The following is a 57,671-nucleotide window of genomic DNA, read 5'->3' on the forward strand; positions in this document are numbered from 1 at the left end:
GCCTACCATCCTGCAGTCGCTGCGCGACGCTCCAGTCGCACCAGTGCCTGCCGTTCCCGACGGCCGTCGCGCAGCGACGGTGTGACTGTAGGCGGGGACTTCAGTCCCCGACCGCCCGTTCCATGATCCTTCGGGGACACCAATGAACATGCCATCGCCCTGGTTCCTGACCCAGTGCAATCGTATGTTGAGCGCGTCGTGCCGCCGCGTCGGGGCTTGAAAGCCCCGCCTACGATCCTGCAGTCGCTGCGCGACGCGCCAGTCGCACCAGTGCCGGCCGTGCCCGGCGGCCGTCGCGCAGCGACGGTGTGACTGTAGGCGGGGACTTCAGTCCCCGCCTGCCCGTTCCATGATGCTTCGGGTACACCAACGAACATGCTATCGCCCTGATTCGGTCTTGCATGCTGTTGTCGGCATCGCCAGTGACGGGCCAAACATGTCAATCCAGCAGTGGGCCTGGGGCAGTTCAGCCGCGAGCTTTCCGATCCACCTCGCGGTCAGCATGAACGTCATGTGCAGCCTGGGCCCTATCCCCTCCGTCCTGACGCTGCGTGGATGAGCTCCCACAGGCGCGTCGGCGAGAGCGGCATCTCGTGGACCCGCACCCCCAGCGGCGCGAGCGCGTCCTCGATGGCCTCCGCCAGCAGCGCCGCGACCGGGATCGCGCCGGCCTCGCCAGCCCCCTTCGCGCCGAGCGGGTTGAGCGGACTGGGTGTCTCCAGGTGGCCGACCTCCAGATCGGGGATCTCCATCGCCGTGGGCAGAAGGAAGTCCATGAAGCTGGCGTTCACGAGCTGGCCCGTCTCGTCGTAGTGGAGCTTCTCGTAGAACGCGCCGCCAATGCCCTGCGCCACGCCGCCGTGCACCTGCGCTTCCACAATCGTCGGGTTGACCAGCGTGCCGCAGTCGTGGACGGCCACGTAGCGCAGGAAGCGAACGTCGCCCGTCTTCGGATCGATCTCCACGATGGCGGCGTGCTGGCCGCTGGCCCAGGTGGCCCGCTCCGGTGCGAAGTAACCGCGCGCCTCCAGGCCCGGCTCTTCGTCCGGCTCCAGGACGGCCCCGGCCCGTGGCTTGACCAGCCGTAACGCCGCCTCGGCCGCCGACTGGTCGTAGGCGTAGCGGATCGGGTTGGCGGCCGTCGCCAGCGCCCCGAGCGTCAACCCCTGATCCGGCAGGCCGCGCACCCGCGCCATGCCGTCCGCCAGCTCGATGTCGCCAGGGTCGGCCTCCAGCAGGCTGGCCGCGAGGGTGACCACCTTCGCGCGAACCTTCCCCGCCGCGATGTGCATCGCGTTGCCGGCCGTCACCAGGGCGCGGCTGGCGTAGGTGCCGGCCCCCCACCCGAAACGGCTGGTGTCCCCCGTGACAACCGTCACCATGCTCGGGTCGCAGCCCAGCTCCGAGGCGACGATCTGGGCGAACGTCGTCTGGTGCCCCTGGCCCTGGGTGGTCAGGCCGGTGGCGCAGAAGACGTTGCCGCTCGGATCGATCCTGACGTGCGCGCCCTCGTAGGGGCCGATGCCGGTGCCTTCGACGTAGGCTGCAAACCCGATGCCCAGGTGGCGACCACGCGTGCGGGCTTCGGCCTGCTCGGCGCGGAAGGCCGGCAGATCGATCATCTCCTCGGCCATCCGGAGGCCGGCCGGGTAGTCGCCGCTGTCGTACCTGGTGGGCGCGCCGTCCTGGAACGGCAGGCCCACGTCCCAGGGCATGTCTTCGGGTTGCACGAAGTTGCGTCGGCGGACCTCGTTCGGCGCAAGCTGAAGCTCCCGCGCGATGCGGTCGATCATCCGCTCCATCACGAAGCAGGCGTGTGGGCGGCCGGCCCCCCGGTACGGTGTGGTGGCGACGGTGTTGGTGTAGACGACCGTGATCTCGGAGAAGTAGTTCGGGATCTTGTACGGTCCGGGTAGCTGGGTCGCCGTGATGATCGGCGTGACGATCCCGTACGGCGTGTAGGCGCCGCTGTCGTGGATCAGGCGGTCGCTCAGGGCCAGGATGCGGCCCTCTGGGTCCACGGCGACCGTCGTCTCGTGCAGCTGGCCGCGCTCCTGGCTGGCCGCGATGAAATGCTCGCGCCGATCCTCGATCCACTTGACCGGCCGCCCGAGCTGCATGGCGGCCCAGGGCACCAGCACTTCCTCGGGGAAGAACATCAGGATCTTGGTTCCGAAGCCGCCGCCCACGTCGGGGGCGATCACCTCGACCTTCAGCTCGGGCAGCCCGAGCATCGCCGCGAGACCGTGCTTGATGGTGATCGGGGCCTGCGTCGAGTCCCAGACCCGCAGGCTGGTCTGGCGTGGATCGTACTCGGCCACCACGCCGCGCGTCTCGATGGGGCTGCCGCAGGAGCGCTCGACGTGCAGCCGCTCGGAGAAGATGTGCGTGGCCCCGGAGAAGGCGGCGTCAGGATCGCCGACGACCTGGGTGAAGCGGGCCGCTACATTGTCTGGCACGTCGTCGTGGACGAGCGGGCTCCCCGGATCGGCCGCGTGGGCGAAATCGACGATGGCCGGCAGCGGCTCCCACTCCACGTCGATCAGCTCGACGGCGTCCTCGGCCAGGTAGCGGCTTTCGGCCACCACCATCGCCACGGCCTCCCCGATGAAGCAGACCGTATCGACGGCGAGCGGACGCTGGGTGCGCCCGTGGGTGAGGGTCGGGTGGGGGACCACCAGCGGGGCCGGCTGGTTGACCGGGCCAAGATCGGCGGCGGTGTAGACGGCGTGGACCCCGGGCAGGGCGCGGGCCCGCGAGGTGTCGATACTGCGGATGCGGGCATGTCCGTACGGGCCACGCAGGATGGCGGCGTGGAGGGTTCCTGGTGGCTCGATGTCGTCCACGAAGGAGCCGAGACCGCGCAGCAGCCGGGGATCCTCGTTGCGGCGGATGGGCGCGCCGACGCCGCGGGTGGTCATGGCGCCGCCTCACGCCTGTGGAACCCCTCGCCCTCCGCAGCCGGGGGGCGAGGGGTTTCACAGGGGCCAGGGGCCTGCCCGTAGCGACTCACGGCGCACTCTCCCCCGCAAGCTGCCCGGCGGCCTGCTTCACCGCCCTGACGATGTTCTGGTAGCCCGTGCAGCGGCAGAGGTTGCCGCTCAGGCCGGCCCGGATCTCCTCGTCGGTGGGGGCGGGCGTGTCGCGCAGCAGGGCGGTCACCGTCATCAGGATGCCGGGCGTGCAGAAGCCGCACTGGAGGCCATGGGCGTTCCAGAACGCCTCCTGGAGCGGGTGCAGCGCGTCTGACGACGGGGCCAGCCCCTCGACGGTCTGGATCGCTGAGCCGTCTGCCTGCACGGCCAGCATCAGGCAGGAGCGGACCGGCTCGCCATCCACCAGGATGGTGCACGCGCCGCAGACCCCGTGCTCGCAGCCGACGTGCGTGCCGGTCAGCCGAAGCTCGTGACGGATGAAGTCGGAGAGCAGCAGGCGCGGCTCGACGGCACGCTGGTAGGCCCGGCCATTGACGGTGAGACTGACCGCGACGCGCTCGCCAGCGTACGCTGCCGGCGCTGACTCGAAGGCTGGCAGCCCGGGCGTGGCGTCAGGCATTGGACAGGCCTCCCAGCTCGTAGGCAACGGCTTCGGCAGCGCCATCGTCGAGGACGACGGCTGGCCCGAGATCGCGGTCAGGCGCGGGCCGAGCCGCGGCCACGACCTCGCCCGCATCCGGGCCCGCGGCCGAAGCGGGTCCGTCCGGCGCTGGAGCGGCGTCGGTGCGGGCAACGGCACGGGTGTACGCCGTCTGCACAGCGCGCTCGGTCAGGATGCCGGCGAGATGGCGGCGGTAGGCGGCCGTCGCCTGCACGTCCGTCTCGGGATCGATGGCGTCGCGGACGGCGTCGGCCACGGCGGCCAGCTGCATCGTCAGCAGCCGCCCGTCAGCCCGGGGCCGCGCGCCGCGCAGGATCGTCTCGGCGGCGCTGGCGCGGATCGGGACGCCGCCGACGCCGGTCAGCACGATGCTGGCCTCGGTCACCTCACGCTGCACGACGGTCAGCGCCACGCCAACGCCGGCCAGGGCGTAGTCGCCGTGCCGCCGCGCGAACTCGATCCAGGAGAAGCCCGCCCCCGGTCCGGCCTTCGGGAAGCAGACCTCGGTGACGATCTCGTCGGGCTGGAGCGTCGTCTCCAGGTAGCCCCGGTACAGGTCACGGGCGGGCAGCGTCCGCGTACTGTGCACACTCTGAACGACGACGGTGGCGTCCAGGCAGACGGCGACGGCCGGCAACTCGGCGGCGGGGTCGGCGTGGGCGATGCTGCCGCCAATCGTGCCGCGATTCCGGATCTGCGGGTGGCCGACGAAGGTGATCGCCTCGGCCAGCAGCGGCACGCCCAGCCTGATCCGCTCGTCCCGCTCGACGGTCCGCTGCCGGGCCATCGCGCCGATGACGTAGCCGCCGTTGCGCTCCTCGATCCCGCGTAGCTCCACGAGGCGGCCCAGGTCGATCAGGCGGGCGGGCCGGGCCAGCCGCATGTTGAGGATCGGGATCAGGCTCTGCCCGCCGGCCAGGAGCTTGCCGTCGTCGCCGGCCGCGAGCGCCGTGAGCGCGTCGTCAAGCGAGCGTGGCGCAAGGTACTGAAACGGCGCGGGCTTCACGGCGGCCACCACTCCCAAGCGAGTCGCAGGCATTCCAGCACGGCGAGCACGAGGTCACCGTGACCCTGATGGCGTCATCATCCCGACCGAAGTGAGGAACGAACGGAGTGAAGGGATCTTCCTCACGCCTATGTACGGCTCACCGGGGAAGATCCCTCGACTCGACTCGCAAGCTCGTTCCGCTCGGGATGACGGGGCAGTTGTCGGGTTCCCGTGCCTCGTACCAGGAAAGCGCCATGATAGCCGATTTGCACGAGATTTCAACCCGGACGTGGCGGCTACTTACCAGTTGAGGACGCGCTGGACCGGCCGGCGGATCGTCTCCGAGAGCAGCATCCCCAGCGCCGCGCCAGAGAGCACGTCCCCGGGGTAGTGCGCCCCGACGTAGACCCGGCTGAACCCGACGCACGAGGCCAGCCCGAAGAACACTGGTGCACGGCGCGGCCAGACTGTGCTGACGATCCAGGCGCCCGCGAACGCTGCCGCCGTGTGGCCGCTCGGGAACGACCAGCCGTCAGGACGGCGTCCGATCACCATGGCGCGGACCACGTCGATGAACGGCCGGCGACGCTTGAACAGCGACTTGATCGGCCACTCGACGAGCGAGGTCGAGCCGAGCACGCACGGCACGGCAAGCTGGAAGGCCCGGCGGCTGTCCTGTGCGCCGGCGAGGCGGGCGGCCGCCAGCCCCAGCAGCCAGATCCAGCCGCCCGTGGTGATGACGGTGACGGTGTCGGCGGCCACGTTGGCGGCGTGCGGGTGGGGCAGCCGGTTGACGGCCAGGAAGATCTTGGTGTCCCAGCGCTGGAGCCGCCCCATGCGGTGCAGCATCGCATCGCGCAGGAGGGCACGGCCCCGGCGGGCTTCGGGCGTGGGAGCGTCCCCGTCCGGCGGCAGCACGTCCACGGCGGCCCGTGCCGCTTGCGGCGCTTCGGGCGTCTGGGCGAAGGCCTGGGCGGCCGTCTCGGCCAGGACGGCCGCCGGGCACTCCGTCCCGTCGTGGTCGGCCTCGGCGCGCTCCACGGCGTCGGCCGCCCGGCCGGGGGCGGCAGCGGCCTGCTCGGCGCGTTGACCTGTCATCGTGCCGCCCGCGAGCTGCTCGACCTGCTCGGCAACCTGCTCGGCGGCCTCGGGCGTGTCGATGGCGGCCAGCTCGTCGGTCAGCACCCGCGCAACACGCGCCTCCTGATCGCTGGCTGGAGCTTGCTGCTGCTGCTGCTCGTCGCGCTGTGGCCGCTCCTGTTTCATGGCGTCGTCCTACCCTCCCGACACTCGTGCTCGGGCCATGAGATGCATCTTTTGGGCCAGGGGCGGTCCGAGGGTGCCAAGGTGATTGCCTTTGCCGCAGGAACTCGTCAAGCTTCATCAAGCCCCGACACGGCTGCGCGAGTGGGTGGATTTCGACACCCACGCCTACCTGTGGGGCATCCTATGACCGAGGCCGCTGTCGATCCTGGCAGCCGTAGGGGGCGGGCGCGCGTGCACGAGGTTGAGCTGGCCCTGGCGCTGCTGGTGGCGGTGGCTGCGCTGTCCACGCTGGCGCGGCTGCTGGGCGTGCCCCAGCCGATCTTCCAACTGGTGGGCGGGCTGCTGCTGGCGCTCAGCCCGTTCGTGCCGAACGTGGTCTTGCACCCCGACATTGTGTTCCTGCTGTTCCTGCCGCCGCTGCTCTATATCGCCGCGTTCGAGACGGCGATCCGCGACGTGCGGGCGCTGCTCCAGTCGATCCTCTCGCTGGCGGTCGGGCTGGCGCTCGCCACCACGGTCGCCGTGGCCGTCGTGACGCATCTGGTGGTCCCGAGCATCGGGTGGGCGGCGGCCTTCGCGCTGGGGGCCATCGTGTCGCCGCCGGATGCCGTCGCAGCGGTCGCGGTGCTGCGACGGTTGAGCGTGCCGCGCCAGATCGTCACGCTGCTGGAGGGCGAGAGCCTGTTCAACGACGCGACGGCGCTGGTGGCGTTCCGGATCTCCGTGGTGGCGATGGCGACGGCCAGCTTCTCGCTGCCCTCGGCCACGGTCCAGTTCGGGCTGGTGGGGCTGGGTGGCATCGCCGTCGGGCTGGCCGTGGCGGCGGTCATCGCGCTGGTCCGCAAGCGGATCGTGGATGCACCCGTCGAGATCACGATCTCGCTCCTGACGCCGTTCGCCGCGTACCTGCCGGCCGAAGCGCTCGGCGTCTCGGGGGTGCTGGCGACGGTGACGACCGGCCTGGCTATCGGCTGGTGGTCGCCGCGGCTGATGGATGCCGACGTGCGGGTGCGGTCTCGGGCCGTCTGGGACATGCTGATCTTCGTCCTAAACGGGATGGTCTTCCTGCTGATCGGTCTTCAGCTCTCGACGATCCTGGAGGTGTTGCGCGGCCGGTCGCTGGTGGAGCTGACGACGCTCGGGGTGGCGGTCAGCGGGGCCGCCATCGTAACGCGGCTGGCCTGGGTGGCGCTCGGGGAGGTGATCGACCGCTGGCGGGGGCAGCCGGCCTCCTGGCGTGAGGCAGCGATCGTCGGCTGGGCCGGTATGCGCGGCGCAGTCTCCCTGGCGACGGCGCTGGCGCTGCCCCTGGACACCCCGGACCGCCCGCTGCTGCTGTTCCTGGCGTTCGCGGTGATCCTGGCGACGCTGGTGGGCCAGGGGCTGACGCTGCCGCCGCTGATTCGGATGCTCGGGGTGGCGGATGACGGCGCTGGCGCAGAGCAGGAGGCGCACGCCCGCCGGGTGGCGGTGGACGCGGCCTGTGCGCGCATCGTGCAACTGGCCGACGAGTGGCCAGATCACAAGCCGCTGGTGGACACGCTGAAGGTGCAGTACGGGCACCGCAAGACGCACCTGCACGAGCTGCAAGCCCTGGGCGACGGGGTCGAGGAGGTCGAGGGCCAGACGTCCGAGGGGGCCGCCGAGCAGGAGCTGATCGAGCACCGCGCCATCCGCCGCGCCGTCATCGATGCCGAGCGCGCGGCCATTCTGGAGCTGCGGGAGGCGGGGGAGATCGGGGATCAAGTGTGGCGGCGGGTCGAGCGCGACCTGGACCTTGAGGAGCTGCGGCTCGAAGCGTAGGGCCTGTAGCTCCCCGAAACCGTGACGGTCACGACGGCGGCACTGGACCAGAGCTACGATGCGTACCCGTGTCCAACGGGAAACCTCAGGGCAATCGCACGTTCGTTGGCGTTCCCAGTACGTGGTACGACGCGCAGTCGGGGGCTGATGAAGATTGACGAAATAAGTCCCCGTCTACAGTCATTCAGTCGCTTCGCGACGAAGGGTGGAAATAGCCGTCGCCGGGTGAGCCGGGAGCGTCGCGAAGCGACTGCAGGATGGTAGGCGGGGCTTTCAAGCCCCGACGACGCCGCATGACGCGCCCAACATGCAACCGCCCAACGGGAAACTTACCGGCCGTGCGGGTTGCGAACCTACCGGATGGTAGGTCTGGCTGAGGACATCGGTTCTCCAGTCCCGGCCTATGCTGTCGGTGTCAGCCCGCACCGGATGGCGGCCGGCGATGCGGCTCGCTGACGCAGCCATCACGTTCGAGGGGCCGCTGAGCGCCGCGAACACGGCCCTGAGCGGGCTTCAGTGGTGACGGTCCAGGTGCAGGGATCGGCGTCGGCTTCTGAGGTCCGCGCCGCCCGGCGCTCTAGATCACTTCGAGGCCGTCCGGGCCGGGCAGCGCCGCGCGGGGCGACGACGTCCCCTGGAGATAGTAGAACGCCGTCGAGGCGATGTCGTCCTGGAGCGGTAGGTAGCGCCGCCCGGACCGCCAGCCGAGCGCCTGAATCGTCACCCGCAGATCCGACTCGAAGCGGATCGGGTCCATGATGTGCCAGCGGTACATGCCGAAGCGCTGCTGCGAGCGGTAGAGGCCGTCCGGCTTGAGGATCTGCGAGAGGCCCATAAACGGCGTCGAGAACGCGGTGTAGCCCTGGCCGGGCACGTCGAAGTTCCAGGCCCCGCCGAAGTAGTCCTCGGTGCCGGTGCCGCAGATGGTGGGGTACTCCCCGTCGCCGTCCATGAAGAACTTGATCTCGCCCTCGCCCCACCAGCCGTTGTTGTTGACGCCCCAGGCGATGTACGTGCCGATGTACTGGCCCGTTCCCTGGATGCCGTCGAGCAGGGTGTGATCGGCCTTGTAGGGGAGCGGGTTGGAGCGCCGCCACTGGGCGTGGAAGTAGGCCAGATCGTCCGGCACGTCTGTCAAAGTGTAGTTGACTTGGTAGTAGACGGTGGCGTCTTCGGTGGGTGTGGCCGGGCGCGGCAGGTCGCCAAGGGGGAAGTTGCCGGCGACGGCGCGGTGCTCCAGCGTGATGCGGGCGCTCTTGCGGAACGGCATCTCCCAGAAGCAGTTCATGCCGCCGTTCGGGTTCACGGCCACCGGCAGCGAGCTGACCTGTGAAAACTGGCCCCAGCCGTTGCAGAAGAAGTCGCCCAGGGGGACCTCGACTGCGGGGGACTCATCGCCGTCCCAGTAGATGCGGAGGACCAGTCGCCGCCAGTTGACGTAGTGGGTGGTGAGCCAGATCTGCTGGATCGCGCCGCTGCCGCTGATCTCGGCGATGGTGGCCGACGCCCCGGGCACGATGCGGATGCTGGGCGAGACCTTCCAGCCCTGGCCGAGGTCGCGGGCGGCCTCGGCGCCGGTGCCCTCGGTCGCCATGCCGCCGCGCCCCTTCGCGCCGTCGAAGTTCTCCGGGCTGATCGAGCGGGTCTGCGCGCGAGAGACCCGCGCCAGGTTGCCGAGGCTCATCCCCAGGCCGTTGAATGCGCCCATTGCGTCTGCTCCTTCGCCGTCCGGCTGTCTGCCGTTGGTCGTCGGTCTGTCTGGCCGCGACGGTGCGGCGGTCGCGCGGGCTGGCGTGTGCCGGCGGCGCGGCCGGGGGAGATTGTAGACGGCCACTCCTGTACACTCAGCGGCATGTCGAACCTGATCACCGCCGAACAGTACGCCTCTGGCATGACCTTTGACGAGTACGTCGCGTTTCTCGGCTCGCCGGAGAACCTCCGGCGGCAGGCTAACGCCGGGCCGAGGCAGGATCTCAGCGGGTTCTTCCGGGACGCCTTCGAGCAGCGCCAGCTGACCGCGGATCAGGAGGCCGCGCTTCAGTGGATCGTGGCACAGCCGAACGGCCCGGCGAAGATGCTCGTCATCTCCGAGGAGTGGTCGTCTGACTGCCGCCGTGACGTGCCGACGTTTGCGCGAATCGCCGCCGTCACGGGCATGGAGCTACGCATCTTCCTGCGCGACGGCGACCAGTACGACCGGCCGTCTGATCCCGACATCATGGCCGCGTTCCTGAACCACAAGAAGGGCCAGGCGTTCCGCTCGATCCCCGTCTGCGCCTTCTTCACGAACGATCTGGAGCTGCTGTACCAGTTCACGGAGTACGCGGCGATCTACGACAAGGATCGCGTGGTGCAGCAGAACATCCGCGCGCCGAAGCCGGGCGAATCGCCGGACGAGACGCGCGTCCGAGCCGAGCGCGAGTTCGGGGCGGTGCAGCAGTCGCCGTTCTGGCGGATCTGGACCTCGGCCGCCGTCGACGAGATCGTGAGCGCGCTGCACCGGCGAGCGGTGCTCGGGGTGCTGTAGGGCCGAGGCCCGGAGTGTCAGAAGGCGCGGGACTCCGGGATCACGTGCAACGCCTGGGTGGCGGCGCGCAGCATCCCGAGCGATTCGGCGGCCAGCCGGAGCCGGTGCAGGGCGCGGCGCTGGCTGCGATCGAGCGATGGCTCAAGCTCGGCGATGAGCTCCTCGACGGCCCGGGCCGCATCCTCGATCGGCCGCGGTCCCAGGCTGAGCGACGGATCGGGTGCCAGATCGGGCGACTGGTCGTGCATCGCCATCCCCATTGGTCGCGCGCACGGGCAATGCTGCGCGCTTCTCGCCACGGACGACACCCTGCTCATCTTGGCGGCCACGGCTTTCGGTCCCCCTGACGAGGTGCGTGTTCGCACCGTGTTGATGCTCCGGCGTTCGCTTCTTGAAGGGGAACGGTCGGTGGACACCTCGTAGTTGAGGGCAGATGTCCTGCCCTCCCCGGGACAATGCGGCCCTGCTCGTACCGGCGGCTCGGGCTGCCCCCGTGGTCAGCGCCGGGCCAGCAGCACCGCGCCGACCGGGAGCGCCGAGAGCACGACGAACGACCACAGCAGCAGATCGTAGCCGTGCAGCACGTCGTAGGCGACGCCGGCGCTGATCGGGGCCAGCGCCGTTGCCCCCATCACGAACGCCGTCAGCGCGCCGGCCATCGTCGCATAGCGCTCGCGCCCGTACAGGTGCACCACGACCGCCGGCCGCAGCAAGGTCAGCGCCCCCTTCATCATCCCGAACAGGAAGATGAACGCCCAGACGCCAGCCACGCCGGGCGCCAGCAGCAGCACCAGGATCGAGACGGGCTGGATCGCCAGCACCACCGCCGAGGTGCCCCGGAACGAGAACCGGTCGCCCAGGATCATCAGCACCACCCGCCCGGCCACCTGCATCGCGCCGACCATCCCCGTCGCCGTGGCGGCGAAGGCGGGGTCGTACTGGCGGTCCTGCAAGTACGCCACGAGGTGTACGCCGATGGCGATGTTGGTGACCGTCGCCAGCGAGAACGCCAGCGCCAGCCAGCGGAAGGCCGGCTCCCGGAGCGCCGCCGCCACCGAGATGGCCGGGCGGGGCTTCGCGCCGTGCGGGCGGCCGCTGCTCTCTGCCGCCGTGGGCGTCTCGCCGTCGACGTGCAGCCCGAGGTCTTCCGGCCGCCGCCGCAGCATCAGCGCGTGGGCCGGGATCGTGGTCAGCGCCAGGAAGCTGGCCAGGGTCACCAGCGCCATCCGCCAGCCTTGCAGCTCGATGAGCCAGCTGGCGACGGGCATGAAGACGGTGCTGGCGAAGCCGGCCATCAGGGTGACCGACGTGATGGCACGGGTCCGTTTGCGCTCGAACCAGGCCGTGACGACGGCGAAGGCTGGCTCGTAGAGGATGGCGGACATGGTGAGGCCGAGCAGCGCCCACACGACATAAAACTGGAGCAGGCTCGTCACCTGGGAGAGCGCCAGCAGCAGCAGCGTGGCGGCGACCGAGCCGGCCGTCATCAGCAGGCGCGGGCCGCGCGCGTCGAGCCACCGGCCGACCGGGGCGGCGCCCAACCCTGAGAGCAGGATCGCCAGCGAGAACGCCCCGGACATCTGGCCGCGCGTCCAGCCCTGCTCGGCCTCCAGGACCGGCAACAGGACCGTGAAGCCGTAGTAGACGATGCCCCAGGTGATCGTCTGGGTGATCCCGAGCATGCCGACGAGCACCCAGCCGTAGAAGAGGCCGGACCGGGGCGTCGGGGCGGAGGCTGCTGCCGAGGGCACGTCCATTCGGAGGGGAGGGCGCTCCCGGGTGCTGAAGCTCGGCGGGGAGACCGCCGTCCCACGATAGCACGGGCGGCATCAGGAACCGCACCCGGGGGCCCAGGGCGATTGCATGTTGATGTCGTCGTGCCGCCGCGTCGGGGCTTGAAGTCCCCGCCTACAGTCATTCAGTCGCTGCGCGACGGCCGCCGGGAACGGCCGGCACTGGTGCGACTGGCGCGTCGCGCAGCGACTGCATGCGTGTAGGCGGGGACTTCAGTCCCCGCCCGCCCGTTCCCTGATGCGCTGGGAACACCAATGAACATGCAATCGCCCTGTAGTGGCAGGGGCGAGTCAGGGCGATTGCATGTTGATGTCGTCGTGCCGCCGCGTCGGGGCTTGAAAGCCCCGCCTACCGTCATTCAGTCGCTGCGGGACGGCCGCCGGGAACGGCAGGCACTGGTGCGACTGGAGCGTCGCGCAGCGACTGCATGCGTGTAGGCGGGGACTTCAGTCCCCGCCCGCCCGTTCCCTGATGCGCTGGGAACACCAATGAACATGCAATCGCCCTGCCCGGGGGCCCTCACGACCGGGGGTCAGGGCCGTACGAGTCCCGAGCGCGCTACGCGTCGAGGACCGCGCGCGCCTCCCGCAGCCGCGCGATGTGCGCGTCAACGCTTTGAAGCCCGCCGCCGGCCGTGGCGATCTGCAGATGGCTCGCTCCCAGGCCGCGCCACTCCTCGACCGTCTTGCGCCAGTCGTCGGGCGTCCCGGTTGCCGCGTTCAGCCGCGCCTCGATGCCGAACGTCGCCGGATCGCGCCCGGCCTCGCGCAGCCAGCCGTGGACCCGCTCGACGGTCTCGGCAAACGTGCCCTGCCCGTTGATCGGCCCGAGCGGCAGGTAGCCGTCGGCGATGCGCGTGGCGCGCTTGACGGCCGCCTCGGCGGTCGCCCCGACCCAGATCGGGATCGGCCGCTGGACCGGCAGCGGCGCGATGCCGGCCGCTGTCACGGTGTGGAACTCGCCCGAGAACGAGGTTGATTCGTCGGACCAGAGCGCCCGCATCAGCGCCACCTGCTCCTCGAAACGCCGCCCCCGGTTCTTGAAGTTCTCGTTCAGGCCCTCGAACTCGACGGGGTTCCAGCCGATGCCGACGCCCAGCCGCAGCTTGCCGCCGGTCAGCAGGTCTGCTTCGGCCGCCTGCTTCGCCACGAGGGTCGCCTGCCGCTGCGGCAGGATCACCACGCTGCTGAGGACGCCGAGCTTCGGCGCGGCCCCGGCGATGAACCCGAACAGCACGAATGGCTCGTGGACGACCGTCGTGTGGACCTGGGGCCGGCTCCAGCCAGGATGGCCAGCCGGGTTCGCGCCGAGCACGTGATCCGAGGTCACGACGTGGGCGAACCCGAGATCCTGCACGGCCTGGACGTAGTCGCGGATGGCGGACGGCTCGACGGGGATCTCCGTCTGCGGAATCACAACCCCGATCTGCATGGACAGCTCCTCCCTGAGCGGTAGCGTCGTCAGAGGCTAGAAGGACGGATCGGGCCGATCTATTCCCGACGCCCCATCAGCGCGCCGCGACGGACGCCGGAGCCAGGAGCGCGCCGCAGTCGTACAACTGGTAGCCGCGCGTCTCGCGCTGGTCCGTCTGCCAGACCTCGGGGTCCACCACCTCGCAGCGGTCCCGCACCCAGGCCAGCAGATCGGCGGTCGCATCCTGGCTGGAGCTGACCACGGTCGAGCCGTCAGCCGGCTGGGCCATCGGCGGGCGCGGACCGCCTCCGGCCGCGCCACCGCCACCACCGATCCAGAAGAACCGGACGGTCCCGAGCGCCACCTGTCGCGCAAGCGTGTCTGGCGTCAGGATGCGGTCCCAGCCCTGATAGCCGCCCAGCGCCATGGCCGGCCGATCCGCCATCAGCATGACGACGCTGGCATAGGTTGAGGTCGGCGTCGCGACCAGAAACCGAGCCGAACCCTGGTTGACCAGCAGGAAGCCGATCAGGCCCGGATCGAGACTGTTCCACTGGTCGCCGGCGAAGGTCAGCGCGCCACCTCCGCCACCCGGGCCGCCGAACCCACCCGGGCCGCCGAACCCACCCGGTCCGCCCTGGCCGCGCCCGCCGGGCGGGCCGCCCGGGCCGCCGCCCTGCACGCCGGTCCCCTGCGGCCCAGTCCCCGGCGGCCCGCCACCAGCCCCGCGCCCGCTGAAGCCCGGTGGTCCGCCGGGGCCTCCAAAACCGCCGTTTGGGCCGTTGCTGCCGGGTCCGCCGAACGGTCCGCCGCCCGGACCGGGCCGTCCGGGGCCGTCGCCGACGGCCCCCTGCCCCACCAGCCGCCCCAACGCCGGCCCGAGAACCATCGCCGTGACGCTCTGGCCGCCGGCTGCTACGGGACCGCGCCCGCCGCCGCGCGGTCCGGCCTCTGGCAGCCAGGCCGCCCCGTTGTTGTTCCACACCGAGATACCAGACCAGAGCGTCGGGCCAACCAGGAGGCAGGCGCACGCCAGCGCCACCGCGACGGACGCCAGGCGCGAGGCGCGACGACGCGGCAGCAGCGCCACTGGGAACAGCCCCAGTGCCGCCAGCACGCTTGCCGTCAGCAGGCTCCCGCCAAGGGCCAGCGGCGCCACCAGATCGGTCCAGGCGGGGTAGGCCAGGACGATCCGCGCCTGCACCAGCCCGGACACCAGCAGCATGAGCGGCAGCAGCAGGGCGCCGCCTGCGCGCACCATGCCACTGAGTCGGGGGGTGCGGGACCCCCGGAGCATCGTCGCCCGCCGGTACGCCTGCCAGCCGCTCGCCACCCCGATGCCGGCCAGCGCTGCCACCGGCGGCCCGAGCATGATCAGGTAGTAGATGTGGTAGAAGCGGGCGGCGCTGAAGTAGCCCAGGCAGGCAGCCAGCCAGACGCCCCAGACCAGGAGCGCCACAACCCGGCGGCGTCGCACCCCGCTGGCCGCGGTGCGCGCGCCGGCCCACTCGGCCCCGGCCGCTGCCAACCCGAGCAGCGCCAGCGGCAGCAGCCAGCTCCCCTGGCCGGCCAGCGCGTCGCTCAGCAGGCGCAGCGGCCCCGGGTTGCCGATCCCGGGGGCGAACCCGGGCGCAGCCGTCAGATCGACGGTCAGGCCATCAAGCCCGGGGATCGGCAGCCGTGATGCGATGGCCTGGGTAACCCGCCCGAGGCCGTTGTATCCCAGCGCAAGGCTCAGGGCCGAGTTCGAGCCGCTCGACCCGATGTACGGGCGCTGCGCGGACGGCGTCAGGTCTACCGCCACCGTCCAGGAGAGCGACGCCGCCGCCAGGACGACCGTCGCCACGGTCAGGTGGGCCAGCCTGATCGGCCAGCGGCGCGGCGCGCACAGCAGGTAGGCCGCCCACAGGCCTGGCAGCGCCAGGAACGCCTGGAGCATCTTGATGTTGTAACCGAGGCCCATCAGCGCGGCGCACAGCAGGAGGGAGCGCAGATGTCCACGCTCGGCGGCCCGCGAGCCGGCCCAGACGGCCAGCAGCAGCACCAGGATCAGCAGGCCGTCCATCGTGTTGTTGCGGCTGGTCACTACGAAGATCGGGGTGACCGCCAGCGCGCCGGCGGCCAGCACGCCGGCCGCCCCGCCGTATGCCCGCCGCACGAGCCACCAGAGCGCGGCCACCGACACGATCCCGGCCACGGCTTGCGGCAGCAAGATCGCAAGGCCGCTGAACCCGAACAGCTTTGCGCTGGCCGCCTGCACCCACAGCCCGACCGGCGGCTTGTCCACCGTCACGAAGCCGCCGCCGTCGAACGCGGCGAAGAAGAACGCCGACCAGCCCGTCAGCATGCTCTTCACGGCGGCGGCGTAGTAGGTGTTGCCGAACGCCTCGCGGTCGAGCCAGAGCAGGTTGAGGACGCTGGCGAGCAGCACGACTGCCAGCAGGCCCGCCGCCTCAGCCCGCCCGATGTCCCGGCGCGGCCGGACACCGCCGCTCATCTGCGCGCTCGCGTCTGCGGATGGCCGCGCAGGAGTGCCCGGCTGTGCGCCGGCGTCCGAGCGCGACTCCGCCGTGTCCGGACCCGATGCCGCCGGCTCTGGCCCATGTGGATGCTCGACCGCGACGCTCACCGTGTCCCTGCCCTGCCCCGCGCGTCTTCTCCTGTCAGTATCTCGCGTCGCCGCCGCCGCCCGACGAATTGTCGGCTGAACGTCGCCTGAAATCGCCGATGTACGCGGCTGATGCGGGCTGTCGGCACGGACCCTGCGCCGACGGCATGGCGGCCACAGCGGCGTCACAGTCCGCGAGCACGCTCTCCTGGTGGCGCAGCATTTTGTCACGTTGTCTCGCCGATCCTGGTAGACTGCCTGCGCGCATGGCGTGGACACCCGACTGATGACACACGAGTGAGCGACCCACACAATGATCGGAACATCCGCGCGGCCAGACCAGTACCCTGACCTTCCCTCGCTGCACGGCGGCCCGATCCCGCCGCCGCCTGTCGCCGCTGCGCGTGGCTCCGGGCTGCCGTTCGGCCTCTCGCCGGTGGCGGTGGGCGGGCTGGCCCTCCTGATGCTCGTGGTGGGCGTCGGGGCCGGGCTGTTTGGGATGTCCGCCATCGTGGCCACGTCGCCGCCTGCCGCCACCTTCAACGTCGCCGACGGCGCGCGTGATGTGCCGCTCGCCAGCGACGTCCAGGTCAGCATCACCGGCTGGAACACCCAGCTCGAACATGCCGCCCTGTTCCGGGCCGAGCTCGGCCCGGATGGGCAGATCGGTGCTGAGCAGTCGTTGCCGGTCCAGGCGTCGATTCTCCGTCAGAGCGGCCAGACGGACGGCACGGAGGTCGCGCTCAAGCCGGGCGACGGCGCGCTGCTGCCGGATTCGCGGTACCGGCTGGTCGTCAAGGCGAGCGGGCTGGTCGCCGGCGGCGTGGTGCCACGGCCCGAGACCGTCGAGCGTGAGGTTCGCTTCACCACGCTCCGCTCGCCGACGCCCCGCCCGCAGGCTGCTCCGCTGCAGATGGCCTGGGGCCAGCCACTCCAGATCCAGTGGGATAGCCCCATCGACAGCGTTGGCTACAAGATCGAGCCGCCGACTGCCGTGCGGACGCAGGTCGATCCGAACAACCGGCAGGTATCGGCACTCTGGCTGGAGAACCCGGCCGACGGCCAGACCTACACGGTGACGGTGGCCGAGGCGCGCGGCGCGAACGGCCTGCCGCTCCGCAACGGCCAGGCGGCCCCGTACACCGTCGTCGCGCCGAAGCGGCCCGCGCTGCTCGACGCCGACGAGCCGATCACAACCGAGATCGGCAAGCCGGTCAGCCTGCGCTGGAGCCAGCCGATGGACCGTCTCAAGGTGCAGTCGGATCCGCCGCTGACCGTCAACTGGGCGGTGGACCGCAAGGATCCGCAGCTGGTGCAGCTGACCGTTGAGGGGCTGGCCCAGGGCACAACCTATGAGCTGACCTTCGCGGACGCCTATGCGAAGGGCGGGGCGCCGGCCGCCGAGCCGCCGACCGTCACCCTCCAGACGCCCGGCCGGCTGATGGTCGAGGACTGGGATCTCGGGGTCGAGCTGGGGCAGCGCGTCCCGGCCAAAACGAAGCCGGTCATCATCTTCGAGCAGCCGATCCGCGACCGCAAGGCTGCCCTCTCAGCGATCTCGATGGAGCCGAACGTCCCCGGAAAGTGGGACTGGCTCGACGACCGCCGCGTGCAGTTCACTCCGACGAAGACGCTCCCCTTTGACGCCGAGGTGACCATCAAGATCAAGCCCGGTCAGGGCGGCGCGCGCTCGGTGGCTGGCAGCTACTTCGAGAACGAGGCGATCCTCAGCTTCGTCACCGAAGAGGACAAGCTGATCGACGTGGACGTGACCCGCCAGATGATGACCCTCTACGAGAAGGGGAAGGTGGTCAGGACGTTCAAGGTGGCGACGGGCGTTCCCGGCGCGGACACGCCCCTCGGCGAGTTCAACGTCGAGTACAAGATGCCCACTGCTCGCTTCCAGGGGACCAACGTCAACGGCTCCCGCTACGACATCCCCGATGTCCACTGGGTCCTCGCCTTCATGGGCGACTACACCATCCACGGCTCGTACTGGCGCAGCGGGTTCGGGGCGCCAGCCAGCAACGGCTGCGTGAGCCTCTCGGACGACGACGCCAAGGTCGTCTTCGACTGGGCCCCGGACGGTACCCGCATCAAGATTCACTACTGACGACTACGGGTGCACCTCGGTGCTCCACGGCAGGCCGCGCGCGTTCTGGACCGTCGCGGTCCGCGGTGAGCCTGCGCTGTCGGCAGCCGTCAGGCCGGCCGTCTCGTTGAGCTTCCAGTTCGCCACCAGCCCGGCTGGCGTCGTGGACAGCTCCGCGCGGTAGGCGGCCCCGATCTCGCTGACCGAGCGCACCACGCTCCAGATCCGGATATCGTCCAGCTTGCCGCGCCAGTTGTGCTGCCGACCGTTTCGCCCGATGGTCAGCCCCTTGCCGCTCGGCGTCGGGTTTCGGCCGGAGAGGGTGCCCTCGGCCACCAGCCGTCCGTCCAGCACGATCTGCACACGCCGCGTCGCCGCCGCCTTGCTGACGGCCAGGTGATGCCAGCCGCCCGGCGCGACGCCGTTCGCCGTCAGGTCGTAGCGTAGCTGCTGGTTCGCCCAGTCGTTGCGGTCCCCGACAACCAGGCTGCCCCACTCGATGCCCGCCATCAGCGGGATGTCGGCGTCCCAGTCGGTATCGCCGGCCATCAGCAAGGCCTGCGGGGCGTGGTTGAACGTGGCGGACGGCGAGTACTCATCCTTGAACCAGAGCTCGGCGGTCCAGTCGCCGGCCAGGGCCAGCTCAGGGGCGTGCGGGACCGTCGCGTGGACGTTGCCGGTCAGCTTGATCGAGCCGTTGCCGCCGGGCGCGGGTGGGGTCGATGGCGTTGCCGTGGCAGGGGCGGTGGCCGTGGCCGTCGCGGCGGGCACGGTGGCGGTCGGCGTAGCCGGCGGCCGGGTGGCGGTGCTCGTCGGGGTGACCGGGGCCGTGGTGGGGGTAGCCGGGGGCGTCGTCGGCGTGGACGTGGCCGGGGCTGCCGTGGGGGTGGCCGTGGCAGGCGGCATGGTGCTGGTCGCCGCCGGCGTGGAGGTCACGCCTGGCCCGCTGGCGCCGCCCGGGCCGCTCTCGGACCAGATCGCGACGCCGTTGGTGCGCCAGGGGCCGCCCCACCAGTCACTGCCTCGGAACGCCACCGCGCGCGTGCCGGCTGGCACGGCCACCCAGTACGGCTTGAACGCCTCGTCTCGGGCGCTGACCGTCTGGCGCGGGCTGACGCTCTGCCACGCACCGCCGTCCAGGCTGATCTGGAGTCCGCTGCCGATGCCCAGGAACCGCAGGTAGCTGCCGGCCGGGGCCGGCGTCGCGAACGTGACGGTCGGGCTGCTGGCCGAGGCGGCGGCCCGGTCGCCGGCCAGGGTGGTGAACGGGACGGCCGGATTGATCTGGACGTTGTCCCAGTGCCAGGTGTTCGCCGCGCAGGACGCCATGTCGCAGTCCTTGAGCGGGTTGTACGAGTGGTGGCTCAACTGGACCACGCCGCGCGTCCAGTCGAGCGCGGGGAACTGCGCGTCCACCCAGGAGAAGGTGTAGCCCGGCATCCCGAACGCGAGGCTGGTCTTCGAGAGCTTCAGCTCGAAGGTGTCGCGTCGGACGCCGCTCGGGGTCAGGAACGATTCGTAGCCGGTCCACCAGTTGGAGGGCAGGGCCGTCTCGCCGAAGTTTCGGATCACGTCGGCGCGGAAGATCGTCGCGCCGCTCGACGTGTCCATGCGGAGGTGGATCGCTCGCTTCGGCAGGCCGGTCAGGTCCGGCAGCCAGTTGTCGAGCGGGGCCGGCACGTTATCCTCGAACGGGGTGACCCAGATGTCCACCCAGTCGCGATGCGAGAGGCGCAGCGTGGAGAGGTCGAAGCGGAGCGTGGCCTCGCCGCCCGAGAAGTCGATCTGCTGGCTCGGCGTGAGGTAGATCGCGCCGTAGCCGCCTGCCTGCATCGCCGTCATCAGGTGGTCGTTGCACTGGAAGATGGTGTCGGCGTAGCTTGCCACCTGATGCTGGGCCGGGTGCGCCGAGCAGTCGGCCCCGTGCGACGCCAGCATGCTCTCGGGCTGGTCCCAGGTGCTCACGTCGCGCGAGTGGGTCACCACGTCCCAGCCGGCCGGCCGATACGCGGTCGGCCCGGCCGGCCGCCCGGTGAACGTCTCCACGAAGCCAGCCGCCTGGGCATGGGCGACCGAGCCGCCGGCGGTCAGGCTGGCGGCGGGCTGCTGGCCGAGGCCGAACAGCGCGGTCGCGGTGAGACCGGCGGCGAGCGCGAGAGACGTGAAGGAGGCCAGAGGGCGCATGGACAGCAGCTCCAGGATGAGCGTCGCCGGCAGGTCGGTCCGTTTGGGCGACGGAAGGTGGCGCTAGTTCAGAACAACGCGACAGATCGTCAAACCTGACGGGTGGTAGTTCGACATCACCAAAGAAATAGCCCGCCTGTCAGGCGGGCTGGCATTCGGCGCAGGTCAATGCGTCAGCGCGCTACAGATTGGTAGTCTGTCGCGTCAGCAGGCCAGTCAGCAGGCCAACAGAGGGGCACGCGGGGTTGCGCGGACCGTTTCACCGGCTGGGGGTCTTCAGGAAGCCTCCAGGTTTTCCGGCCAGTCGGTTCAGCATCAGGTGCGAAGCTTGGACTCAAGAGATATCGAGCCGCGCAGCGAGACGCGCGCGGAAACGGAGCATCTGATGTTGTCCACACCGCTGCAGCTTGTGCCTGAGACCGGCGAGCTCGCCCTGGCCCGAGCTATCTTCCCCATCGTCGAGCGGACCGATGACCGAGTTGCGCGGATGCTTGGCGAATTCCAGCCGACATCGCTCGGCGCACTGTCGTCGATCTCCCTGCTCAATCGAGTGGACACAAAATTCCTGATTGCCGCGTCAGATCTCCCCGGTATGCTCGCCCAGCTCGTGCAGCACTACGCGATCCTGGAGATCGACGGCCTGCGCCAGCACGCCTATCGTACGGTCTACTTCGACACGGCGGACTTCGCCCTCTACCGCGACCATCATGATGGCCGCCAGGTCCGCCACAAGGTCCGCAGCCGCACCTATCTCGACAGCGATCTCTCGTTCTTCGAGATCAAGACCCGCACAGATGCCGGCCGGACCGTGAAGCAGCGGTTGCAGACGGTCACGCCCATCGACGAGCTGACGCCGACCGCCCGCGCGCTGCTCGCCGCGCACGTGCCGCCCCACGAGCAACAGCTCTTCCCGACCCTCCGCAACGACTTTCGGCGCATCACGCTGGCCGGCCTGCACACGGCCGAACGACTCACCATCGACCTCGGCATTCAGTTCACCGGGGTGGGCGACGGCCCGACGCGCGGCCACGCCGCGATGCTGCCCGGGATCGTCGTCGCCGAGCTGAAGCAGAGCGGGGTGGATCGCGGCTCGCCGTTCGCCCAGGTGATGCAGCGGCGGAGCATCCGCCCGACCCGGGTCAGCAAGTACTGCGTCGGGATCGCGCTGCTGGCGCCGCACGCCGTCGAGCATGCGTTCGCGGGGCAGCTGCGGGCCATCGAAGCGCTGAGCGGCCGGCCGGCGCTGGTCAGCTAGTGGCCTGTCAGTCGTGAACGACCGGGGCGGGTCACTCGACGCTTCCCCCGTCATCCCGACCGCGGCGAGGAACGAGCGGAGTGGAGAGGGATCTTCTCCTTCTGTGGCGTGAGGAAGATCCCTCGACTGCGTTCGCACGCTCACGTCGCTCGGGATGACGGTGAAGGGAGCCAGTGCAATCGTATGTTGATGTCGTCGTGTCGCCGCGTCGGGGCTTGAAAGCCCCGCCTACCATCCTGCAGTCGCTGCGCGACGCTCCGGTCGCACCAGACGACGCCGTTCCTGACGGCCGTCGCGCAGCGACGGCGTGACTGTAGGCGGGGGTTTCAACCCCCGACTGCGCGTCTCGTCGCGCTTCGAGAACACCAGCGAACATGCAATCGCCCTGGGGAGGGAGCAGCCTCACTCCGCTCGGGATGACGGGTACGACGCCGCCTTCTGCGTGGTGGAGTAGGAGGCCCCTGGGAGTGCGGCAGTGGATCAGCCGAACTGCACCGACCGCTTCGAGTTCGCCATCCAGAAGCCGCCGACCGCCGTCTCGGCGTCCGACTGCTGCTCCAGGTCAGCCCCCAGGGTGATGAACAGCGGCACGAAGTGATCCACTGTCGGGTGGGCGTAGGCCAGCCCGGGGGCGGTCTGCTGGTAGTCCAGGAGCGTATCGACGTCCTTTCGGGCGAGCGACTCGGCCGCCCAGGCGTCGAACTCGACCAGCGCGCTCGGGATGCCGGACGCGCCCATCCGCATCTGCCGGATCGCGTCGAAGCTGTGGGTCATGAAGCCGCTGCCCACGATCAGCACGCCCTCGCCGCGCAGGGGGGCCAGCCGCCGCCCGACCTCCAGCAATTGCCGAGGATCTTCGCTCGGCATCGAGATCTGCAGCACCGGAATGTCGGCGTCCGGGTACATCTGGGTCAGCGGCACGTACGCGCCGTGATCGAGGCCGCGCGTCGGCTCCTCGGCCACGGGGATGGCCGGCGCGAGCAGCTGCCGGACCCGCTGCGCCAGCTCGGGAGCGCCCGGCGCAGGGTAGGTGATCTGGTAGTACTTCTCCGGGAAGCCCCAGAAGTCGTAGATCAACGGCACGGCGGTCGTCGCGCCGATGGTCACCGGCGCTGCCTCCCAGTGCGCCGAGACCACGAGGATCGCCTTCGGACGGGGGAGATCGGCTGCCCACGCCGCCAGCTGACCTGGCCAGATCGGGTCGTCGACGAGCGTGGGTGCGCCGTGGCTGAGATAGACGGCCGGCATGCGGCTGGCGGTGGGACCGGTGGACATCGGGGCTTCCTCTCCTCGTTGCGGGCCGCCTGACGGCGCGGCGGCCCGCCAGGCTGGGGGTCAGGTGGCGCTGACGGCGGTTGACGCAGCCACGGCCGCCGCCTCGGCTGCGAAGATCGGCGTCAGCCAGCCGTGGGTGTCGGCCCGCTCGGCGCGGACCGTTGCCAGGAACGCCTGGCGCAACGTGGCGGTCGTCGGGCCGGTCGAGCCGCTGCCCACGGTGATGCGGTCCACCGAGAAGACGGGCGTCACCTCGGCGGCGCTGCCACAGAAGAACAGCTCGTCGGCGATGTACAGCTCGGTCCGGTCGATGAGCCGCTCCTCGATGCGGAGGCCGGCGTCCTCAGCCAGGGTCAGGACGGCGTCGCGGGTGATGCTCTCCAGGATGCCGGACGTGACCGGCGGGGTGATCAGCCTGCCGCCGCGCACCATGAACAGGGCGTAGCCCGGCCCCTCGGTGACCTTCCCCTCCCCGGTCAGCAGCAGGGCGTCGTCGTAGCCGTCGGCGCGGGCCTGGAGCAGGGCCAGGCGCGAGTTGTGGTAGTTGGGCACGGCCTTGACGCGCGGCGGCATCGACGTGTCAGAGATGCGCGTCCAGGAGCTGACCTGGATGTCCAGGCCCTCCTTCGCGAAGTAGCGGCCCATCGGCAGCGCCGCCATCGAGACGGAGATCGGCCCCGAGGAGCCCAGCCCGCCGTCGTCCGCCTCCACGAACGCCGAGACGCGCATGTGCTGATCCTCGCGCAGGCCGTTGGCGCGGATCAGCTTGAGCAGGTCGGCGGTGTACTCCTCGACGGTCAGCGGCGACCCCATCCGGCAGATGCGAAGCGACTCGACGAGCCGCTGGAAGTGCTCGCGCAGGCGGAAGCCGTACAGCTCGCCCTGCTCCGCGTTCCAGTAGGCGCGCAGCCCCTCGAAGACGGTCGCGCCGTACTTGAATGCCGTGCTGAGCACGTGGACGCGCGCGTCGTCGTAGAGGACAAGCTCGCCATTCATGAGCAGGTAGGTGGGGTGTCGCTTGTCGGTCATCGTCCCTCCAGGGGCCGCGCACAGTGGCAGCCGCTCCTGGTCGAGCATGGTGCCGCCCGGGAAAGCGGGACGGCAAGCAGAGCCGATCGAGGGGCCGCCCGCCGCCCTTCAACGTCGATAGTTGAACGCTCAACTAGTATACCGTATGACGCTGCTCCCACGCTTCCAGCCGCGCTCCCCACGCAGGGCGATTGCATGTTGATGTCGTCGTGCCGCCGCGTCGGGGCTTGAAAGCCCCGCCTACGATCCTGCAGTCGCTGCGCGACGCGCCAGTCGCACCAGTGCCTGCCGTTCCCTGCGTCCGTCGCGCAGCGACGGCGTGACTGTAGGCGGGGACTTCAGTCCCCGACCGACCGTTCCATGATGCTTCGGGGACACCAATGAACATGCAATCGCCCTGATCCACCTGCGCGCCACGCTGGCTGCGCGCCACGCTGGCGCCGACTGACGGTGGCTGGCGCTCAGCGCACCCGCGCGAACTTCTGGAACATGTGGCAGTCGGCCGGCGCGTGCCCACGGCTGACCAGGAAGGTGTACGTCACCTCGCCGACGTAGATCGAGCCTTCGCTGTCCACGGCCAGGCTGTGCGGCGCGCCAACGCTCCCCGAGGCGCAGGGGCCGGCCTCAAGCTCCTCCAGCCGGCCCTGAAGCCGGCCGCTCTCGTCGTAGACGCTGATGCGGGCCGGTACGCGGGTGGCCGCCTTGCCGTTCCTGAACGACTGCTGCCCCGGCATCCACTGCAGCTCGCTGACGTAGACGAGGCCGTCGCCGCGCGAGATCACCTGCGTCGGCCGCTGCACGTCGAGCCACTCGGTCAGGTAGGCGCCGTCCGGACTGAAGACCTGGATCCGGTCGTTCTCGCGGTCGGCCACCAGCACGCGGCCATCGGGCAGCACCCAGATGCCGTGTGGCAGGTTGAACTCGCCGGGGCCGCGGCCGGGCGTGCCCCAGGACTGGATCAGCTCGCCGGCGGCCGAATAGCGATGCACGCGGCAGTTGCCGTAGCCGTCCGAGATGTACAGCTCGCCGTTCGGCGCGACGGCGACGTTCGTCGGCCGGTTGAACGGCGGCCCACCGTGCGCGATCGACGCGACGTTCGCGCCGTCGTAGCCAGTATCCGAGGGCTTCCCCGTCCCCAACGTCATCAGCAGCTTGCCGTCGCTGGTGAACTTCTTGACGACGTGGCCGCCATCGTCCACGCAGTAGACGCTATCATCCGGCCCGATGGTGATGCCGTGCGTGCGATCTGTAAACTGATCTTCGCCCCAGGACGACAGAAACGCCCCGTCCTTGCCGTACACGATCACGCGTGGCGCACCGCGCGTGATGAGGTACACCCGATCCCGCGAGTCCACGCCGACCCCCGCGACGTCGCGATGGGTCCAACCCGCCGGCAACTGCTCCCAGCCCTCGACAACCTCGTAGCGGTGCGCGCCGCTGCCTACGACGACCACGTCACATCCCTCCTGGCTCGGAGCGCCTGGACGCGGCGCGCCGCAGCACGGAGAGCGTAGGCCGCGCGGGCGCATCGCGTCCAGGTGACTCGACCGCGAACAGCACAGGGACACAGGTTGACGGTATCTCGACGGACTGACTGCTATGTCGCAAGAACGCGCGCTCTCTCGGAGGGACCGCGCCGGCACAGACCCGATTTTCGCGCAACATTGCCCATCCCCTCCCGCCAGCCAGGAGCGTTATGCAGCCCGTCATGGCCAGCATCTTGATCGCGGACGACGAGCCACACGTTCGAGCGTTGCTCCGCATGATCCTGTCTCCGACCTTTCGGGTGATCGAGGCCGGCGATGGCGCCGCTGCGCTGAAACTGGCGACCGAGCATCGGCCGGCCGTCGCGATCCTCGACGTGCGCATGCCCCACCTCAGCGGACACGAAGTCTGCCGGATGCTGCGCGCCGCCGACGCGACCAGGGACATCCCCGTCATCATGATCACCGCGAACGGCACCCAGGAAGACCGCCGTGCGGCCATCGCCATCGGCGCGGATCACTTCCTGGCCAAGCCGTTCAGCCCCGCCGTGCTGCTCCGCCTCGTGACTGCGCTGATCGCGGAACTCGGGATCGTGCTGGCCTGACTCACGCGGCGCCACGCAGAGCGCAACGCGCCTGGAGACTGTCTCACAGCAGCAGCGTCGCGTCTCCGAACGAGAAGAACCGGTAGCGCTCGCGGATCGCTTCCGCGTAGGCCGCCATGATCAGGTCTCGCCCCGCGAACGCGCTGACCAGCGCCAGGAGCGTCGAGCGCGGCAGGTGAAAGTTCGTCACCATCGCATCGACGACGCGGAACCGGTACCCCGGCACGATGAAGAGGCCCGTGTCGCCAGTCCACGCCGCGAGTTGACCATCCTCTGACGCAGCCCCGGCCGTTTCCAGGGTCCGCACCGTCGTCGTGCCGACCGCCACGACCCGCCCGCCACGTGCCCGCGTCTCGCTGATGGCCTCGGCAGTCTCCGTCGGCAGCGTGCAGGTCTCGCGGTGAATCTCGTGCTGGGCGAGGTCATCCACCTTGACGGGGCGGAAGGTATCCAGCCCGACGTGCAGGGTCACGGTCGCCAGCCCGACACCCTGGGCCGCCAGCGATTCGAGCAGCGGCGGCGTGAAATGCAAACCGGCCGTTGGCGCAGCAGCCGACCCGAGCTGATCGCCGTAGACCGTCTGGTAGCGCTCAGGGTCGCCGGTGTAGCCGTGGATGTAGGGCGGCAACGGGAGGCTACCGAGCGCCAGCACCGCCGCGTCCACGTCGCCAGGAGCCGCCGCGTCCACGTCGCCAGGAGCCGCCGCGTCCACGTCGCCAGGAGCCGCCGCGTCCACGTCGCCAGGAGGGGCCGCCTTCGTCTCCAGTGAGAACTGGATCAGCCGGCCGCCGGCCGCCGAGCGCTCCACGACCTCGCCGACGATCCCGCTGCCCAGGTCGACGACGCTGCCTGGCTCCAGCTTCCGCCCGGGCTTGACCAGCGCTTCCCACCGGCCGGGCCCGACCCGCTTCAGCAGCAGGATCTCGGCGGCCCCGCCGCCCGGCCGGCGGCGAGCAGCCAGCCGCGCCGGCACCACCCGACTCCGATTCACCACCAGCAGGTCGCCAGCCCGCAGCCAGCGGCCGATCTCGGAGAAACGTGCGTGCGTGAAGCGCCCGGTTGCGCGGTCCACCACCAGCAGCCGCGAGCTGTCGCGGGGGGTGGCCGGCTCCTGCGCGATCAGCTCCGGCGGCAGCTCGTAGGCGAACTGCTCGGTGGGGAGGGACGGCAGGAGCCTTCCCAGGCTCTCGAACGGCACCACGGTCCTCCGGGCGGACCCCGCCGGTCCGCTACGATCCTCTCCAGCACGAATGTTACCAGCGCCAGCCGGCCGCGTCGGTTGGTCGTCGGATGGCCGCCGAGGACACATGCACTTCGAGATCGTGGCGCGCTGCCCAGACACGGGCGCACGCGCCGGGCGCTTACACACCCCGCACGGCGTCGTGGAGACGCCAGCCTTCATGCCGGTCGGCACCCAGGCGACGGTCAAAGGTCTGCTGCCGTCCGACCTTGCCACGATCCAGCCGGAATGCGTCCTGGCGAACGCCTACCATCTCGCCACGCGCCCGGGCGCGGCGATGGTGGCGCGGCGGGGCGGCGTCCACCGGTTCATGCGCTGGGACGGCCCGATGTTGACCGACAGCGGCGGCTTCCAGGTCTTCTCGCTGGCGGCGCTCCGCGAGATTGACGACGAGGGCGTGACGATCCGCTCGCACCTGAACGGGCGGCCCCGGCGCTTCACGCCGGCCTCGGTGATGCGGATCGAGGAGCAGATCGGCGCGGACATCATCATGCCGCTAGACGAGTGCATCGGCTACCCGAGCACGCGCGAGCAGGCCGAGCGCGCCCTGGAGCGCACCCACCGCTGGGCGCTCCAGGCGCAGCGGGCGCACCGCCGCGGCGATCAGTTGCTGTTCGCCATCGTGCAGGGCGGCATGGAGCCGGACCTGCGCGTCCAGGCGGCCCGCGCCCTCGCGCCGGCCGGCTTCCCGGGCTACGCCATCGGCGGCCTGAGCGTCGGGGAGCCGCGCGAGACGATGGACCGGCTCGTCCAGATCACCACGCCGGAGTTACCCGAGGACCGGCCCCGCTACCTGATGGGGGTTGGCGAGCCAGATCAGCTTCTCGCCTACGCGGCAGCGGGCATCGACATGTTCGACTGCGTCCTGCCGACGCGGCTCGGGCGTAACGGCTACGCCTACACCTCGGAGGGGCGGCTCAACGTCGCGCGGGCGGCCCTGCGCGCCGAGACCGGGCCGCTCGACCCGGCCTGCACCTGTGTCACCTGTCAGCGGTACGGTCGGGCGTTCCTGCACCACCTGGTACGGACCGGCGAGCCGCTCGGCCCACGGCTGATCAGCCTGCACAACGTGGCGTACCTCGTCGGCCTGTTGCGAACGCTCCGCAAGGGTATCATCGAACGGGCCGCCGGGTGACGGTAACGTCCGGGTAGCCGGGCAGGGCGATTGTATGTTCGTTGGTGTTCCCATAGCTGTGGTGTTCCCATAGCTGTGCGGAACGAGCGGTCGGGGAATGAATCCCCCGCCTACAGTCATTCAGTCGCTGCGCGACGGACGCCGCGAACGACAGCGACAGGCCAGACGGGAGCGTCGCGGAGCGACAGCATGATGGTAGGCGGGGACTTCAGTCCCCGACGACGCTGCGCGACGCGCTCAACATGCAATCGCCCCGGGTAGCCGGGTCAGCCGATGCATGTCCGGGGGTGGCGTTGCCTATACTGCGTCGCGAGACTGGCAGTTGAACCCTGGCGGAGGCGAACGGCGATGCAGTTGCGCGGCGCGGTGTCTTTGGTGACCGGTGGGAACGGCGGACTGGGCCGGCGGATCTGCAACGCGCTGGCCCGCGAAGGCTCGAACGTGGCGGTGGTCTGCCGCTCCTCGCGGGAGGACGCCGAGGGCGTGGCCGCCGAGCTGCGCGGCTACGACGTGAAGGCCGAGGTCTTCCTGGCCGACGTCACCGTCCAGGAGCAGATCGCCGCCCTCTACGAGCAGGTGCTGGCCCAGTTTGGGCGCATCGACGTGCTGGTGAACAACGCGGCCTACAACCAGTTCGTGGCGTTCAAGGATCTGGAAGGGCTCACGCCGGACATCTGGAACACCATCCTGAACGCCAACACGACCGGCCCGTTCCTCTGCATCCGCGAGATCGCCCCGATCATGAAGCGCCAGGGGGGCGGGCGGATCATCAACGTCAGCTCGGTGGCCGGTTTTGCGCCATCGGGCAGCAGCATCGCCTACGCCGTGTCGAAGTCGGCGCTCAACCACCTGACGCGGTGCATGGCGGTGGCGCTCGCGCCGGACATCCTGGTCAACTGCGTCGCTCCTGGCCTGATGGAGGGGACGCGCATGACGGCGCGCCTCCACCCCGACCAGGTCAAGAACGCGCGCGCGGGTGCGCTGATCGGGAAGGCTGCCGACCGCGACGACGTGGCCGAGCAGGTCGTGACGTTCGCCAAGACGGACAGCACAACCGGCCAGAACCTGGTGATCGACGGCGGCCGCTACTTCCACTGATCGCCGCTGCAATCGCGACGCGTCGTGGGGCCACCTGAAAGCCGTCACGCCTGAAGTGAACGCCAGCGAGATCCCGATCCGCTGCTCGTTCGTTACGGTTTCGATCCCAGATTGCCGTCACCTTGCCGCGTTTCTTGGCATGGCGGCGTAGACTGGCGTATCGTTCGGCGGGTCTTCTGCTTCGGGTGCCGGACGGTTGTGCTTCAGCGCACTGTCCGCTCACCGTTTGCGCCTGCGGGCGTCGTCAGGGAGTCGAGAGCTTGCACCGCTGGCTGAACGGATCGCTCCACTCGGGCGCACGGCGGGCCGTCGGCGTCCTCACACTCGCCGCCGCGCTGGTCGGGCTGCTGCCCGGGATCGTGCCGACGGCCCCGGCCTACGCGCAGAACGTCGAGAGCGCGCCGGCCATCGAGCCGGCCACCGCCTGGGCGAAGACGGCCAAAGAGACGGCGATCTGGTCCGGCTGGGACAGCGCAGCCGTCGAGTTCGCGAAGATCCCGAAGGACATCACCGTCCAGATGATCGAGCTGCGGGGTGCTCGCGCCTACGTCTACTTTCCGGGCGACGGCAAAGGCCACAAGGCCGGCGAGGTCTGGATCGACCGGGCCGATCTGACGGACGCGCCCTGGCCGCGCTGGGCCCGCGCCCGCCGCGCCACACACCTCCGCACCATGCCGAATCTGCTGTCCGAAGAGATCACTACCCTGACCCGTGGCCAGTACATCGAGACCACGGGCGAGACGCGCGGACGCTGGGCGCAGGCGTTCTACCTGACTGACCGTGCGCCGGGCGAGTGGGTCATGGGCTGGGTCGATGGCCTGGACTTGATGCTGCCGCGCGGCGACCAGGCCGAGATCTCGACTTACATGCTGACCCGGACCGCGCTGATGACCTCCGCGCCGGACCTGTGGCTGCGCGTGCCGTATCGCAGCCAGATCGACGGCAGCCCCTACGCCGACGCCAACTGCGGACCGACGAGCGTGGCGATGGCGCTCGAAGCGCTCGGCAAGAGCGAGCCGCTCGGGACGCTGCGCGAGATGGCGCTCACGCTCCAGGAGAACCCGCGCTGCGACGACTGCGGCACCTACATCCAGCACCTCGCGGCCGTGGCCGAGATGCGCGGCGCGAAGAGCTACGGCCTGCGCCAGGAGGACGGCGGCTGGCGGCGCTGGACGCTGGACGACATCCGCGCCGAGTTGCGGCAGCAGCGCGTCGTCATTCCCCAGGTCAAGTACCGCCAACTCCCAGGCCGCGGCCGCGTCGGCTACGGCGGCGACCACTACATCGTGCTGGTCGGGATCGCCGGGCAGAGCTTCATCTACAACGACCCCGTAGACAGCGACGGGCGCGGCTACGGCCGGCTGATCAGCGCCGAGCAGCTTGAGGCCGCGATGTCGAACGCCAACGGCGAGTTCGCCCGGACCGCGTTCGCCGTCGGCAAGTAGGCCGTCAGCCGGCGGGTCCGCGCAGGCCTCGCTGGTCTGGTCACTCGATTCGCGTGCTCCCGTGCTTTAGCATTGCCCGCACGAGGAGCATCTCCCATGTTGAACTACTACGATCTGCCCTTTACCGACGAGGAACGCCTCGTACAGCAATCCACGCGCGAGTGGGTCGAGGCCGTGGCCCTGCCAGGCATCGCCGACCACTTCGAGGCGGCCACCTTCCCGAAGCACCTGATCCCGGAGATGGGCAAGCTCGGCCTCTTCGGCGCGAGCATGCCGACGTACGGCGCCGGCATGCCGTACTCCTGCTACGGGCTGATCTGCCAGGAGCTTGAGCGGTGCGACTCCGGCCTGCGAAGCTTCGTCTCGGTCCAGAGCAGCCTGACGATGTTCCCGATCTACGCCTTCGGGTCTGAGGCGCAGAAGCAGAAGTACCTGCCGAAGATGGCCGACGGCGAGCTGATCGGCTGCTTCGGCCTGACCGAGCCAGACCACGGCTCGGACCCCTCCGGCATGGAGACGCGCGCCGCCTCCGACGGCGACGGCTGGGTCATCAACGGTGCGAAGATGTGGATCACCAACGGCACCATCGCTGACCTTTGCATCATCTGGGCGAAGACGCCAGACGGCATTCGTGGGTTCGTGGTGGACACGGACACGAAGGGGTTCAGCGCGCGGAAGGTCGAGAAGAAGCTCTCGCTGCGGGCCTCGGTGACCGCCGAGTTGCACTTCGACGACATGCGGGTGCCGGCCTCGGCGCTGCTGCCGGGCACGAAGGGGATCGGGTCGGCGCTGCGGTGCCTCAACGAGGCGCGCTTCGGCATCGCCTGGGGCGTCATCGGCGCGGCGATGGCCTGCTTCGAGAGCGCGCTGGAGTACAGCAAGATCCGACCGCAGTTCGGCAAGCCGATCGCCGGCTTCCAGCTCACCCAGGAGAAACTGGCCGACATGCTGACCGCCATCACCCAGGCGCAGCTGGTGGCCTTGCAGCTCGCCCGGCTAAAGGATGGCGGCGCGCTGCGGCACCAGCAGGTCTCCCTGGCGAAGCGCGCCAACGCAGCCTCGGCCTTGCAGGTGGCCCGAACGGCGCGGACGATCCTTGGCGGCAACGGCATCAGCCTGGAACACCCGATCATCCGCCACATGGCGAACCTCGAAACGGTCATCACCTACGAGGGCACCCACGAGATCCACACGCTCATCCTCGGGCAGGATCTGACCGGTATCGCCGCGTTTAGCTGATCCAGGCAGCGGCTCCGGGCGTATATTTCAAGAGAGCGGAACCGCGCTCGGGCAGGTTGTTGAGAGCAACCGGGCCGCAGGTACCGCGCTGCGCTGACGCGGCAGGCGGCCCAGGCGTCAACCTTACGGCAACACGCGGTACACTCGGAACGGCCGAAGGATGGACCGTTCCAGGGAGTGAGAGGATGGCGTTCAACTTCTTCAACAAGGGGCGGCTGGAGCGCTCGAAAGCGCTCGGCGACCGCCTTCCCCCGGGGCAGTACCAGACCGAAAAGTGGCCGGTGCTGCACTACGGCTCGGTGCCGGCCTTCAACCCGGAGACCTGGACCTTCACCGTCTCGGGCCTGGTCGAGAACCCGATGCACCTGACCTACGCGCAGTTTCGCGATCTCCCGACGGTCACCATCAAGACCGACATCCACTGCGTGACGCGCTGGAGCATGTTCGACAGCGAGTGGACGGGCGTCGCCTTCCGAGACATCATGCGGCTGGTCCGGCCCCGACCAGAGGCCAGATTCGTGATGGCGCTCGCCGAGAACAAGTTCACGGCGAATGTCCCGCTTGCCGACCTGGACCGCGACGACGTGCTGCTGCTGTTCCAGCGGAACGGCGAGAACATCTCGCCGGAGCACGGCTGGCCGCTGCGGCTCTTCGTGCCGCACCTCTACTTCTGGAAGAGCGCCAAATGGCTGCGCGGCCTGGAGTTCGTCGCGGAGGACAAGGCCGGCTTCTGGGAGTCGTACGGGTATCACATGCGCGGTGACCCCTGGAAGGAAGAGCGGTACGACGGCGACTGACCAGACCGGCCCGGGCTAGGGCCGGGCGCTGGCGGCGGCCGAGCGCCCGGCCTGCTCGACGGCCTCCAGCGTCAGGCCCAGGTCGCGGAGCAGGCGCGCTGCCGGGCAGTTGGCCGCGTTGAGCAAGAGACGCTGCACATCGTCTGGCGTGTCGAGGTCCAGCGCCAGCCCTGCCCGCTCCACTGTGCGGAGCGGCACGTCAGCCGCGCGTGCCTGCCGCTGATGCTCCACGAAGCTCCCGACGCCGAAACGCGGCGCGATAGCGGCCGGCGGCGACAGCAGCAGCGCGTTGGTGCCCTCGCGAGCGCCGTCGGGCGCGATGACGACGTTCGCCTGCTCGGCGGCCGCGCTGAGCGCGTCGATGTCACCTGTCGTGACGGTGGGCAGGTCTGAGGGCAACATCAGCAGGCCTGCCGCGCCGCCCGACGTGGCAACGCGCTGCGCCTGGCGCAGCGCCCGGTTCAGACCGTCACCAGGGCCGTCGTCGGGCGCGATGTCGATCTCAGGGGCCTCGGCCAGGAAGGTCAACCGCGCATGGTCAGGCGCCACCACCCATGCGTCGCCAGGGTGCAGCACCAGCACCCGCTCGACCGTGCTCGCGTTGCAGGCGGCCGCCAGCACGCCGACAAACATCGTCTGACTCAGACGCGTGCGTGCGTCGGCGTCCAGCAGGCCGGCGAGGCGGCGCTTGCTGCCAGCCGACCCCTTGTACGGGATGACGACCCACAGTCCGCCGCTCTGCCGCTCGCCCAGGCGATCGACCATCAGGAGATCGCGGCGTCGAGGCAGGTCTGGGCCAGTGTGCGCTTCACGTCAAAGTCGCGCATGATCGTGTCGGTGACCACGGCACGCACGCCCTCCGCTTCGACCGCCGGAGCCAGGGCCGCATCCTGATTGTCGATGACCAGCACGTCCAGGAAGTCGGCGTAGGCGCGCGCCACCCCGACCGCCGAGACCTCCATGCCCAGGCCGCGCATCATCCGGTCAGCCGGCCCCTTGATGGTCGCCCCGCCGATGATCGGGCTGACGCCGACGATCCGCGCAGCCGTCTCACGGAGGGCGTCACGCACGCCGTCGAGCGCCAGGATCGTGCCGACGCTGACCAGCGGGTTGCTCGGGCTGATCAGGATGACCGACGCCTGTCGGATCGTGTCGAGGAGGCCCGGGGCCGGCCGCGCCGCCTCGACGCCGTCGTAGCGGATCTCCAGCACGTCGTCCTGCGACCGTCGATGAACGAAGTACTCCTGAAACGCCAGCCAGCCGTCCGGGGTGCGGATCTGGGTCCGGACCGGCTCGTCGCTCATCGGCAGCATCCGCACCGCAAGGCCCATCCGCGCGGTCAGATCGGCAGTGACCTCGCTCAGGGCGCGGCCCTGGCGAAGCAGCTCGGTGCGGTGGATGTGGACGGCGAGATCGCGGTCCCCGAGCAGGAACCAGCGCTCGCGCCCAAGCCGCTCGAACATCTCCAGCGCATGATAGGTGTCGCCACGGACGCCCCAGCCCTGCGACGGCTCGACCTGTCCCGACAGGGTGTAGAGGACCGTATCGACATCCGGGCAGACCGTCAGCCCGTACAGCTCGGTGTCGTCGCCGGTGTTGACGACGACCGTCACGCGAGACGGATCGACCGCCTGCACCACGCCTTCGAGAAACCGGGCCGCGCCGACGCCGCCAGCCAGCACGACCACATCCCGCCGCTCATCAGAAGAGGTCACAGACACGCGCTCCTGCACCCGCTTCCACGCCGCGGGCGCGCCGTTTGATGATGCTGAAGTCGATCAGATGGGCAGGCCGCCCCGCACGCCCCAGGTTCTCGGGTCGGGCATCTCGACCCCCACGAACCGTAGCGGATCGAATGGCGCGGTCGGTACTTTCGGGGTCTGGCCGGTGACGAGGTCGGCCAGCAGCTCGGCGCTGGCCGGGGCCGGGGCGATGCCGCTCGGGCCGTGCCCGGTCGCGAAATACAACCCCTTGACTGCGCCTGCGCCGATGCTCGGCCGGCTGTCCAGCGAGTTCGGTCGGAAGCCGGTCCAGATCTCGACAATCGGGGCGTCGGCCAGGGCCGGGACCATGTTGATGGCCTCGGAGAGCAGCCAGTGCACGCCGCCCGCCGTGAACGAGCTGTTGTAGCCGGTGTACTTGCGCGTCGCGCCGACGACCAGCCGCCCGTCGGCCCGCGGTACGAGGTACGGGTCCGGCACCTTGGTCACCACCCGCTTCAGGCCGATGGCGCTCTGGTCGAGCGCCAGGATCTCGCCTCGCTGCGGCACGACCGGGATGACCGGGTCGCAGCCGGGGATCTGGCGCGACCAGCTTCCCGCCGCGTTCACCACGACCGGGGCCAGGATGTCCCCTTCGAGGGTCCGTACGCCGCGTACTGCGTCGCCGTCGCGCAGGATCTCGGTGACCGCCGCGCCGTAGACCAGCCTGACGCCCGCGCGGCGCACCGCGACTTCGAGCGCCCGGCACAGTCGTCGATTGTCGATCTGGCCGCCCGGGCGGATCAGCCCACCGATGACGTTCGGCCCGAGCACCGGCTCGGCCTCTCCGAGGGCCGCCCCTTCGAGAAAGACCGCGTCAGGCTCGGTGGCGGCGGCAGCCCGCAGCTCACGGGCATGCTCCTCGGTGAAGGCCGGGATGATGTCACCCGGGTGCGTCATCTCCGGGTCGATGTCGGTCTCCTCCTTGAGGTCCGCCACGAGGCTCGGGTAGAGGGCCTCGCTGCGCCGCTTCAGAGCGGCCTCAGGGCTGGCATCCCGCGGGTGCGAGGCGTTGAGAATGCCCGCCGAGGCCCACGAGGCCTGCCGGCCCGGCTGATCGCGCTCGACCAGCGTCACATCAAGGCCGCGCTTCCGCAGCTCGCGCGCGCTGAGCAGCCCGATCACTCCCCCACCGATGACGATCGCGTCAGGCATCCGACTCCTCCGTGCGGCCCGCGTCCACCGCAAGCCCCGTCACCGGAATCGTAGCCCGGGCAGGCAGGTCAGCGCGGCGTTGGTTCAGCCGCGATGCTTGTCTGACTCGTCCACCTGCACCAGCCAGCGCATCGCGCGCAGGCGAGCATCGATCTGCGCGCCAAGATACTCGTGGGCGCGCCGCAGCCGCTCAATGGACGTTCGCAACTCCTGCATCGTCAGCGGTCTGTGGCCGCCGCTCAGCAGCTCGGTGTCGGCGTTGGTGGGCGGATACGGCGGGATGCAGATGAACAGTACCTCGGCCGGCGCGTCCCCGTCATTGCGAAACGACAGGGTCGAGGCGGGCGGCGTCACGATAGCCTCGCCGGGGCCAAGCTCGCGCTCGACGTGCTGAGCATCCCCCGTCGTGCGCTGCAGCACCGTCACGCGCCCGGCCACAACGTAGGTGACCTGCTCCAGTCCGTAGTGGAGGTGGACCGAGTAGTCACGTTCGCGCGGCGGGATGATCCCGACGACCACGCTGGTCAGCTCCGAGTCGGCGCCCCGGATCGGCCGGATAGTGATGCCATCCGGTGCGAGAAACTCCCCTGGCCCCAACGCCGTCACCTGTCTGCCTCCTGCTGCCGTACCGCTCGACTATGCTTGACGGTCGTGGAGCAGGGCAACCGCCGGACGGTGGCGCAGAGGGGGAGTCGATGAGCGACGAGCAGGAGCGGTACGAGCGCGGCCGGGCCGTGATTCTGGACATCTGGGGCGAGGACGAGGGCAGCGCCATCCTCGGGCGCTGGCACGATCTCTCGCCGGACCTCGAACGGCAGATCGTGGAGTACATGTTCGGGGATCGCTGGGCGCTGGCGACCCCGGACCGCAAGACGCGCAGCATCGTGCACGTCGCGACGCTCACCGCGCTGCACCGCCCGACCCAGCTTCGGGTCCACCTGCGCGGCGCGCTCAAGAACGGCGCGACCGAGCGCGAGATCGTGGAGACGATCCTCCAGGTCGGGCTGCTGGCCGGCTTCCCGACCTCGTGGGACGCACTGGCGGTCTGCAACGAGGTGTTCGCGGAGTGGCGGCGCGAGATGCAAGCGGACGGCGCCTCGCGAAGCTGGTAACTCCACCACGCAGAAAGGCGGCGTCATACCGGTCATCCCGAGCGGAGCGAGCGTGCGAGCGCAGTCAAGGGATCCTCCTCACGCCACAGAAGGAGAAGATCCCTCTCTGCTCGTTCCTCGCCGCGGTCGGGATGACGAGCGGGTGTGCTCGTGCCCTGCGTAGCTTGCCCTGAGCGTGCCGAATGGGGTCGGGATGACACACCCCTCACATCCAGCATGGCAACGTACTAGCCGACGCGTTGGGCGCGGGCGCGCCGCTCGGCGAGGTAGGCGGCGAACCGGTCGCGGCTCATGGTGTTGAGCACATCGTCCGGGCCGAGCCACGCGCGCCGCGCCGTGCCGATGCCGAACGTGCCCATCTGGAGCTGCCGGACGGCGTGCGCGTCCGTGCTGATCGTGAAGCGCGCGCCGGCCAGCTTCGCGCGGTGGGCCGATGCGCCGTCCAGGTCCATCCGCTCGGGCTGGCTGTTGATCTCCAGCGCCGTGCCCTGCTCGACCGCCGTCGCGATGACGGCGTCCATGTCCACGGCGTACGGCTCGCGCGAGCCAACCAGCCGGCCGTGTGGGTGATTCAGCGTCACGACCCACGGATTGCGGATCGCCTGCTGAATGCGCGCCGTCATGACGTCCCGATCCTGATTCATGGCGCTGTGGATCGAGGCCGACACGTAGTCGAAGATGGCGAGGGTGGCGTCCTCGTAGTCGAGCGCGCCATCCCGCTTGATGTCCATCTCGGTCCCGTGGAAGATCCGGAACGGTGCGAGCTGCTGGTTGAGGGCATCCAGCACGGTACGCTGCTCGGCCACCCGCTCCTCGGTCAGGCCGCGCGCCACGCCGAGCGACTTGCTGTGGTCGGTGAGCGCGATGTACTCGTGGCCGAGCGCGCGGGCCGCCAGCGCCATCGCCTCGATGGTCGCGCCGCCGTCTGACCAGTCGCTGTGAACGTGCAGGTCGCCACGCAGGTCGGCCAGCTCGATCAGGCGCGGCAGGCTGCGCCGCTGCGCCAGCTCGATCTCGCCCCGGTCCTCGCGCAGCTCGGGCGGGATCGGCTGGAGGCCGAGCGCCTCATAGATGGCGTCTTCCGACGCGCCCCTGAGATTTGTCGGGTACGGCCCGGTGTCCAGGCCACGCTCGTCGAGCCGCCAGCCGCGTTCAACTGCCAGCGCCTGGAGCCGCCGCACGTGGGCCGGCGACCCCGTGTGCCAGAGCAGGGCCGCGCCGTAGGCGGCCGGCTCGACCACCCGCACATCGACCCGCACGCCGCGCCGGACCTCGATCTCGGCGCACCAGGGGCCGCCTTCGACCACCTCCCGCACCTGCCCCAGTCCGTGCACGAAGGTCCGCACGTCGTCCGGGCGCGCCGAGGCGACCAGCAGGTTGACGTTGCCGATGGTGTCCGCCATGCGCCGCACGCTGCCGACCACGGATGCCTGCGACACGGCCGGGCACTCCAGCAACTGGGCCGTCAGCTCCGTGCCGATCTCCAGCGTCAGCCCGATCTGGTGGCGGCCGGAGCGCTGCTTCAGCCGCTCCAGCTCGGCGAGGATCCGCTCCTCGGTGCGTGCGCCCAGACCCGCGACATCGCGCAGCTTGCCCTCGCGGGCGGCGGTCTCAAGCTCGGCCAGGCTCTGCACGCCGACGTTGTCATAGATCAAGCGCGCCGTGCGCGGCCCGAGTCCCGGCACCGTCAGAAGCGTCGCCACGCCTGACGGGACATCCGCCCGCAGCTTCTCGATGTAGCCGAGCTTGCCGGTATCCAGGAACTCGCCGATCTTCTGGGCCAGGGCCGGGCCGACGCCCTGAATCGAACGCAGCTTGCCCTCGGCATGAATCGATTCGATAGACTCGCGCAGCCCCTCGATGCGCCGTCCGGCCGAGCGGTAGGCGTTGACGCGGAAACTCTGCTCGCCCTTGATCTCGAGCAGATCGCCGATCTCTTCGAGCAGTCGGGCGACATCGGCGTTGCGGCTGCGCGGTGGCTGGCTCATGCTCTGACTATGGGCCAGCGCACGGCGGCCGGGCAACTTCCCGAGCGCCGGAGGAAATACGGAGGGTGGGTCGGCGGTCAGAACTCCGGTATCCTGAACGCGCCATGCCTGAGCGCACCTCTCGTCCGCCGATCTCCAGCCGGTCTGCGTGGCGTCACGTCGCGGCGACGCTCGCCATCTTCCTGGCGTCGCTCGGCGGGCTAGGCTGGGAAGCGTCCGTGGCCGGCTTCGAGGCCGACGAGGCGGACTACGTCGCCACGAGCCGCTATTTCGGCTACCTCTTTCTCCAGCGAGACGTCACCCGCAAGGAGTGGGACGGCAACCACTGGACCCGCACCCAGCCGCCGCTGACCCGGTACATCGTCGGCGCGTGGCTGACCGCCTACGGCTACGACCTGGAGAAGATGAACCAGCCGTACGTCTCGACGGCCAGCAGCTTCGAGATCAACCGCCAGAAGGGGCGCGTCCCGACCGACGAAGTGCTGGCCCGCAGCCGCCAGCCGATGGTGCTGCTGGGGGCGGCAGCTATCGCGCTGCTCTACCCGCTCGGGCTGCTGCTCGGCGGGTCGCTGGCCGGCGCTGCCGCGGCGGCGCTGGCGCTGACCAGCCCGTTCCTGCGCTACACGCTGGTGCACACCTGGGCCGAAGCGCCATTGGCCTGCTTCCTGCTGCTGGCGGCGATCCTGGCAGCCACCGGCCTCCGCCGCCTGCTCGACGGCCGGGCCAGCCCGCTCGGCTGGGGCATCGGGCTGGGCGTGGCGCTCGGGCTGGCCTCGGCCACCAAGCTGACGGGGCTGGTCGGCATCCCCATCGTGCTCGGGGTGGCCGGCCTCATGGCGACGCTCGCGTGGCGGGCTGGCGAGCGAGCCAGGGCGCGGCGACTGATCGTCTGGGCCGGTCTGGCGACGGTGGTCGCGCTGGCGCTGGTGGTGATCGTCAACCCGTTCCTCTGGCGCGGGCCGGTAGCCGGCCTCGCCAGCATGGTCGAGCAGCGCCGCGACGAGATGACGTTCCAGCAGGAGCAGTGGCCGGAGTTCGCCGTCCTCAGCGTGGCCGAGCGGCCCTGGCTGATGGCGGTCGGCCTGACGCGCATCGGTCCGTGGGGCGACCTGCCCGCCGTGGCCGCTGCCCTCGGACTGGGGCTGGCAGCGTTCGGACTGTGGTCGGTGCGCCGTCGGCTGACGGCTGCTCGGCCGGAGCCGGCCACGTTGATGCTGCTGGCGTGGCTGGGCGGCTACGCCGTGGCGATCTTCGGCGGCCTGGGCCTGAGCTACCCGCGCTACTTCCTGCCGGCCTGCATCCTGCTGCTGCCGCTGATCGGCGCGGGGGCCGCCGCGCTGGTGACGGCTGTCGCATCCGCCGTTCGTGGCGCGCGGGCGACGGCCGGCCCATCAGTCAGCGCGGCTTCGTCAGCCCGTTCTCGCTGAGGAACTGATACAGCTCGTCGGCCGCCACGGCGTGCCCTGCCGCCGTCCAGTGGGCGTTCTGCCGGAAGTACAGCCGCTCCTTGACGCGGTTGTCGGCCCGCCGCATGTCCTGGAGGAGATCCAACGCCAACAGGTTGCTGTGGTCCGTGATCTGCGCCAGCGTCCCATGGGGATCCTCGAAGCCCGGCTTGATGTCGTCGCCGGACTCACCGTCCTCCTCGTCGTCGGTCTCACGGACGGCCGTCCCGCCGCGCTGGGCCACCGCCGTGGCCGACGGCACCACCATCACGACGAATCGCGCACCCTGGCTCTCCGACACGTCGCGCATGCGGTCCAGCAGGTTCTCGCTGATGGCCCAGGCCTCCTGCGCCTCCTCCAGCGTGCGCGGCGCGCGCCGGTCCCCGGACGCCGAGCCGCCGTCGTCGCCCCACCAGGGCAGCTTCGCCAGCACGCCCGACTCGAACACGGTGTACAGCTCGGACTTTCGCAGGATGCGGCGCGGTCCGTCGAAGGCGTCGGCCCCGCGCAGCGCCAGGTCCGCCTGCACGGCGTTCTGGAGCGTGGCGACACGCCGGTAATTGTCCGAGATGTCGTTGCCGAGATAGACCGCCACGATGACCACGTCGGGCTTGAACCTGACGCCTTCCTTGGTCAGGTAGACGGCTTCGTTGGCGGTGGCCCAGCCGTTCGAGCCGGCGTTCAGCACGCGGTACGTCAGGCCCGGCTGCTCGGCGTTCAGGCGGTCTTCCAGCCGCTGAGCGAACGTCTCGTCCTGGTTGACCTGCTCGGCGAACGTGAACGAATCGCCCGTCACCAGAATGCGATACTCGCCGGGCGGCTTCGGGTAGTCGATCTCCGCGCCACGCAGTCCCTTCGAGTTGACCTCGATCCACGAGGTGTACTCCGATGTCTTCTTCCAGCCTGAGCCGGGCCGGTTGCGCCGCCCGAACTCGGGGTGGGCCTCGGCAAAGCTGACCGTCTGGTAGTCGCCGGGCAGGATCGCGCCGGCGACGCGCAGCACGCCCTCAGCCAGCAGCAGCGGCAACACGATCCCCAGCACGACCAGGAGCAGGCGTGCCGCCAGCGACGGCGAGCGGCGGCCTTCGCGCCCCCGTGACGTCGCTGGAATCTTCGCGTCCGTTGCCGTCTTCCCAGCCGAGCCGAGGGCTGCTTCCCGTGCCATATCGCTCCAACTCTCCGTGATGGCGCTCAGGCCGAGTATACGGATGCCCGCTCGGCGCGGCCAAACAACAGGGCCGCCCGGCCCGACGCTCGTGACCACCGGGAGCCGTCCCTCCCGGCACGGACATCGCCCCGACGATCCGTGGTACCCTCGCCACGCCATGTACGAAGGGTGGAAGCGCAACCTCTACGTCGTCTGGTTTGCAACGTTTGCGAGCCTGACAGGCGGCAGCCTCGTCCAGCCGTTCCTGCCGCTGTTCATCAACCGCGACCTCGGGATCTCCGATCCTGGAACGGCGGCGATCTGGTTCGGGCTGGCCGTCAGCGGCGGCGGCGTGGCCCAGGCCGTGATGGCTCCGATCTGGGGCATCCTGGCGGACCGCCACGGGCGCAAAGCGATGCTGGTGCGGGCGCAGTTCGCCATCGGCGCGGCCAACGCGATGCTCGCGGCCGTTGCCTCGCCCTGGCAGCTGGTGACGCTTCGCGTCGTCCAGGGCACGTTCTCGGGCGTCGTTGGGGCATCGCGCGCGCTGGTGGCCGGCAGCGTCCCCCGCGACAAAGTCCCCTACGCGATGGGTGTGATCCAGTCGGCGATCTTCATGGGCCAGACGCTCGGGCCGACCATCGGCGGCATCCTCGGCAGCACCATCGGCTTCCGGGCGTCGTTCTTCACGACCGCCGCCATCAACATCGTCGCGGGCACCCTGGCGTACTTCTACGTCAAGGACATCGCGCGGGGTGACGGCGGCGGCAAGCGCGCCGCCCAGAAGGTCAGTCTTCAGGACCTGCTGCGCTCCCGGCCGCTGACGCTGCTGGTGATCGTGTTCTTTCTGACCAGCGTCGGCAACATGCTCTCGCGGCCGTTGCTGCCGCTGCTGCTGCTGGAGATCGATCCGCTGCACGACGTCGCGTTCACGTCGGGTCTGGCGTTCTCGGTGCTCGGCATCTCCGGCACCATCGCCTCGGTGGCCTCGTCACGGGGGACCAGCCGGATCGGGCTGCGGACACTGGTGGTCGTCTCGGCGCTGTTCTCCGGCGCGTCGACATACTTCGTCGGGCAGGCGTCGTCGCCCGAGATGGTGCTCGCCGGCCTGTTCGTCGGCGGCCTGGCGCAGGGCACCCTCGCCTCGTCCTCGACGGCCCTGATCAGCCTGTTCGCACCGGCCAGCAGACAGGGTACCGCCTTCGGGATCCTGACCTCGGCACAATCCCTGGCGATGGGAGCTGGCCCACTCTCGGGCGGCCTGATCGCCAACGCCTTCGGCCTGCGGACGCCGTTCGCAACGTCCGGCGTGATCATGCTGGCGGGCGTGCTGCTGGTGCTGTTCGTGCCAGCCCCGCCGACGTTCACGGACAGCGAAGCCGACGCGGAGGCCGTATCCTCATGAGCGACACGACGCCAGCCCGACCGAAGCGCCTCTTCCTGATGGCCTGGGACGGGCTGCGCCCAGACCTGATCTCGCCGGAGCTGACGCCAAACCTCGACCGGTTCCGCGCGACGGGCGTCGAGTTCGCGCGGAACCATGCCATCGTGCCGACCGTCACGCGGGTCAACACGGCCACGCTCGCCACGGGCGCGCCGCCCGCCGTCCACGGTCTGCCGGCCAACAACTTCTACGGCTTCAAGGTCGAGCCGGAGGCCAGCATCTCCATCGGCGAGGGCGACAGCACGGCCCAGTTGCGCCGGGCCTACGGCGTCTTCGAGGCCCCGACCATCTCCGACGTGGTTCACCGCAACGGCGGTCGGACGGCCATCGTCAGCAGCGGCACGCGCGGATCGTCGCAGATGCTCCACCCGCGCCGCGTCGAAGCCGGCGACTTCATCCTGCACCCGACGCTCTCCAACGCCGACGAGATGAAGCTGATCGAAGAACGGCTCGGGTCGCCGATGCCGGAGGCCGAGGTTCCGGACACGCCGCGCAATCGCTGGCTGGCCGAGGCAACGGCGCAGGTGGTGATCCCCGAACTGCGGCCGGACGCGCTCTACTTCTGGCACGACGATCCTGACAAGAGCCAGCACAAGTACGGCTTCGGCCACCCGCTGGCGCTCCAGTCGATCCGCGACGCCGACGCGCACTTCGGGATCGTGCTCGACGGGCTGGAGGCGGCCGGCCTGCGCGACGAGACGCTGGTGATCGTGGCGTCCGACCACGGGTACGTGCAGATCGACGCCCACCTTGGCGAGCAGGATGCGCTGTGGCTGCGCGATCCCGACCTCGCGGACGTGCGGACGGCCGGCAACGGCTGCTCGATCCTCTTCCACCTGCCCGAGCCGAACCAGCGCACGGTGCAGCGCCTGGCCGCGTCGCTGGCCCGAACGCCGGGGATCGGCGTGCTGTTCAGCGGCGTGCGCGGCGTGACACCAGCCGAGGGCACGTTCCCATTGGCGGCGCTCGGGATGGACGGCCCGCTGATGCCGGACCTGCTGGCGACCCTCGCCTGGAACGACGAGGTCAGCGAGCACGGCCACCAGGGACGCTCCCGCGGGTACGCGTCGAGCAACGCGGCCAGCCACGGCGGCGGCAGCTCCTGGGAGATCCGCAACACGCTGATCGTGCAGGGGCCGGGTGTTCGGGTGGGACATCGCACGGAGCTGCCTTCGGGCATTGGCGATATCGCGCCGACCGTCCTGACGGCGCTCGGCCTGACCGTGCCAGCCTCGATGAGGGGCCGTATGCTGACCGAGGCCTTCGTCGGGCAGGCCTCGGCCAGTTCGGCCGACGTCGAGAGCTGGGCGGAGGCCGGGCCGGGCGGCTCGCTGGCCTGGACGCGCTACGCCGGGCGATCCTACCTCGGCGCGGCCACACCGCGCCGAACCTGACCTGACGCGCCGTTCAGGAACGCCGGCCGCCCGACCACAGCCGGGGCCGGCTCTCCGGGCGGCCGTGGTCCGTTATACCGAGCGCCGCCCGAAGCCGCGCGATGGGTCTGCTTCGACCTGTTCGCGGCCACGTAGGTCTGGTCGGGTGGCGGTCGCCAGGGAGGGCGCGTGCCGCAGTTCCTGCGATTCGGATGCGCCGGAATCGCCGTCATCATCATTGCAGCGCTCACGTCGGTCGGGCTGTACGCGGTCCTGACCGGGGGTTCGCCGTTCGCTGCGTCCGCGCCGAAGCCGATCGCCGGCGGCGCGCAGGTGCTGGTGACCATCCAGGCCGGCCAGCCAACGCCGACGCCGCTGTCGGCGGCCACGCCCACGGCCACCCAGGCCGCGACGGCCATCGTGACTGCGCCAGCCAGCATACTCACGGCGCCAGTCGCCGCGGCAGCAGCCGCCCCCGCCAGCGGACCGACGCCCGCGCCGTCCGTGGCGCCGGCCACGCCGGTCGCCTCACCACCGCCGGCTGGGGCCAGCCCGGCCCCGGGCGGCCCCAGCCGTGCCGACCCCAGCCGACTGTCTGTCCACGAAGGGCTGAGCGCCGAGGTGATCGAGGTCGAGCGTAGCTGGCAGGCCACCGACGCCACCGGTGCGCCGATCCGCCTGCGCGACGGATTCGAGCTGGTGACCGTCCACGTGCGGTTCACCAACACGTCCGCTGAGGCCCGCTACGTTGCGGAAGGCGATCTGGTGCTGGTGGCCGACGACGGCGCCCGGTTCGCGCCACGGTCGTCGTTGCCCGTGCGCGAGCCACGGTTGCTGACGGTTCCGCTGCTGGCCGGCGACACCACGCGCGGCTGGGTCACCTACGAGACACCGCAGGGGCAGCCGACGCGCCGCCTCCAGTGGAGTCCGACCCGCCCGGACCGCCCCCGCGCCGAAGCGACGTTCAACCTGTCGCTCCCGCGCTAACTCGCCGGGCGGGCAGCGCGTCAGGGCAGGCTCGACCGCCGGTCGCTGCCCAGCGCGCCGTTCGCGGCGGCGACGGCCACGCTCAGGGCGGCGTCGAACGAGTCCCGCCACGCAAACGCCCCGCCGAGCGGCTCGCGGACGTCCCAGCCCCGCCCATCCCGCGATGGATCCACGGTGAAGGCCAGCGGCGACAGCCGCGTCGGCAGCGACACCTCGACGCGGGCCGTGTATGCGCGCTCGTCCACCGACACCCGAACGCCCGGAACCATGACCATCGACTTGCCTCCCGGAAGCGAGGCTGGCTGTCCACCGCGCACCAGCCACGCCGAGTCAGGCTACCACCTGACGCAGCCGCCGCAGTCGGCCGGGGCGTCTCAATCCGGCACCAGCGGCAGGATGGCGGACCCGGGCAGCGCCTGGTCGATGTCAAGAGCTGGACGCGGCGGGTGTTCGCAGGCTGACAGCTTGCATTGACTGTCCGGCAGATGATGGAGCAGAAGAACGTGCAGCCTCCGCGGTCGAGACCGTCACGGGAATCTGATCCAGGCACGAGCGCCAAGCGTAGATACAGAGAGAGCGATGCACGGGCAGGCCGACCGGCGCCCGGTGCCTCGCCAGCGGACGGAAGCGTCCGGGAGCACCACCATGCGAGACCTCTTCGAGATTGGCCCAGACGGCGAGATTTTCGACGACGGCGTGATTCACATCTCATTCCCCATGGACCTCGAGACGCTCGAGGATGACCTCTTCGACTGAGCCGACGCCTCGCCGCGGCGCGGCCCGAGTATCCACGACAGACCCCAAACTGGTAACGTGCTCGCTGCGCGTAGACGAGAAGGGGTCTGTCGATGAAGATCACCGATGTTGAGGTCATTCGCCTCCGCAGCCCGAAGCTCTCCCGCCCGCTCAAGCCTGCCTGGACGCCCGGCGGCTCGTGGATCCAGCGCGAGGCTGTGCTGGTCCGCGTGGACACCGACGAGGGCATCACCGGCTGGGGCGCCGTCAACGCCACGGACGTGGTCGGGGCCATCGAGCCGTGGATCAAGCCGCGGCTGATCGGCAAAGATCCGTTTACGCTGGAGCAGCACGCCCGGATCTTCCGGAACGCTGGCGGCGCGTGGGGCGTCGAAATCGCCCTGTGGGACATCATCGGCAAGGCGACGGGCCAGCCGGTCTACAAGCTCTGGGGCGGCCACAAGGACCGCGTGCCCGGCTACGCGAGCTGCATCGAGCTGGCGTCGGGCGAGCAGCGCGCCGAGGATGCTGCCGCGCGCCGGGCCGAGGGCTGGCGCGCGATGAAGCTGCGGCTCCACGACTGGACGATCAAGGAGGACATCGCCCAGGTCGAGGGCGTGCGCAAGGCGATGGGCGATGACTTCGTCATCCTCGTGGACGCCAACCAGGCCCAGCAGCCCGGCACTCGCCAACCCGACGAGGGGCCAGTCTGGAGCTACCAGCGGGCGCTGCAGACGGCGCGCGAGCTTGAGCGACTGGGGGTGTTCTGGTTGGAGGAGCCGCTCGACCGCTACGACTTCGAGGGGCTGAGCAAACTGTGCGCGGCCATCGACGTGATGCACATTGCCGGCGGCGAGAACAACAAGGGTCTGCACGAGTACCGGGCACTGGTGGAGCAGAACGTCTACGACGTGATTCAGCCCGAGTCGATGGTCTCCGAGACGATGAGCAGTCTCCGCAAGGTCTGCGCGCTGGCCGAGCTGCACCGCAAGCTGGTCGCGCCACACCACGGCGGCGGCGGCATCGGACTGGTGGCGCACCTGCACCTCGCCTGCGCGGTCCCCAACTCGACCTACTTCGAGATGCTCTGCGAGCCGCCAGTGATGACGACCACGGACTTCCAGTGGTACCTCGAAGAGCCGCTGGCCATCGACGCCGACGGGAACATCGTCGCGCCGAGCGGCCCGGGCCTCGGCGTCCAGCCCGATCCGCAAAGGCTGATCGGCGACCGCGTCGGCTGACCCGGCCGGGACGCACGCTCCTACAGATTCTGTCACGTGCGGGCCGCCGATGCGTGTTAGTATGGCCTCCCTGGTCGTTCGCACGCGTCGGTGGATTCCGCTGCAGGATCTGAGGACATCCGCGCGATTGATGCGGTCGCACCGCCTGCTCTCGCCGCGGCGGCTGATCCGCCGCCACCAGACCTGCGCGCCCGACCGGTCGCCGCGCACCGTACCGCGATCCTGGCCCACCTGCTCTTCCTGGTCACGGCGCTCGGCCTCTTCAGGCTCAGCGTTTTCGGCGGCTGGACGTTTGTCGGCGACTCGGACCGGCTCAACACCGTTCTGAACGTCCGCGCCTTCGAGCTGGCGTCGCTCGCGGCGCGCGGCAGCGTGCCGACCTGGAGCGAGCAGCAGTTCATGGGCGCGAGCATTGTCGGGCTGCACTGGCTGCTGGCCGGCGCGACGCCATTGCCGCGGATCCTGGCCCTGTTGGGAAGCGCCGAGGTGTACCACGCGCTCGCCGTGCTGGCGGCGCTGATGCTGTTCGCCGCGATGTCGGCGGCGTACTGGCTGCTCGGGGCCTACACGACGAGTGTGGTCGGGCGGATCGTCGGCGCGCTGCTCTACGGAACCGGGTCGTACCTTATCCACAAGCTGACCCAGCTCGACCTGTCGTTCTTGGCGATGGTCGCGCCGCCGCTGCTGCTCGGGCTAGTGCGCCGTGGCGATGGCTCGCGTGCGGCCTGGACGTTCCTCGCGATGACGGGGATCTGGTCGTTCCTGGTGCTCTTCACCATCCTGCAAGAGGTCGCCTACGTCGGGCTGCTGTGGGGAACGTACGCTCTCTATCGGAGTGTCCGGCTTCGCACTCGCTGGCCGGTGCTGCTGGGCGGCCTGGCCTTTGTCTGCGGCGTGATCCTCGGCACGCCACGCGTCATCACCATCGCCGCCGAGATCCCGTTCGTCGTCCGGACATCCGAAAACCTCCAGACGACCTCCATCGAGGGGCTGCGCTACTTCGGCGACGGCCTGCTCGGGCGGTCGCAGGGCGAGCAGAACGCGCTGCGCGGCCAGCGGATCAACACCCATGAGGGCGTCCAGTTGCTCAGCTCCGAGGGCGCGGCCGTCGTCGTGCTGGGGTTCGGGCTGCTCGGCGCGACAGTCAGCCGCCGGGCCTGGGCCGTGGCGCTGCTGGTGGTCGTGTCGGTCGGCGTGAACCTGTACTTCCGGCCGTTCTACGAGATGCAGTCGCTCGGGCTGCGGGGGCTGGCGTTCCCCTCGCGCGAGCTACGGACGGTCGTCGTCAACGCCGTGCTGCTCGGCCTGCCGGCCTGGCTGCTCTCGTGGTGGCTCGCGCGCCGCCGCGCAGATACGGCGCAGACGGAGCATCGTCCAGCCGACCGCGTGCCCGGCGACGACGATGTGCCGTTTTTCCTGGGCTTCGCCACGCTCGGCCTTGCCGCCATCCTGATCCCCGAGGCGCGGCTGCTCCTGTACCACGGCTTCATGCGGATGGACTTCCTGCACTCGCGGATCTCCGTCGCCATGACCTTGCCGCTCGCCATCCTCGCAACGATGGCGCTGAACGCGCTGCTGCCCCGGCGGCCGTGCCTCCGCGACACCCGATTACTGACGATTGGCCTCCTGCTTGGCGGCGCGCTCTGGGCGGCTCGCGAGCTGGTGGCGCTCGTCGCGGCGCAGTCGCTCGGCCCGATCCTCACCGGCGCCCGACCCCAGCAACTGGTCACCGAGGAAGTCGTCCGCGTCCTGACCAGCGCCGTCGTGGTGGTGGTCGCGATGGCCGGCGTCGTGGCGGCAGTGCGCGGCGGCCGGCCCGCGCTGCCGCTGCTCGGCGGGCTGCTGGCCGTCTGGATGGGCCTGGAGACGGTCGCCATGACCGATCATCGGCTCAACGGACCGCAGGTCACCCGGCAGCCGCGCCCGTTCGCCGAGCTGAACTATCTGCAGGTGGCTCCGCGTGAGATGCAGCTTCCGAGCGCCGCGCAGCGGGCGACCCTCCAGGCCCGTCTGGAGGTGAGCCAGTACCGGTCGGTGCTGATTCAGGATCGCGAGCAGTTCCTGGCCCTGCCGGAACCGCACCTGTCTGGGTTCTGGGACTTGCGGCTGGTGGAGGGGTACAGCACCGGCGTGCCGCGCCGACTGGCGGCCCTGCCCTGGGAAGAGAGCATGGTGGATGCGCACCATCTCGATCTCTATCAGGCGCACAGCTTCTACGGGCTGCCGTGGCGGCTGCTGGCGGCCCTGAACGTCAAGTACGCGGTGGTGGTTGATCGCTCGCTCTGGTTCAACCCGGCGCCGGGCGGACGCACGCCGCCCCTGGACCCTGCCCGGCTGACCATCGTGGAGAACCCGTTCCCGGTCACGCCGCGCGCCTTCTTCGCGGCGCGGGTCCGCCCGGCCGGCGAGCCGGTCCGCTTCCCCGGCGACACCGGTCGACGCCCAGCCCCGCGCGATCCGCCTGTCACCGATCCAGCTACGCTGACTGTGGTCGAAGGGTGGAACGCCGAGCGGGCGTTCGCCACGGAGGGGACCGTAGATGCCCGCTTCGACGGCGACCGCGTCAGCGTGCGCCTCACGCCGCTGGGCGAGGATCGCTTCCTGGTGCTGAACGAGCTGTACCACCCGGCCTGGCACGCCCGCGTGGACGGACAGCCGGCCCAGGTCTCCGCGGCCAACCTCGTGATGCGCGGCATCCTGGTGCCGGCCGGCGCAACGACCGTCGAGCTCGAGTACGTGCCGTTCCTGAAAACTGCCGCTGCAACGGCGATATATGCGTTCGGGGTGGCGGCCAGCGCGGCGATCTTCGGCGGGTTGCTGCTGGTGGCAGGCCGACCGGGCCGGCGACGCAGCGGTGCCAGCAGGAGCGATGGCGTCAGTCGAAGCAGCGGTTTCGGTCGAAGCGGCGCGGGCGATGCCGTCAGTCGAAGCGGCGCGGACGGTAGTTCAGCGTCGCGGCCGGCAGCGGCACGCCCTGCCCCGTGAGCCACTGGCGGCGGGTCAGCATCGCCGCCCCATGCATCAGGTTCTCGGCCACCTGGACGATGGTTCGCTGGTCGAGACCCTCCAGGAAGCTTCCGCGCGCCCAGGTGTTGAACGCCCCCATGGCCGGGCCGCACCACACCTGGAAATCGACCTTCCGATCCTCCAGCCCCTGCTGCGCCCACTTCGACGAGAGGCCGAGATACCAGCGCAGCACCAGCGCCATCTTGTGATGCTCGTCGCGGGCGGCCCGCTCGAGCTGGCGCGGATCGACCCGGCTGAAGAACTCCTCGGTCGAGCGCCAGATCTCGTCCAGGGTCATCCTGAGCACCGTCGTTTCGAGCTGCTGGCGCTCGCGCTCGGGGATGTCGGCCAGCGTGCCGTAGCGACGGTACAGCTCCAGCAGCCGCTGGCTGCGGGCCGCGAACAGGGTGCCGCGCCGGAGCACCTGCACCTGTGAACCCATCTCGAAGGAGCCGGCGTCGGCGGCCATCGCCACATCGCTGGAGCTGGCCTCGGCCAGCATCTCGCGCACCAGCCCCGACGTACCGGCCTCGACGCAGGCCTGATTCACCGACCCGGTCAGCACGTAGTCGGCCCCGAGCGCGAACGCCGCGGCCACGGCCTCGGGCGTGCCCAGCCCGCCGGCCGCCCCGACGCGGATCGGGCGGTGGTAGCCGAACTGCGCCGCCACGTCGTCGCGCAGGGCGCGGATCGTCGGCAGCAGCGCGCTGAGCACCTGGCGGTCGGTGTGGCCGCCGGAGTCGCCCTCGGCGGTGATGTCGTCAGCCATCGAGATGTGGCGGGCCAGCTCGGCCTCGCGCTCGGAGATGCGGCCTTCGCGCAGCAGTTGCGCGACCAGGGCTGGCGGCGCCGGTTCGAGGAAGCGCCGCGCCACCTCGGCCCGCGAGATCTTCGCGAACATCCGGTTCGGCACGACGATCTCGCCGTCCGGCCGTTGATGCAGGCCCGTCACGCGGTACTGCACCACCGGCGCGGTCAACGTGATGAACGCCGAGGCGTTGACGCAGTGAATGCCGTGCTGCAGGTACAGATCGACGACCTTCTGCGAGCCGAGCAGGTCGTGCACGTCGTGGAGCAGGCTGAAGCCGACCGGCGCATCGGGGCCGACCAGCTCCTTGATGCGGTGGATCGCCTGCTCGACCCGCCCCGGCTCCAGGCCGCCGGCCCCGAAGAACGCCAGCAGCCGGGCCCTGGCCGCCGCCGCCACCATCGCCTCGGACGCGATGCCGTTCGCCATCTCGCCGACGGCGTAGGCGTAGCGGACGCCGTGGGTGCGGGCGAACGCCGGGTGGCCCAGCCGCTCCGGCGGCAGGGCCGGCGCCCAGGCCAGCAGCTCATCCGTGGCATCGCTGGCGCGGCCCCCATCGGACGGCGCGTTGCCGTCGCTGACCAGGCGCAGGCCGGCGGCCCCTCGGAACACCAGGACCGGAGCCCGCACGTCGTCGAGAACCGCCTGAAGCTGCTCTGACGTCTGAGCGGAGGATGCGGGCGGCTGGGCAACAGGAGGCGTCTTGGAGACGGGCAGCGACTCGGGAAGCGCGGGCCGCGGAGGCAGAGCGGCCAGCTTCAACGTCGGCGGCGCGCCGTCCGACGGAGACGAATGCATGGACGATGGCGCGGAGGGACCAATCGCTGGGGGCGCGACCGGCTCGTCGGCCGAGCGGCGCGTGGCCGAGGCGTCCTCAGCCGCCCGCAGCACGTCGGCCAGGGCGATCCGCACCGAGAGCAGCTCGAACGTCAGGCAGATCTGTCCCTGCTCGTCGGCCACCGTCACCGACGACAGGTCGCGCGTCGGGTACTGCTCCTGCAGGCGGACGTGGCTGAACACGCGTGCCGGCAGCGGCCGGTGGACGACCAGCTTGGCGATCCGGTACGGCACCATCGTCCACCGCGGCGACGACCCCTCGGCTGGCAGCTCGGCCAGGATGCGCGGCAGCACGACGCCGTAGGTCGCCTGAAAACAGCCGTCCAGCATGGCAGGGTTGAAGGCATGCCCCGGCAGCGCCGCCTGCGCGCCCTCGCCGAGCCGCACCTCCGCTATCGTCTCGTACTGCGAGACGATCCAGGCTCGCTCGATCACCTGAAACGCCGGCCCGAGCATGATGCCGGACAGTCCGTAGACCTGGTAGACCTCGGCTCGCTCCGCGACACTCGTTGCGCGCGCTTGAATCGCGGCGATGTCGAGCGTCGCCCGCCCGGCTGGCTCGACCGGCGCAGCGATGCCGCTGGCATGCTCGACCCAGCCGCCGTCGACGCCGGCCGGATGGCTCCGCACGCGGACGGTCAGCGTGCCGTCGGGGCGGCGCTCGGCAGACGCGCAGACCTCGGCGCGCTCGTCGGGCTGCAGCGGCAGCGGCCGGAGCAGGCGAATCGACTGGAGCTGCCACGCGCCGCCGCCGTGGGCCGTCGCCGCGCCGATGGCCAGCGACACGAAGCCGGCCCCGGGGAGGATCTGCACGTCGAGAATCCGGTGATGGCGCAGCAGGACGCTCGCGCCGGACAGCTCGGAGCGGCGCTCGGAGAGGTCGGCTGGCGGCGCGACGGTGGCGGTCATCGGTCGCCCTCCGCGCCGCCGCCCGTGCTGGAGCGCACCCGCGCCAGCACCTCAGAGACGGACATCGTCCCCTCGCGCAGGCCACGCAGGGCGTCGCTCACACGGGCATGGTCGATCCGCGACTCGAACAGGATGTTCGGAAGCGGGACGTCGGAGGGCGGCGACGATGCGGCTGGCGCAGCCTCGTGCGCGCGCCCATTCGTGCGCGGCGCAGCCGGTCGGGTCGTGTACGGCGCGCCATCCACTGCTGACGGGTCACCGAGGACGGCATCGACGGCCGCCCAGCTCACGGACGCGCCGCGCACCCAGACCTCGGCCAGTGCCGCCAGGATCGCTTCGCGGTCGTCGCGACCGCGCACGAGGCTTGAGAGCATCAGCGGGCGGTCACCCATCGTCCCGATGGCCTCGACCGTCTCGCGGGTCAGGCCCGTCAGCGTGGCGGCCGGCCCAACTTCGAGGAACACGGTGATCCCAGCCGCCGCCAGGCTCCGGATGCCCTCGGAGAAGCGGACCGGTTGACGCAACTGTCGCAGCCAGTACTCGGGATCGACGATGTCGCCGGTGGCCGGCCGCCCGGTCACGTTCGAGATCAGCGGGATGCGCGGGGCCTGCAGCCTGACGCCCGCGAAGCAGCGCTCGAACGGCGCGAGCACCGGCTCCATCAGCGCCGAGTGAAACGCGTGCGAGACGCCCAGACGGACCGACTGCACGCCGTCCTCGCGCAGGGCGGCAGCGATGGCGTCGAGCTGGGCTGCATCTCCAGACAGGACGACGCTCGACGGGCTGTTGAGGGCCGCCACCGAAACCCGCGAACCGATCCGCACGTGCCGGCGAGCCGTCGCCTCGTCGGCACGTACGGCCAGCATACCGCCGCCCGCCGGCAGCTCCTGCATCAGTCGGGCGCGCTGCGCGATCAGCGGCAGGCCGTCCTCCAGGGAGAAGACGCCGGCCACGCAGGCCGCCGCGTACTCGCCCACGCTGTGCCCGATGACGGCATCTGGCTCGATGCCCCAGGCTCGCCAGAGCTGCGCGAGGGCGTAGTCCAGCGCGAAGGTGAGCGGCTGGGTGTAGACGGTCTGCTCCAGGGGCCGCGGGCGGCCATCGGCCGGGAAGAGCAGCTCCAGCAGCGGCCGGTCGAGATGCGGGCCTAGGATCGCGTCGCAGCGGTCGAGCGTCTGACGGAAGATCGGCTCGGTCTGGTAGAGCCGCTCGGCCATGCGCTGGTACTGCGCGCCCTGGCCCGTGAACGTGAAGGCGATCTTCGGGCGGTTCATGCCAGAAACCACGCCCACCGTCTGAACCGGGGCTGCCAGTTTCTGGGCCAGATCCTCGCGGCTCCGGGCGACGATGGCGGCACGGTGCGGCTGGTCGGAGCGACCGAGCGCGCGGCCCATCTGATCGAGCGACCGGCCGTCAGGCGTCTGGACGGCGGCACGGAGATCCGCCAGCCGCTGCCCGAGCGCCGCCTCGCTCTCGGCGGACAGCGTCAGGAGGACCGGCACCTCGGCCGGCACGGCCTGCGGGGCTGGAGCCTCGAAGATCGGCGGCGCGGCGGCGTGCCCGTTCGCGGATGCGGATGGAGCGGCCGGCGGCGTCGCCATGCTCGTTCCGATTGCTGCCGGTGCGTCAAGGGCCGGGGCGGCCGGGGTTGCCGCGGCAAGCACTGTCGGCGCAGCGCCCGGCGCTGGCCCCTTCCCGAGCGCGTGCCGCAGCACCTGCACGTCGCCGGGGTGCCGGTCGCACAGGAAGGCGGCCAGGTCGGTGATCGTCGGGTAGTCGAGCAGCATGGTCGGCGACAGGGCCACCGGCAGCTGCGACCCGGCGTCGAGCGCGACCTCGCCGGCGATGATCGAGTCGATGCCGAGATCGAGGAACGGCGTCTCAGGGTCGATGTCTGAGGTGGCGACGCCCAGGCGTGGCCCGAGCAGCCCGAGCAGCCAGTCCTCAGCGAACTCGCGCAGGTCGGCGTCGGCTGCCCCGGCCTCTTCTGGCACGGCAGCGGCGACCGGCGCGGGTGGCGCGCCCACCGGAGCGACCGGGACAAACGTGGCAGGCGGCACGTCAGGGACGGACGTGGAAGCCGGAGGCGGTGGTCCTGTCACCTCAGGTGCTGGCGCCGGCGCAGCGTGCGAGGTTGGCGGCGCGGCCATCTGCCGCTCAGGCGTCCCAGTCTGGGACGACGACACCGTCGTCGGGCGGCCGGTGCTCTCGCGCGGCACACCCGTCGCCGGCAGTCCGCGCTGCATCGCCTTCTGCTCGAACTGCCCGATCACCACCTGTGGCAATCCGAGCGCCAGCGCGCGTTCCAGCGCGTGGACACCCACCGTTGACGGGATCGGCACGATCCCACGCGTGCGGGCCGCGTCCTGAATGAAATCGCTGGTACCCATCCCGCCGCTCTCCCAGAGCGACCAGTTGAGCGTCACGTACGGTCGGCCCTGGGTCCGGCGGCTCCAAGCCAGCCCGTCCAGGAAGGCGTTGGCCGTCGAGTAGTCGCTCTGGGCGATGTTCCCGGCGATGGCCGCCACCGAGGAGAACAGCGCCAGGAAGTCGAGCGGCTGGCCCTCAAGCGCCCGCTCCAGGCAGAGCGTCCCCTGGATCTTCGGGCGCAAGACCTCGCGGAAGGTCGCCAGATCCTTGCTGCGGATCAGGCTGTCGCGCACCACTCCGGCCGCGTGGAAGACGCCGTGCAGCGCGCCGAACCGCTCCAGAATCTGGCGCAGGGCGCGGCGCGTCTGCCACGTCTCGGACACGTCCACGTCGAGTATCAGGATCTCGCCGCCCGCCGCCTCGATGCCTTGGATGTCCCGGATCGCCCGGGCCATCGGGTCGTCGATGGACGCGCCGCTCAGGTAGGCGTCCCAGCGGTCACGGCGCGGCGGCACGGTGCGCCCTGACAGCACGAGTCTGGCGCGGTAACGCTCGGCCAGCGACCGCGCGAGCAGCCGCCCGATGCCGCCCAGTCCGCCCGTGATCCAGTAGACGCCGCCCTCGCGCAGGCGGATGCCGTCGGCAGCGGGCGCGGGATCGAGCGCCGCCAGCTCCGGCGCGAGGCGCGTCCCATCGCGGTAGGCGACCGAGCGGTCCTGGCCGCCACCCGCCACCTCGCCGAGCACGGCCGCCGCGACCTGGGCTGGCGGCTCGTCGGACGAGAGGTCGATATGGACCGTCCGAAGCTGCGCGTACTCCTGGCTGATGGAGCGCATCAGGCCGAACAGCGCGGCATGCTCGGGGCGGACGACGCCAGCAGCGGCCGGCTGGCCGTCGGTCGAGCCGACGAACAGCGCCGGCGGCCCGCCGAGCCGTCGCCGGCTGATCGCCCGGATCAGCGCGAATACGCTGTACGGTCCGCGCGCAAGTCGGGACTCGACGGCGTCCGCCTCGCCCAGGATGTCCCGACGCGGCTCGCAGGCCCAGAGGTGGACGAAGGTCGGCTTGAGGCCGCGCTCCTGCAACGTGACGACCAGCCCGTCGTGGTCGCCCGGCGCGAACGGGTTGAGCTGGAAGCGGTCCGCGCCATCCTCCGCGAACTCGGGGCCGGGCGTCACCCGAACGACGCTGCCGCCGGCAGCCGCGAGTGCCTGCGCCACCGCTTCCGAGGCCGCATCCTCGACGAACACGACGTAGCAGCCTGCCGGAACCACGCCGCCAGCCGGCAGCGGGCTGGGTCGCCAGCGGATCTCGTGGAGGACGCCATCCGGCAGGGGCGGGAGGCTCGGCGACTGAGCCGCCGCGCCGTTCGTGCCGTTCCCCAGAGCCACGAAGTCGCCGGTCAGCGCCACGTTGCTGAAACGGCTCAGGACGCGGCCCTCGGCGTCGGTGAGCACCAGATCGACCTGCCCGGTCTGCGCCGAGCCGTTGCGGTGCTCGATTCGCACGGCGTGCGGGCGCGTCGCGGCTGGTGGCTCGACGGTTGCCGTCTCGCCTGGCAGCGAGGAGCCAGCGTGCGCCTTCCCGAGCGCAGCCTGCTGAAGCAGCTCCGGGTTCGTCGCTGGCGGGAGAATGCGCTGCCGCTCGAACGGGTAGGTCGGCAGGGGAACGCGGCCGGCCGGAGTGCCATCGTGCCACGCCTGCCAGTCCAGCTCCAGCCCGGCCTGGAACGCCCCGGCCGCGATCTGGGCCAGGTGACGTAGCGTGGCCTGCCCCGGCTCGACGGGGATGACGACATAGTCATCTTCCGTGAGGCTGCCGGCTGGCTGGATCGGGACCGTCCCCGCGCCATCCGCGACGACGCTGCGCGCGCCGGCCTGGGCCTGCCGCAGGCCGGCCTCGAACGTGCAGGCCCCGGCCACAATCGCCGCCGCGATGCCATCCGTGCCAGCGCCGGTCACCGCCTGCGGCTCCAGTCCCCAGCGCATCCAGAGCCGCGCCAGCGCCACCTGGAACGTCAGCAGCGTCGCGCCCGGCGTCAGCGCCCCCACAAGCGTCTGCGCCTCGTCAAACAGGGCGCTCGCCTGCGGGTACTCGCTGGCCAGCAGCAGGGCCGCCGTCCGCACGGTCTGCGGATCGGCCGCGCCGCCGCCAAAGGCGAAAGCCGGCTGCCGCACCTTGCGCCGACGGCGGCCATCGGAAGCCGCTCCCAGGGATGCGATCAGGTCGGGCGCGCGCCGGAGATCGCGGCGCAGGCCGGCAATCGAGTCGGCAACCAACCCGAGGCGGCGGTCGAAGTGCTCGCGCCCGACGTTCAGCGTGAACGCCACGTCGGCCAGCGCGAGGGCGGGGTTGCCCTCCAGATGCTCATCGAGGCGGCGGGCCATCGCGGCCAGCGCCGTGTCAGACGTGGCAGCCAGCGTGACGACCTCAACATCGCGGGGCTGCCCGCGCACCGGCGAGGCGACCGCCGCCGGCGG

The 57,671-nt window shown here is 70.5% G+C and carries 39 protein-coding genes and 1 pseudogene (1 of these 40 running past the window's edge); 17 read left to right on the plus strand and 23 right to left on the minus strand.

Annotation, left to right across the window (positions count from 1 at the left end; translation table 11 throughout):
* Positions 1-527 precede the first annotated feature (527 nt).
* From IT306_03290 to IT306_03305, 4 genes and pseudogenes are all read right to left on the minus strand, one after another.
* A complete protein-coding gene (locus tag IT306_03290; GenBank protein MCC7367419.1) occupies positions 528-2,921 on the minus strand; it encodes a xanthine dehydrogenase family protein in 2,394 nt (797 codons plus the stop codon).
* 88 nt (positions 2,922-3,009) lie between these two features.
* On the minus strand, positions 3,010-3,555 hold the full coding sequence (locus IT306_03295) for a (2Fe-2S)-binding protein (protein MCC7367420.1): 546 nt from the start codon (positions 3,553-3,555) through the stop codon (positions 3,010-3,012).
* Between the two features lie 169 nt (positions 3,556-3,724).
* Positions 3,725-4,603, minus strand: a pseudogene (locus tag IT306_03300) (xanthine dehydrogenase family protein subunit M).
* Between the two features lie 282 nt (positions 4,604-4,885).
* The gene (locus IT306_03305) at positions 4,886-5,851 is read right to left on the minus strand and encodes a phosphatase PAP2 family protein (protein ID MCC7367421.1); all 966 of its coding nucleotides are present in this window, start codon (positions 5,849-5,851) and stop codon (positions 4,886-4,888) included.
* Between the two features lie 231 nt (positions 5,852-6,082).
* Here IT306_03305 and IT306_03310 point away from each other — a divergent pair, with 231 nt between their 5' ends.
* Complete coding sequence (locus IT306_03310; protein MCC7367422.1) at positions 6,083-7,654, plus strand: Na+/H+ antiporter; 1,572 nt, start codon at positions 6,083-6,085, stop codon at positions 7,652-7,654.
* 577 nt (positions 7,655-8,231) lie between these two features.
* Here the strand turns inward: IT306_03310 and IT306_03315 are convergent.
* The gene (locus IT306_03315; GenBank protein MCC7367423.1) at positions 8,232-9,362 is read right to left on the minus strand and encodes a DUF2961 domain-containing protein; all 1,131 of its coding nucleotides are present in this window, start codon (positions 9,360-9,362) and stop codon (positions 8,232-8,234) included.
* A gap of 144 nt (positions 9,363-9,506) precedes the next feature.
* Between IT306_03315 and IT306_03320 the strand changes: the two genes are divergently transcribed.
* Complete coding sequence (locus tag IT306_03320) at positions 9,507-10,181, plus strand: thioredoxin family protein (GenBank protein MCC7367424.1); 675 nt, start codon at positions 9,507-9,509, stop codon at positions 10,179-10,181.
* A 17-nt stretch (positions 10,182-10,198) separates the two neighbouring features.
* Here the strand turns inward: IT306_03320 and IT306_03325 are convergent, their stop codons facing one another.
* The 4 genes from IT306_03325 to IT306_03340 all read right to left on the minus strand — a co-directional run bounded on the left by IT306_03325 (position 10,199) and on the right by IT306_03340 (position 15,885).
* Complete coding sequence (locus IT306_03325) at positions 10,199-10,435, minus strand: hypothetical protein (protein ID MCC7367425.1); 237 nt, start codon at positions 10,433-10,435, stop codon at positions 10,199-10,201.
* A 243-nt stretch (positions 10,436-10,678) separates the two neighbouring features.
* Positions 10,679-11,938 (minus strand): MFS transporter, encoded by a 1,260-nt coding sequence (locus IT306_03330; protein ID MCC7367426.1) that lies wholly within the window; start codon positions 11,936-11,938, stop codon positions 10,679-10,681.
* Between the two features lie 595 nt (positions 11,939-12,533).
* A complete protein-coding gene (locus IT306_03335; GenBank protein ID MCC7367427.1) occupies positions 12,534-13,406 on the minus strand; it encodes an LLM class F420-dependent oxidoreductase in 873 nt (290 codons plus the stop codon).
* Between the two features lie 76 nt (positions 13,407-13,482).
* The gene (locus tag IT306_03340; GenBank protein MCC7367428.1) at positions 13,483-15,885 is read right to left on the minus strand and encodes a glycosyltransferase family 39 protein; all 2,403 of its coding nucleotides are present in this window, start codon (positions 15,883-15,885) and stop codon (positions 13,483-13,485) included.
* A 424-nt stretch (positions 15,886-16,309) separates the two neighbouring features.
* Here IT306_03340 and IT306_03345 point away from each other — a divergent pair, with 424 nt between their 5' ends.
* Entirely contained in the window at positions 16,310-18,109 is a 1,800-nt protein-coding gene (locus IT306_03345) for a L,D-transpeptidase family protein (GenBank protein ID MCC7367429.1), read from the plus strand.
* 3 nt (positions 18,110-18,112) lie between these two features.
* Here IT306_03345 and IT306_03350 read toward each other — a convergent pair whose 3' ends face one another.
* The gene (locus IT306_03350; GenBank protein MCC7367430.1) at positions 18,113-20,272 is read right to left on the minus strand and encodes a LamG domain-containing protein; all 2,160 of its coding nucleotides are present in this window, start codon (positions 20,270-20,272) and stop codon (positions 18,113-18,115) included.
* A gap of 385 nt (positions 20,273-20,657) precedes the next feature.
* Here IT306_03350 and IT306_03355 point away from each other — a divergent pair, with 385 nt between their 5' ends.
* Entirely contained in the window at positions 20,658-21,527 is an 870-nt protein-coding gene (locus tag IT306_03355; GenBank protein ID MCC7367431.1) for a polyphosphate polymerase domain-containing protein, read from the plus strand.
* Positions 21,528-22,007: 480 nt separating this feature from the next.
* Here IT306_03355 and IT306_03360 read toward each other — a convergent pair whose 3' ends face one another.
* The 3 genes from IT306_03360 to IT306_03370 all read right to left on the minus strand — a co-directional run bounded on the left by IT306_03360 (position 22,008) and on the right by IT306_03370 (position 25,360).
* On the minus strand, positions 22,008-22,802 hold the full coding sequence (locus IT306_03360; GenBank protein MCC7367432.1) for a dioxygenase: 795 nt from the start codon (positions 22,800-22,802) through the stop codon (positions 22,008-22,010).
* A 60-nt stretch (positions 22,803-22,862) separates the two neighbouring features.
* Positions 22,863-23,831 (minus strand): branched-chain amino acid transaminase, encoded by a 969-nt coding sequence (locus tag IT306_03365; GenBank protein ID MCC7367433.1) that lies wholly within the window; start codon positions 23,829-23,831, stop codon positions 22,863-22,865.
* Between the two features lie 461 nt (positions 23,832-24,292).
* Complete coding sequence (locus IT306_03370; GenBank protein MCC7367434.1) at positions 24,293-25,360, minus strand: hypothetical protein; 1,068 nt, start codon at positions 25,358-25,360, stop codon at positions 24,293-24,295.
* 179 nt (positions 25,361-25,539) lie between these two features.
* Between IT306_03370 and IT306_03375 the strand changes: the two genes are divergently transcribed.
* Positions 25,540-25,920 carry a response regulator gene (locus tag IT306_03375; protein ID MCC7367435.1) on the plus strand — a complete coding sequence of 127 codons (381 nt, stop codon included), beginning with the start codon at positions 25,540-25,542 and terminating at the stop codon, positions 25,918-25,920.
* Between the two features lie 43 nt (positions 25,921-25,963).
* Here the strand turns inward: IT306_03375 and queA are convergent, their stop codons facing one another.
* The gene (queA, locus tag IT306_03380) at positions 25,964-27,229 is read right to left on the minus strand and encodes a tRNA preQ1(34) S-adenosylmethionine ribosyltransferase-isomerase QueA (protein MCC7367436.1); all 1,266 of its coding nucleotides are present in this window, start codon (positions 27,227-27,229) and stop codon (positions 25,964-25,966) included.
* On the opposite strand from queA, the gene tgt reads away from it, so the two are divergent.
* The 5 genes from tgt to IT306_03405 all read left to right on the plus strand — a co-directional run bounded on the left by tgt (position 27,228) and on the right by IT306_03405 (position 32,874).
* Positions 27,228-28,295, plus strand: coding sequence for a tRNA guanosine(34) transglycosylase Tgt (gene tgt / locus IT306_03385; protein ID MCC7367437.1), 1,068 nt, complete (start codon positions 27,228-27,230; stop codon positions 28,293-28,295). The genes queA and tgt overlap by 2 nt on opposite strands.
* A 348-nt stretch (positions 28,296-28,643) precedes the next feature.
* Positions 28,644-29,393, plus strand: coding sequence for an SDR family oxidoreductase (locus tag IT306_03390; GenBank protein ID MCC7367438.1), 750 nt, complete (start codon positions 28,644-28,646; stop codon positions 29,391-29,393).
* A gap of 260 nt (positions 29,394-29,653) precedes the next feature.
* Complete coding sequence (locus IT306_03395) at positions 29,654-30,838, plus strand: C39 family peptidase (GenBank protein ID MCC7367439.1); 1,185 nt, start codon at positions 29,654-29,656, stop codon at positions 30,836-30,838.
* A gap of 96 nt (positions 30,839-30,934) precedes the next feature.
* Positions 30,935-32,077 (plus strand): acyl-CoA dehydrogenase family protein, encoded by a 1,143-nt coding sequence (locus IT306_03400; GenBank protein ID MCC7367440.1) that lies wholly within the window; start codon positions 30,935-30,937, stop codon positions 32,075-32,077.
* Between the two features lie 185 nt (positions 32,078-32,262).
* A complete protein-coding gene (locus tag IT306_03405; GenBank protein ID MCC7367441.1) occupies positions 32,263-32,874 on the plus strand; it encodes a sulfite oxidase-like oxidoreductase in 612 nt (203 codons plus the stop codon).
* Positions 32,875-32,889: 15 nt separating this feature from the next.
* Here IT306_03405 and cofC read toward each other — a convergent pair whose 3' ends face one another.
* The 4 genes from cofC to IT306_03425 all read right to left on the minus strand — a co-directional run bounded on the left by cofC (position 32,890) and on the right by IT306_03425 (position 36,395).
* Positions 32,890-33,639 (minus strand): 2-phospho-L-lactate guanylyltransferase, encoded by a 750-nt coding sequence (cofC, locus tag IT306_03410; GenBank protein ID MCC7367442.1) that lies wholly within the window; start codon positions 33,637-33,639, stop codon positions 32,890-32,892.
* Positions 33,639-34,589: a 2-phospho-L-lactate transferase gene (locus IT306_03415; protein ID MCC7367443.1), complete on the minus strand. Its 951-nt coding sequence runs from the start codon at positions 34,587-34,589 to the stop codon at positions 33,639-33,641. Before IT306_03415 ends, cofC begins: the two co-directional genes overlap by 1 nt.
* A 63-nt stretch (positions 34,590-34,652) precedes the next feature.
* Positions 34,653-35,789, minus strand: coding sequence for a glycine oxidase ThiO (gene thiO, locus IT306_03420; GenBank protein ID MCC7367444.1), 1,137 nt, complete (start codon positions 35,787-35,789; stop codon positions 34,653-34,655).
* Positions 35,790-35,873: 84 nt separating this feature from the next.
* On the minus strand, positions 35,874-36,395 hold the full coding sequence (locus IT306_03425; protein ID MCC7367445.1) for a cupin domain-containing protein: 522 nt from the start codon (positions 36,393-36,395) through the stop codon (positions 35,874-35,876).
* A gap of 89 nt (positions 36,396-36,484) precedes the next feature.
* Here IT306_03425 and IT306_03430 point away from each other — a divergent pair, with 89 nt between their 5' ends.
* Entirely contained in the window at positions 36,485-36,901 is a 417-nt protein-coding gene (locus IT306_03430) for a carboxymuconolactone decarboxylase family protein (GenBank protein ID MCC7367446.1), read from the plus strand.
* 227 nt (positions 36,902-37,128) lie between these two features.
* On the opposite strand, the gene polX is transcribed toward IT306_03430, so the two are convergent.
* A complete protein-coding gene (gene polX, locus IT306_03435) occupies positions 37,129-38,889 on the minus strand; it encodes a DNA polymerase/3'-5' exonuclease PolX (GenBank protein MCC7367447.1) in 1,761 nt (586 codons plus the stop codon).
* Between the two features lie 104 nt (positions 38,890-38,993).
* Here polX and IT306_03440 point away from each other — a divergent pair, with 104 nt between their 5' ends.
* Complete coding sequence (locus IT306_03440) at positions 38,994-40,316, plus strand: hypothetical protein (GenBank protein MCC7367448.1); 1,323 nt, start codon at positions 38,994-38,996, stop codon at positions 40,314-40,316.
* Here IT306_03440 and IT306_03445 read toward each other — a convergent pair.
* Positions 40,285-41,499, minus strand: a complete 1,215-nt coding sequence (locus IT306_03445) for a hypothetical protein (protein MCC7367449.1) — start codon at positions 41,497-41,499, stop codon at positions 40,285-40,287. The two genes, IT306_03440 and IT306_03445, sit on opposite strands and share 32 nt — an antisense overlap.
* A gap of 160 nt (positions 41,500-41,659) precedes the next feature.
* On the opposite strand from IT306_03445, the gene IT306_03450 reads away from it, so the two are divergent.
* From IT306_03450 to IT306_03460, 3 genes are all read left to right on the plus strand, one after another.
* Positions 41,660-42,886 (plus strand): MFS transporter, encoded by a 1,227-nt coding sequence (locus IT306_03450; protein ID MCC7367450.1) that lies wholly within the window; start codon positions 41,660-41,662, stop codon positions 42,884-42,886.
* Positions 42,883-44,319 carry an alkaline phosphatase family protein gene (locus tag IT306_03455; GenBank protein MCC7367451.1) on the plus strand — a complete coding sequence of 479 codons (1,437 nt, stop codon included), beginning with the start codon at positions 42,883-42,885 and terminating at the stop codon, positions 44,317-44,319. The genes IT306_03450 and IT306_03455 overlap by 4 nt, the downstream gene beginning before the upstream one ends.
* A gap of 168 nt (positions 44,320-44,487) precedes the next feature.
* Positions 44,488-45,285, plus strand: a complete 798-nt coding sequence (locus tag IT306_03460; GenBank protein ID MCC7367452.1) for a DUF4352 domain-containing protein — start codon at positions 44,488-44,490, stop codon at positions 45,283-45,285.
* A gap of 20 nt (positions 45,286-45,305) precedes the next feature.
* On the opposite strand, the gene IT306_03465 is transcribed toward IT306_03460, so the two are convergent.
* Positions 45,306-45,560 (minus strand): hypothetical protein, encoded by a 255-nt coding sequence (locus IT306_03465; protein MCC7367453.1) that lies wholly within the window; start codon positions 45,558-45,560, stop codon positions 45,306-45,308.
* Positions 45,561-46,133: 573 nt separating this feature from the next.
* On the opposite strand from IT306_03465, the gene IT306_03470 reads away from it, so the two are divergent.
* Entirely contained in the window at positions 46,134-47,261 is a 1,128-nt protein-coding gene (locus tag IT306_03470; GenBank protein ID MCC7367454.1) for a mandelate racemase/muconate lactonizing enzyme family protein, read from the plus strand.
* Between the two features lie 90 nt (positions 47,262-47,351).
* Positions 47,352-50,246 (plus strand): hypothetical protein, encoded by a 2,895-nt coding sequence (locus tag IT306_03475; protein MCC7367455.1) that lies wholly within the window; start codon positions 47,352-47,354, stop codon positions 50,244-50,246.
* Here IT306_03475 and IT306_03480 read toward each other — a convergent pair.
* A complete protein-coding gene (locus IT306_03480; protein MCC7367456.1) occupies positions 50,182-52,821 on the minus strand; it encodes a PfaD family polyunsaturated fatty acid/polyketide biosynthesis protein in 2,640 nt (879 codons plus the stop codon). The genes IT306_03475 and IT306_03480 overlap by 65 nt on opposite strands.
* Positions 52,818-57,671, minus strand: the 3' portion of a protein-coding gene (locus IT306_03485) for an SDR family NAD(P)-dependent oxidoreductase (GenBank protein ID MCC7367457.1). 1,752 nt of this gene lie beyond the right edge of the window; only the last 4,854 of its 6,606 coding nucleotides appear in the window; its start codon lies off the right edge, out of view — the gene reads right to left on this strand; it ends in the stop codon at positions 52,818-52,820. The genes IT306_03480 and IT306_03485 overlap by 4 nt, the downstream gene beginning before the upstream one ends.

It is taken from the genome of Chloroflexota bacterium (genome assembly GCA_020850535.1).
In the GTDB taxonomy this organism is placed as follows: Bacteria; Chloroflexota; UBA6077; order UBA6077; family JACCZL01; genus JADZEM01.

Bases quoted from the DNA above. Each gene is read 5' to 3' on its own strand.
- IT306_03290 (MCC7367419.1), bottom strand. From the start codon at position 2,921: ATGACCACCCGCGGCGTCGGCGCGCCCATCCGCCGCAACGAGGATCCC.
- IT306_03295 (MCC7367420.1), bottom strand. From the start codon at position 3,555: ATGCCTGACGCCACGCCCGGGCTGCCAGCCTTCGAGTCAGCGCCGGCA.
- IT306_03305 (MCC7367421.1), bottom strand. From the start codon at position 5,851: ATGAAACAGGAGCGGCCACAGCGCGACGAGCAGCAGCAGCAGCAAGCT.
- IT306_03315 (MCC7367423.1), bottom strand. From the start codon at position 9,362: ATGGGCGCATTCAACGGCCTGGGGATGAGCCTCGGCAACCTGGCGCGG.
- IT306_03320 (MCC7367424.1), top strand. From the start codon at position 9,507: ATGTCGAACCTGATCACCGCCGAACAGTACGCCTCTGGCATGACCTTT.
- IT306_03325 (MCC7367425.1), bottom strand. From the start codon at position 10,435: ATGGCGATGCACGACCAGTCGCCCGATCTGGCACCCGATCCGTCGCTC.
- IT306_03330 (MCC7367426.1), bottom strand. From the start codon at position 11,938: ATGGACGTGCCCTCGGCAGCAGCCTCCGCCCCGACGCCCCGGTCCGGC.
- IT306_03335 (MCC7367427.1), bottom strand. From the start codon at position 13,406: ATGCAGATCGGGGTTGTGATTCCGCAGACGGAGATCCCCGTCGAGCCG.
- IT306_03340 (MCC7367428.1), bottom strand. From the start codon at position 15,885: ATGAGCGGCGGTGTCCGGCCGCGCCGGGACATCGGGCGGGCTGAGGCG.
- IT306_03345 (MCC7367429.1), top strand. From the start codon at position 16,310: ATGATCGGAACATCCGCGCGGCCAGACCAGTACCCTGACCTTCCCTCG.
- IT306_03350 (MCC7367430.1), bottom strand. From the start codon at position 20,272: ATGCGCCCTCTGGCCTCCTTCACGTCTCTCGCGCTCGCCGCCGGTCTC.
- IT306_03355 (MCC7367431.1), top strand. From the start codon at position 20,658: ATGTTGTCCACACCGCTGCAGCTTGTGCCTGAGACCGGCGAGCTCGCC.
- IT306_03360 (MCC7367432.1), bottom strand. From the start codon at position 22,802: ATGTCCACCGGTCCCACCGCCAGCCGCATGCCGGCCGTCTATCTCAGC.
- IT306_03365 (MCC7367433.1), bottom strand. From the start codon at position 23,831: ATGACCGACAAGCGACACCCCACCTACCTGCTCATGAATGGCGAGCTT.
- IT306_03370 (MCC7367434.1), bottom strand. From the start codon at position 25,360: ATGCGCCCGCGCGGCCTACGCTCTCCGTGCTGCGGCGCGCCGCGTCCA.
- IT306_03375 (MCC7367435.1), top strand. From the start codon at position 25,540: ATGGCCAGCATCTTGATCGCGGACGACGAGCCACACGTTCGAGCGTTG.
- tgt (MCC7367437.1), top strand. From the start codon at position 27,228: ATGCACTTCGAGATCGTGGCGCGCTGCCCAGACACGGGCGCACGCGCC.
- queA (MCC7367436.1), bottom strand. From the start codon at position 27,229: ATGTGTCCTCGGCGGCCATCCGACGACCAACCGACGCGGCCGGCTGGC.
- IT306_03390 (MCC7367438.1), top strand. From the start codon at position 28,644: ATGCAGTTGCGCGGCGCGGTGTCTTTGGTGACCGGTGGGAACGGCGGA.
- IT306_03400 (MCC7367440.1), top strand. From the start codon at position 30,935: ATGTTGAACTACTACGATCTGCCCTTTACCGACGAGGAACGCCTCGTA.
- IT306_03405 (MCC7367441.1), top strand. From the start codon at position 32,263: ATGGCGTTCAACTTCTTCAACAAGGGGCGGCTGGAGCGCTCGAAAGCG.
- cofC (MCC7367442.1), bottom strand. From the start codon at position 33,639: ATGGTCGATCGCCTGGGCGAGCGGCAGAGCGGCGGACTGTGGGTCGTC.
- thiO (MCC7367444.1), bottom strand. From the start codon at position 35,789: ATGCCTGACGCGATCGTCATCGGTGGGGGAGTGATCGGGCTGCTCAGC.
- IT306_03430 (MCC7367446.1), top strand. From the start codon at position 36,485: ATGAGCGACGAGCAGGAGCGGTACGAGCGCGGCCGGGCCGTGATTCTG.
- polX (MCC7367447.1), bottom strand. From the start codon at position 38,889: ATGAGCCAGCCACCGCGCAGCCGCAACGCCGATGTCGCCCGACTGCTC.
- IT306_03440 (MCC7367448.1), top strand. From the start codon at position 38,994: ATGCCTGAGCGCACCTCTCGTCCGCCGATCTCCAGCCGGTCTGCGTGG.
- IT306_03445 (MCC7367449.1), bottom strand. From the start codon at position 41,499: ATGGCACGGGAAGCAGCCCTCGGCTCGGCTGGGAAGACGGCAACGGAC.
- IT306_03450 (MCC7367450.1), top strand. From the start codon at position 41,660: ATGTACGAAGGGTGGAAGCGCAACCTCTACGTCGTCTGGTTTGCAACG.
- IT306_03455 (MCC7367451.1), top strand. From the start codon at position 42,883: ATGAGCGACACGACGCCAGCCCGACCGAAGCGCCTCTTCCTGATGGCC.
- IT306_03465 (MCC7367453.1), bottom strand. From the start codon at position 45,560: ATGGTCATGGTTCCGGGCGTTCGGGTGTCGGTGGACGAGCGCGCATAC.
- IT306_03470 (MCC7367454.1), top strand. From the start codon at position 46,134: ATGAAGATCACCGATGTTGAGGTCATTCGCCTCCGCAGCCCGAAGCTC.
- IT306_03480 (MCC7367456.1), bottom strand. From the start codon at position 52,821: ATGACCGCCACCGTCGCGCCGCCAGCCGACCTCTCCGAGCGCCGCTCC.